Here is a 56,201-nt window from a genome sequence, read left to right as displayed (position 1 = left end):
TAGACTAACGCTGTAACCCGAGCGCCGCGTCCTCGCGGATGTCCCCGCCGGGCGTCCCCTCCCCGTTCGCGGTGTGCTCGCCCGAACTTCCCGACTCAGAGGTGAGATATGACACAGGACAGCACCGCGCAGGACAGCACCGCAGCGGGTGGCATCGCACGGGGCAACCACGCAGCGGGCGGCATCGCACCGGGCAACCACGCAGCGGGCGGCATCGCACCGGGCAACCACGCACCGGACTCCATCGCACCAGAAGCCGGGTCGCCTGACGGCACGGCGGCGGATTGCGAGGCGCCGAACGAGGCCGCCGCTCAGAGCCCGGTCCAGCTCCCCTGGTCCCGCTTCGTGGCCCTCGGCGACTCGTTCACCGAGGGCGTGGGCGATCCCGACCCGGACAGCCCGGGCGGCCTTCGCGGCTGGGCCGATCGCTTCGCCGAGGTGCTCAGCGGCTTCGACGACGAGTTCGCCTACGCGAACCTCGCGGTGCGCGGCAAGCTCATCCAGCAGATCACCGACGAACAGGTGGACACCGCGCTCGACCTGCGCCCGGATCTCATCAGCGTGTGCGCGGGCGGCAATGACGTGATCCGCCCGGGCACCGACCCGGACGAGGTCGCGGCGAAGCTCGAGCGCGTGGTCGAGCGCCTCGAGGTGGGCGGCGCGACGATCCTGCTGTTCACCGGGGTCGACACCGCGTTCCAGCCAGTCTTCCGCTCGATCCGCGGGAAGGTGGCGATCTTCAACGAGAACGTGCGCAAGGTCGCGCAGCGCCACGACTGCATCGTCGTCGACCAGTGGGCGCTCGAGGAGCTGCACGACAGCCGCTACTGGGCGGGCGACCGCCTGCACCTCAACGCGCTCGGACACCACACGATCGCCCGCGCGGCACTCGATGCGCTCGGCGTTCCCCACGATCTCGCGCCGCTCGATCCGCCACCCCTGCCCTTCCGCAGCTGGCGCCAGGCGCGCCGCGAGGACGTCGTCTGGGCGCGCGAGCACTTCGTGCCGTGGGTGATCCGCCGCATTCGACACGTCTCTTCGGGCGACCGCATCGTCGCGAAGCGGCCCGTGCCCGCCGCGGTGCGCGTGCCGCGACCCGACGAAGCGTAGGGTTCGGCGGCCCATCACGGAGCGCGACGAGCGCACCGCGCAGCCGTCGCCAGGGGCTCCCGCAATCGCAGGCGAGCGGCTAGGGTGAGCCGCATGACTCAGATGCACCTCACGAAGCAGCTCGCAGACACCCTGGTCCAGGTCGGAGTCCACTCGGCCTACGGCGATCCCATCGAGGTCGACGGCACGACGCTCATTCCCGTCGCCTACACCGCGTACGGCTTCGGGGCGGGCGAGGGCGCCGGCGCCGGCGAGGGCGTCGCGCAGGGCGAGGGATCGGGCGGAGGCGGTGGCGGGGTCGCCGTGCCCCTCGGCTCGTACGTGACCCGCGACGGCGCCACCCGCTTCGAGCCGAACATCGTCGCGCTCCTCGCCGTCGGTGTTCCCTTCGTGTGGGTCGCGGGACGTGCGCTGGCGCGGGTCATCCGCGCGCTCAAGAAGTAGCGGCCGGGCTCCACGTCCAGGGCTCGCGCGGTAGCGCCGCGGGGTCGAAGCGATCGAGGATCTGCGCGGCCGACACGCGCTCCCCCGGCGCCGCGAGCCCGAGCGACTCGGCGATCCACGAGCGCACCGTCGCCGCGTCGACGCCCGTGCGCCGCAGCTCGGCGAGCGTCACCGCGCCGTCGCGCTTCGCGAGGCGCGCACCGCTCGGCCCGAGCACGAGCGGCACGTGGGCGTACTCGACCTCGGGCGGCGACGGCAGTCCGAGGAGGCGCTGCAGCAGGATCTGCCGCGGCGTCGACGAGGCGAGGTCGTCGCCCCGCACGATCTGGTCGACGCCCATCGCCGCGTCGTCGACCACGACCGCGAGATTGTAGGCAACCGTGCCGTCGCCGCGGCGCAGCACGAAGTCGTCGATGTCGCCGCGCACCCGCCCGAGCAGGACGTCGTCGAACTCGGGGGCGACCGTGCCCTCGGGTACGCGCAGCCTGAGCGCCGGGAGCCGCGGCGCGATACGGGCACGGGCCGCGGCGCGCTCGGCCTCGCTCAAGTCGCGGCAGGTGCCCGGGTAGGCGCCGGGCGGCGCGTGAGGCGCGCTCGGCGCCGCGAGGATGTCGCGCCGCGTGCACGTGCACTCGTACACCAGCCCCGCGTCTGCGAGCCGCGCGATCGCGCGCTCGTGATCCGCCCCGCGCTCCGACTGCAGCACGGCCACGCCGTCCCAGTCGATGCCGATGCGCTCGAGGTCGTCGAGCTGCGCGCCGCCGCTGCCGGCATCGCGCGCGCGGTCGAGATCTTCGATGCGCATGAGAAAACGGCGGCCGGTGGATCGCGCGAAGCACCAAGCGATGAGCGCCGTCCGCAGATTCCCGAGGTGCAGCTCGCCCGAGGGGCTGGGCGCGTACCGTCCTGCTCCCCCGGCGCCCGTCATGCGGTCTATCCTCTCACGGCGATACCCTGGAACTCCGATCGCGAGGAGGCACCGTGCGCCCAGATTCCACCCCTGCAGACGTGGCACCGCTCGAGGCGATTCTCGGAGACCGCCTCGTGCGCGATCCCGAGCTGATGCGGCCGTTCGCACGGGACACCTCGCGCGCCGCACTCGAGGGCGACCCCATCGGGGTGGTGCTCGCGGAGTCGACCGCGGACGTCTCAGAGGCGCTCCGCTGGGCGAGCAGCACCGGCACCCCCGTGAGCGTGCGCGGCGCGGGCACCGGGCTCGCGGGCGGGGCGATGGCCTACGCTGGCGGGCTCGTGATCTCGCTCGAGCGCATGGCGCGGATCATCGACATCGACGTCGCGAACGGGCTCGCGATCGTGCAGCCCGGTGTGATCACGGCCGAGCTCGACGCGGCGGCGCGCGAGCACGGGCTCTTCTTCCCGCCGGACCCGGCGAGCGCCCGCATCAGCACCGTGGGCGGCAACATCGCGACGAACGCGGGCGGGCTCCGCTGCGTCGCGCACGGCGTCACGAGCGATTCCGTAGCAAGGCTCGAGGTGGTGCTCGGCGACGGCCGCGTGCTGCGCACCGGCGCGCGCACCCGCAAGAACGTCGTCGGCTACGACCTGACGAGGCTCTTCGTCGGGTCGGAGGGCACCCTCGGCGTCGTGACGGAGGCGACCGTGCGCCTGAAGCCCGTGCCGGCCGGCGAGCCGCGCACGTTCCGCGCGAGCTTCCGCGACCTCGAGTCGGCGGGCCGCGCGGTCTCCGCGATTGTCGCGGGGCAAGCACGCCCCGAGGTGCTGGAACTGATGGACGCGCTGAGCGTCGAGATCATCGAGTCGTTCCGCCCCAGCGGGCTCACCGTACCGCGGGGCGCGATGCTCGTGGGCCAAACGGTGGGTCACTTCGGAGCGGACGCGCAGGCAGAGGCCGAGGCGATCACGGCGCTCTGCCGATCCCTCGGTGCCGACGACACCGCGATCTCCGACACCGACGAACTGCTGGAAGCCCGCCGCCTGTCGAACCCGGCGCTCAACGCCCGCGGGCTCAAGCTGTCGTGCGACGTCGGGGTGCCCGTCGCGGCGCTCGCGGAGGTGTTCCGCGGCATCTCCGAGATCTCGGCGCGCCACGGCAAGCGGGTGTCGACGGTCGCGCACGCGGGTGACGGCAATCTGCACAGCACCGTCGAGTCGTCGGACGCGGCCGCCGATATCGTCGCTGCCGACGCCGTGCTCGACGACATCACGCGCCTCGCGCTCTCGCTGGGCGGCACGATCTCGGGCGAACACGGCATCGGCTCGCTCAAGCGCCATGAGCTGCCGTGGCAGCAGGACGACGTCGCGCTGTCGGTGCAGCGCTCGATCAAGGCGGCGCTCGATCCCGCGGGGGTGCTCACGCCGGGTCGCGCCATCTGAGGGGTTTGTCAACCGGGTGGGCATCGGCGGTGAGCTCCGGCAGTGTCGAAGGCAGTGCGCACGCACTGCGATCCGCACACGGTTCGAGTCGCAGAGCGGGCGCCGCACAAGTCACACCCCGGGGCGCACCCCGCGCCCACTGCACTGCGTAAGGAGCACCCATGAGCACCGAGACCCAGCTGACCCCCGAGACCGTCATCGAGCTGATGCGCGAGGAGCGCTTCGTGATGATGTCGACCGCGACCGCCGAGGGCAAGATCGTGTCGCACCCGATGACGCCGCAGGAGGTCACGGACACGGGCGAGGTGTGGTTCTTCATCGGGCTGCAGGGCGACCAGGCCGATGCGATCCGCGCGAACCCGCAGGTGAACCTCGCGTTCGCCGAGACCGGCAGCTGGCTCTCCGTCGCCGGCAAGGCCGAGTTCGTGGAGGACCGGGCGAAGGCGGCCGAGCTCTGGGACGGGCAGGTCGACGCGTACTTCGACGGCGGGCTGGAGGATCCGAACCTCGGGCTCCTCCGCGTCTCGGGCGAGTCCGCGCAGTACTGGGGCGTGCCGGGCGGCAAGGTGATGGCGGCGGTCAAGATGGCGGCTGCGAAGGTGACCGGCCAGGAGGGTCCGGGTAAAGCGGGAACGGTCGAGCTGTAGGGGTGGCGAGGGCGGTGGTTCACTTGCGAGCGCAAAAAGTGGACCACCCGCCGGACCAGTGACAGGATCTGAGCATGCGTATCCTCTCGATTCAGTCCTCAGTCTCGTACGGCCACGTCGGCAATTCCGCCGCTGTCTTTCCACTTCAGCGGATCGGTGTGGAGGTCATGCCGGTCTCGACCGTCATGTTCTCGAACCACACCGGCTACGGCGCCTGGCGCGGGCCGATGCTCACGGGCGATGATGTGCGCGAGGTGGTCACCGGCATCGAGGAGCGCGGCGGACTGGAGGGCGTCGACGCGGTGCTCTCGGGATACCAGGGTGGCGACAGCCTCGGTGACGCGATTCTCGACGCGGTCGATCGAGTGCGGCGGATCAACCCGCGTGCGATCTACGCCTGCGACCCGGTGCTGGGGAACGCCCAGTCGGGGTGCCACGTCTCCCCCGAGGTGCAAAACTTGATTCGCGACCGAGTGGTGCCGCATGCCGACCTCATCACGCCGAATCAGTTCGAGCTCGGCTTTGTCACGGGCACGCAGCCCGACACCCTCGAGTCGACCCTCGCCTCCGTCGATCGAGCGCGGGCGCTCGGCCCGCGCACCGTGCTCGTGACGAGCGTCAACCGGCCCGAACGCCCGGACGACGTGATCGAGATGCTCGCCGTGACGGAGGGCGGGGCCTGGCTCATCGAGACCCCCCGCATCCCGGTGAAGATCAACGGTTCCGGCGATGTCACGGCGGCGCTCTTCACGGCGCACTTCGCCTCGTCAGGCGATGCCGCCGCTGCGCTCGAGCGCACCACCGCCAGCGTCTATTCGTTGCTCGAGCGCACGCACGCCGCCGGGTCGCGGGAGTTGCTGCTCGTCGAATCGCAGGAGGACTACGCGCACCCGAACTTGCGCTTCTCGGCGCAGCAGGTGCGCTAAACGCCGCCGCGCTACCCGCCCGCGCCCCGGTGTCCGGGGCTGTACGCGCCCCTCGCCCCGCCTCTTCATCCATGCGACGCGAGTGGCCGCTTCAAGCACGCGAAGCGGCCACTCGCGTCCACTCGATGAAGCGGAACACGGCACAGCGCGGGGAGCCGAGCAGGATCACGAAGAGTGTTCCAAAAACGCGCACCCGGGTGGCACCGCGCCCGAGCGCTGCGCTACCATCGAAGCAAAGTTCGGCATGTCGAACAATGGGGTTCGGGTGGTCGACACACCACCCGACTCCCTGCGGCGAGCGCAGCGAGGAGGGCCATGAACGCGCGAAAGCACGGAACGCGTGTACGACGCACGCGCGCCATTCCTGCCGCACTCGCGACGGCCACCCTGCTCCTCACCGTCGGCTGCGCCCCGGCGCGCGATGCCTGGACCGCAGACCCCGCGAACGCATCGCCTCATGCCCCCGTGGTGCTCACCACCTTCACGGTGATCGCAGACATGGCCCGCGCGGTCGCGGGAGATCACCTTGCCGTGCGTTCGATCACGAAGGCCGGCGCCGAGATCCACGGGTACGAGCCCACGCCGCTCGATGTCGCCCGAGCGTCGGAGGCCGATCTCATCCTCGACAATGGTCTCGGCCTCGAAGCCTGGTTCGCGCGCTTCGTGGAGCAGACCGACGTGCGGCACGTGGTGCTCTCGGAGGGCGTCGAGCCGATCCCGATCGCAATCTCAGGCGAGAACGACGCGGGCAAAGCAGGCAATGCGGCCAGCACGAGCGCGGCCGACGCTGCCGCCTCTGAGGGCGACACGACCGACCCCGCCCACGCGACGAACCCGCATGCGTGGATGAGCCCCGCGAACGCCGCGATCTACGTCGACAACATCCAGGCGGCCTTCACCAAGCTCGACCCCGAACACGCGTCCGACTACGAGGCCAACGCGGCCGCGTACCGCGAGCAGCTCGACGCACTCGCGGAGCGCCTGACCGAAGCGGTCGACGCGCTTCCCGAAAACCACCGCGCCCTCGTCACCTGCGAGGGTGCCTTCTCGTACCTGGCCCGGGACGCCGGCCTCACCGAGCGCTACATCTGGCCCGTCAACGCGGAGCAGCAGGCGACGCCGCAGCAGATCGCCGGGACGATCGACTTCGTGCGCGAGCGAGAGGTCCCTGCCGTCTTCTGCGAGTCCACGGTGTCTGACCGCCCGATGCGGCAGGTGGTCGAGAGCACGGACGCCGCGTTCGGCGGCACGCTCTACGTCGACTCGCTCTCACTGCCCGACGGTCCCGTACCGACGTATCTCGACCTCCTCTCGCACGACATCGACACGATCGTCGCCGGCCTCTCAGAAGGGCGCCCCGCATCATGACTGCCTCCCCCGCCATCTCCGTGCAGGGCGTGACCGTGCGCTACGGCGACGTCCTCGCGCTCGACGGCGCCTCCCTCGACGTCTCGGCGGGGCGGATCACGGGGCTCATCGGCATGAACGGCTCGGGCAAGTCCACGCTCTTCAAGACCATCATGGGCACGCTGACCCCCGAGCAGGGATCGGCGCAGCTCGCCGGTCTTCCTCCCGCCGAGGCGCGGGCCCGCGGTCTCGTCGCGTACGTGCCGCAGAGCGAGGACGTGGACTGGGCATTCCCCGTCTCCGTGCGCGAGGTCGTGATGATGGGGCGGTACGGCAAGCTCGGCATCACCAGGCGGGCGGGCGCGGCGGATCGGCACGCCGTCGAGCACGCCCTCGCCCGGGTCGAGCTCACCGATCTCGCGGATCGCCAGATCGGGCAGCTCTCGGGCGGGCAAAAGAAGCGCGCGTTCGTCGCGCGCTGCATCGCGCAGGAAGCGGAGATTCTGCTCCTCGACGAGCCCTTCGCCGGAGTCGACAAGCGCAGCGAGGCGACGATCGTCCGTCTGCTTCGCGAGCTCGCCTCCTCCGGGCACACGGTGCTGGTGTCGACGCATGACCTCCACGCGCTCCCCGAGCTCGCGGACGACGCCGCGCTACTGCTGCGGCGGGTACTCTTCCACGGGCCGGTCGCAGAGGCGCTCACTCCCCCGCGGATCGCGCAGGCGTTCGTGCTCGGCGATCCCGAACTGCGTGACGCGGAGGCGCATGCGCCCGCAGCCGATGCTCGGCAGCAAGCAGGGGCCATCGCGCCACAGCCAAAGTCGAGCCCGGAAGCGGAGCAGCGCGCATGAACCCCATCGACCTGTTCCTCGAGCCGCTGCAGTACGAGTTCATGGCGCGCGCGCTCGTAACGACCGCGATCGCCGCTGCGGTCTGCGCGTTGCTCTCCTGCTGGCTCGTGCTGACGGGGTGGTCGCTCATGGGTGACGCCGTCTCGCACGCCGTGCTGCCGGGCGTGGTGCTCGCGTACGTCGTGGGGGCGCCCTTCGCCCTGGGCGCGCTCGTGTTCGGGTTCCTCTCGGTCGCGCTCATCGGGGGGATCCGCAACACGAGCCGCGTGAAGGAGGACGCGGCGATCGGCATCGTCTTCACCACGCTCTTCGCGCTCGGGCTCGTGCTGATCTCGGTGACGCCGAGCCAGACGGATCTGAGCCACATCGTGTTCGGCAACATTCTCGGTGTCTCGAACGGCGATCTGCTGCAGATCGGTGTGCTCGCGACTATCGCGGCCGTCGTGCTCCTACTGAAGCGGCGGGATCTCACGCTGTGGGCGTTCGACCCCACGCACGCCCACGCGATCGGGCTGAACCCGCGCCTCCTCGGGGCGGTGCTCCTCGGCCTCATCGCGCTCACCTCCGTCGTGGCGCTGCAGGTCGTCGGCGTGATCCTCGTGGTCGCGATGCTCATCATTCCGGGAGCGACCGCCTACCTCCTCACCGACCGCTTCACGCGCATGCTGGTGATCGCGCCGGTGCTCTCGGTGGCGTGTTCCGTGACCGGGATCCTGCTGAGCTACTGGTTCGACGCGTCCTCCGGCGGCCTCGTCATCCTCGTGCAGGGCGCCGCCTTCACGCTCGTGTATCTCCTGAGCCCGCGGCAGGGCCTCCTCACGCGAGCGATTGCCCGACGGGCGCGGCGGGGACGCGAGGTGCACGCGCGGTAGTTGCGGCGCGCCTTTCGGGCGGGCCTTTCCGGCGGGCCGAGCGGAGTTGCGCTGACCGGATCGCTTCCGAGAACAGTTTGGTGCGTTACCAGCCGGGACACTGCACCAAACTGCCACCCGAGCGCACGGGTCTGCCAAGAAGCAGGCACCCGCGCAGCGCCGACGTCTCCACGCGGTCGCTAGTCTCGATGGGTACCGTACACACGAAGAGAGCCCCATGAGTACTCTGCCGCCCGCATCCACGCCCGCATCGTCCACCGCACGCCCTGCTCACCCGACGCTCCCGGCCACCCCGCGCAAAGCATGGCGCATGCTTGCGATCGGTGTCGCTGCTCAAGCGGCCGGCACGCTGCTCGTCTCGACGCCCGCGTACCTCATCGTGCTCCTCCACACGCAGCAGGGCGTTTCCCTCACCCAGGGAGGCCTGCTCGCCTCAGCCCCCACCTTCGGCATGGTGCTGACGCTCGTCGCCTGGGGCGCCGCCGCCGACCGGTGGGGCGAACGCGGCGTCATAGCAACCGGTTCCGCCCTCTCCGCTCTCGCCGCGCTCGCAGCTGCCTTCACGAACGACTTCGTGTGGCTCGCCGCACTCCTGGCCGCGGGTGGAGCGGCCGCGGCGAGCACCAACGCGGCGAGCGGGCGCGTGGTCGTGGGATGGTTCCCGCGTCACCGGCGGGGGCTCGCGATGGGAATCCGCCAAATGTCGCAGCCGCTCGGCGTCGCCGCTGCCGCGCTCATCGTGCCGCCCATGGCCGCCGCATACGGTGTCGCCGCCCCGCTGTTCATCGTCGCCGCCGCGACGGGCGTCCTCGCGATCGCGGCGCTCCTCGGCATCGAGAATCCTCCGCGGTCCGCTCCCGCCGCGGCCGGGGGCACCTCGCTCGCCCCTACGGCGAACCCCTACCGGCGCGACGGCTTCCTCGCACGCATCCATGTGCTGTCGGTGCTGCTCGTGGTCCCGCAGTTCACGCTGTCGATCTTCGGAATCGTGTGGCTCAGCGTGGGGCTCGGGTGGAGCGAGGCGTGGGCCGGCGCGGTGATCGCCGCCGCGCAGTTCATCGGGGCGCTCGGGCGGATCGGCGTCGGCCATCTCAGCGATCGCGTGGGCAGCCGCGTCCGCGTGCTGCGCTGGGTCGCACTCGCGGGCGTCGCTGCGATGGTCGCGCTGGCGGCGAGCGCCGCGTTGCACTGGGACGCCCTGGCGGCGGTGCTCTTCATCGTCGCCACCACCATCAGCGTCGCCGACAACGGGCTCGCGTTCACGTCGGTCGCCGAGGCTGCCGGGCCAGGCTGGTCGGGGCGCGCGCTCGGCCTGCAGAACACGGGGCAATTCATCGCGGCCTCAGCCGTCGGCCCCGGCATCGGCGCACTCGTTACCCTCGCCGGGTTCCCCCTCGCGCTCGCCGCCGTCGCACTCGCGCCCCTCATCTCAATCCCGCTGATCCCCGCGCGCGACCGCGACAGCAGCAGCGAGTGAGCACCTAACCGCGATCCGCCGCCGGTCGCGGACCGTCAGTCGCGGGGCACTCGGTTCCACAGCTGGTGCGTGAGTCCGCTGCCCGTCGTCACCGACTCGATATCAAAGCGGCCCTCAAGTCCGTCGAGGCCCTGCCACACGCTGACCCCTGAGCCGAGCACGATGGGCACGACGACGATGTGCATGAAGTCGATCAGGTCATCACGGAGGAAAGCGTTGACGGTCGACGGCCCGCCGCCGATCCGCACATCCTTCCCCTCAGCGGCCTCCTCCGCGCGCCGCAGCGCTTCCGCCGGGGATGCGTCGATGAAGTGGAAGCTGGTGCCGTTCTCAAATTCGATGCTGTCGCGGGGGTAGTGCGTCAGTATGAAGGTCGGCGTGAGGAACGGCGGCGCGTCACCCCACCAACCGTCCCAGCCGTCGTCGAGCCACTCGCCGGTGTGCGGGCCGAACTTGCGCCGCCCCATGATCTCCGCGCCGATCCCTTGCCCCCACATGCTGAAGAACGCGTGATCCGCATGCACCGCGTCCGGGAGCCCGCCGACTCCGTCGATGACGCGGCCGTCAAAGAACGGGATCAGCGCCTCAGCTCCACCGAAGGGGGTTTCGAGGGTGACGCGGTGCCCCGCCGAAAATCCGTCGAGGGAGATGAGGAGGTTGTGTACTCGCGATCGGGGCATATGCTTCTCCTTCGAAGTGTCCGGCGGGATGCGGCGCTTCGCGAGCGTCGCCGGGGCAAGAACTGCGCCAACATCAGCGTCGGTCGGCTGGGGCATTCACTTCTGCCCTGCACCCAGTATCCCGCGCGATACACAGCGCCGCATCGGGGTCTCGAGAGGACTCAGACACCGGCCACCCGCTTTCGCGTATGAGAGTAGCGTGGCGCGTTCCCTCGGCTTGCGGCGCTCCGGCCACCGACCGCCGCAGTTGCGCCGAATCAGCCCGGCGCGGACGTTGCCTCTTCCGCGACCGGTGTCAGGTGCCGGGAAAAGAAGCGGGCGGCGTCCTGAGCCGCGAACGAGGGGACGCCGGTGTGGCCGCCCATATTGGCGTACAGCGTCTTCTCCGTTGACGCGAACGCGTTGAAGAGATCGAGCGCGAGTTGCCGATCGTTGCCCTCGTCGTCCCACTGCAGGAGCATGTGCACCGGGATGGTGACTTCGCGCGCCTGCTCAATGATTGACTGCGGCACATAGCTGCCCGCGAACAGTCCAGCCGCCACGATGCGCGGGTCCACTGCGGCCATGCGGACGCTCAGAGCGATCAGCCCTCCCGAGATCCCCACCCGATCTCCGATCTCGGGCAGCGTCAGCACCGCGTCAAGCGTCGACTGCCACTCGGGCGCCGCCTGATCGACCAGCGGAAGCACGAGTCTGTCGATGACGTCCTCGCTCGGCCGCTCCCCTGCCGAGATCGCTCGCGTGAGATCATCGCGCGCTTCCGCCGCGCCCGGGATCCGTGGCCGTTCACCAGCGCCGGGCAGTTCAATACACACCGCCGCCATCCCCTCCGTGGCTACGCTGCGCGCTCTCGCGACCAGGCGGGGATGCATACGCTGCATTCCGATTCCGCCGGGCTGTCCCATGAGGACGACTGGCACCGGCGCGAGTGGGGATGCAGTTCGCGGCGTCCACAAGATGCCGGGGACACCGTTCAGGGTAAAAGTGCGTTCAACGGTTCCGTCGTCGAGGTGTTGTTCAGAGGTGAAGTTCATGGCGTGCCTTTCGGGAATACTGCTTTCGGGCGGCGCTCCCGGGCGACCTCTCACCCGACCGAAACTCCTCCGAGGAGCACCCATGTCGATTCGTTCACGGGTCTCACCTCCTCTGCTTCGTGTGCGGTAGCCACGACAGTATCCCCTGCTCACCGTCCTCCGCAACCGCTCCTGATGAGCCGAGGCAGTCGTGCGCTTGGGGCCCTTTGGCGAGCGGATCGCGCCGCGCGTGGCGCCGACATGTGATCTGTGCCATCGCGGCGGGTCGTCCTTCCGTGCGGCCCCAGGCGCTTCACCTACACCGCTGCAACCGGACCGTGCACGCGGTACGTGGAGATGACGACGCCGGTCGTCGTGCTCGTCGTCTGCACGGGCTCGAGCGCCAAGGCGGGCGTGCCCGGCGCGAAGAGACGCTTTCCGACGCCGAGCAGCACCGGGTAGGTGATGAGGGTGAGCTCATCGACGAGTCCATGCTCGAGGAGTAGCGAGGTCAGACTCGAGCTGCCCCAAACGACGAGGTCGGGGCCGGCCTCTGCGAGGAGCGCTCGAACCGAGGCAATGACGTCGGCTCCGACAGCTTCGGCGGGGCCCCACGCGAGGTCGTCGCGGCGGTGCGTGACGACGTACTTCGTCGCCGCGTCGAAGAGGTCGGCGAGCGGGCTCGACGGCGCCTGCCCCCACGAGGATGACCACTCGTCATAGGTGCGGCGCGCGAGCAGCAGGTCGAAGTGCTCCCCCTGCGCAGCGAGCACGGCGGCACCGCCCTCGGGACTCATGAAGGGCACGAACCACCCCTCGTAGCGAAACTCCTCGTCGACGGAGTGCTGAATCACGCCGTCAAGCGAGATGTGCTCGATGATGGTGAGCTTCCTCATGTGTGCCTTTCTGCGTTGGCTGCGACACGTCTCGGGGCTGCCGCGAGCCTCGTCGATGAGCGGGCGGCTTACGCGGGGTGCGGATCTTCACCGCGTGACCAGGCGATCGCAATGAGACGGCGGAGCACGTCGAGATCGATGTCCTCGAGCTTTCTCACGTACACGCAGCCCGCGCCCTCCGTGTAGGTGCCGAGCCTCGGGAGCAGCTCCGCGCCCTCGGGAAGGTCCTTGAGCCCGTAGATCGACAACTGCGCCTTGCGCGGGGAAAAGCCGACCTTGGGCCAGGTGCCCCGCGTGCGCGGATTCGCCGGCGAGACGTAGCGATAGGCGCCATACCCGACGATGGATGGCCCCCACATCACCGGATCCGCTCCCGTCACCTCGCGGAAAATTCGGGCCAGAGCCTTCCCGTCGATGCGGCGTTTCACGGGCGTCGCTGCCGCGAGAAAGGCGTCGACGTCAGCGTCGGTCGGCTGAGTCTTCGCTTCTGCCATGCACTCAGTATCGCGCGGGAGATGCGGCAGCGCACCCCCTCCCCTGTGTCGGCTCACACGCGCCGTCGCGCTCTACTGCGCTGTCGCGCTCTATTGCGGGAGCGCACTGCCACGCCCTACCGTTCCGTCAGCACCAAGGAGATGAGGTGCGCGAGCGACTCTCGGGCCTCCCGCTCCGGGAGACCGCTGCTCAGCACGTGCACCCCGAGCCCCTCCGCTGCAGCCAGCAGACCGGTCCCGGCAGCGTGAGCCGCCCCCGGATCGACCTCGTTACCTGCGGCCCGGATGATCCCTGCAATGTGCCCGCGCAAAGCCTCGTTCCCCTCCTCGAGCGAGAGAGCGGCCTCCGCGTGGCTCGCCGCATAGGCCTGAAACGCGAGACCGACCTGCCCGTCTGCTCCCTCGCTGTCACCCTCCGGAATCAGCATGCCGAGCAGCGTCTCCAACACCCGCTGCGGCGACGGGTGCTCACCGAGCGCGGCGAGCCTCGCTGTCACTCGCTCCTCGTACCGTGCGCTGACCGTGCGCATCGCGAAGTGCATCATCTCCGCCTTCGACGCGAAGTAGTGCTGCACCATCCCGACCGTCACTCCGGCCTCGCTCGCGACATGGCGAAGACTCACGGCTTCAAGTCCGTCCCGCGAGATCACTCGAAGCAGCGCGCTCGCTATGTGCGCCCGACGTTCCTCGTGGTCCACCCGCTTCGGCATACCGCCATCGTTTCACATTGCGGTCGTATTGACAAAGCATGATTGATGCGTTTATATTACGAGTGCAATGCGACGCGCTGGGTGTCGCGGGGTGGGCTCGCGAGCCCCCTTGGAAAGCAGGAGAGGACGCCGCCGATGCCCGAGGCTCCCGCTGGCACCGAACCGCGGTCGCGTGCTTCGCGAGCTTTCGCGCTCGTGGCACGGGCCGGCCGGATCGAGAAGATCATCTACCGGAACCTCGGACTCGCGCTACGCCGCCGCCCCGATGTGCCCGCTGACGGAAAGGGCTTTCACTTCCACGCGCCGGTACTCACGATCCTCTGGATCTTTATCGGCCTATCCGCCGTCGAGTTGGTCATCCTCGATCTCATCGTGAATCGCTGGTTCGTCGTGAGAGTGATCTGCCTCGCCGTCAGCATCTGGGGGCTCGTGTGGATGTTCGGCCTGCTGTGCGGGTACTACATGCGACCTCATGCCGTGAGCGGACGGGGAATCGAGATCCGAAACGGCCTGGATCTCGATATTCGCTTCCCGTGGGATGACGTTCGCTCCGTCGCGGTGCGAAAGCACACCTTCGAGTCGAAGGAGCGGATCCTCGACGTCGACGGCAGCGCGTTTCTCGTGCTCCCGATCCTCACCGAAACGAATATCGAAATCACGCTGGAGGGACCACGCCCGGTCACGCTTCCCGGCGAACCGCCGAAGGGCGGGCGCCACACCGTCTCGACGGTCTGCATCTGGACCGATGATCCGCAGGGCTTCCTCGACGAGGTGCGACGCCACCTCTAGCCCGCGGCACGACCAGACTCAGCCTCGAGCGCGATTATCCGCCCTCGCACCATCGGTACGGGACAATGGACTGAGCACTACGAAAAGTACCCACGGAATCGCAGCCTTCTGAACTGGTGGTACACCGAAATCTCGGAGAGAACCCAAAAAAGGCGACGATCGACTCATTCAGCCCATCGTCGACCTCTTGGCAACGACTAGCACGACCAAAGTCGGTTGTCCGCGTACATTTGAAATGGTGGATCTAAGGGGACTCGAACCCCTGACCCCCTGCATGCCATGCAGGTGCGCTACCAGCTGCGCCATAGACCCGTGGAAGTCGGACGAATGCTCGCCCGACAACTCCTCTACTCTACATCACGTGACCCGGAGTGAACCAAATCAGGCTCCCCCGGGCGCGTCTCACGAGTCGCTCGCGGGATCCTGATTCTGCGGCTGCGGCAGCATCGACTGGGTGTCGATGAGCGGCGCATCCTGCCAGAGCTTCTCGAGCTGATAGTAATCGCGATCCTCGTGATGAAACACGTGCACGATGAGGTCGCCGAAGTCGAGCAGCACCCAGCGGCCGCTCTCGCGGCCCTCGCGGCGCACCGTGCGCACGCCGGCCGCGTTCAGTGCGTCCTCGACCCCGTCGGAGATCGCCTGCACGTTGCGCTCCACCGATCCGCTCACGATCAGGAACACGTCCGAGAGCCCGAATTGCTCGGTGACTTCGAGTGCGACGGGAGCCGTGGCACCCTTTTCGTCGGCCGCGCGGACCGCGACCTGCAGATCATCTCGCACGTTGCGGATGTCGTTCGTTGCGACGTTCAGTTCAGTTCCTTCGTACTCACAATTGAGGCTGGAGATCAGCCGAAAAATCCATTGGTCGCGCCCCAGATACCGAGACCGACCACGACGACGACCAGGCCACCGCCGGTGATCGAAAGAATGAGCGGCAGCTTGCTCTTCTCCCGCGCCGGCTTTGCAACCACGGGAACGCTTGAGTCTACACGCGCACTCACGGCGTGCCTCGCAGAAACGGGTACCGGCCCGCCGTGCTCGGCCTGCGACTCGGTCATCGGGTCGCCGGTGATCGGGTCCATCTCGATCGAATCGTGAATCGCCGAGTGCCCGCCCGTTTCGCCCAGCGATTTCGGGAGGTGCAGCGATCCGGTGACGTAGAGATCGCCGGTCGCACCGAGCGGGCCCGTGAGCCCGCCGGTGTCCTCGGGCATCGACGGGAGAATCAGCGCGGACGACCCCGTGGTGTTGGTCGACCCCTCCTGGGCCACCGCACGTGAAATCAGGTCGTCGAAGTCACCGCTCGGGCCGGCAGTACCGGCCTGCGGGAACTGACGCGAACTCGGGTCATCGAATACGGAGCGCCACTCCTCGGGAGGAGCAATGTCGGGGAAGGAGTAGCTCGACTTCTGCGACGGGTTCGATGACTCCGAAGCGGGCTGCGCTTCAGCACCCGACGCTTCGGCGCTCGGCGCCACCTCGGCCGGGGCGGTGGGCAGCACCGTGGTTTCGGGCTGCGCGGCGGCAGGCTCGGCGGGTGCAGGATCAGCAGCAGCGGGTTCGGCGACGGCAGCCTCGGCGGCAACCGACTCCGAAACTGCGGGCTCCGCGGCAGCATGATCAGCCGAGTTCTCCTCCGAAACAGCAGCGGGAGGGATCACCTCGGCGGCCTGCACCGCCTCGGGCACTGCTGCCCGCTCCGCGGCAGAGGAATCCGCTACCGGAGCCTCGACGACAGGAACCTCAGTGACCGCTTCCGCAGCGGGCTCGGGAGTTGCAGCGGGCTCGGGAGCGGCAACGGTCTCAGCGACCGGCGCGCCTGCAGCAGCCGACGGCTCTGCGGCCGGGACCTCGGGAACCATCTCCACCGGCACAGCCGGGATCTCCTCGACGGGAACCGCGGCGGGTTCCTGCGCTTCTCCAGGCTGAGCCGCCTCGGGCACGTCACTTCCGCCGACCTGAGCGTTCTCCCCCGGGGCTTCGGCCTCCCGCAGTTCCTCGACCGTGAACGGCTCGGTCGGCGGGGCGATCAGAGTGTCGAAGTCGGGTTCAGCGGAAGCCCCAGCGGGCACGCCTGACTGCGCCTGTGCTTCTTCTGCGGGCGTCGCCTCCTGCACCGGCGCAGCTTCGCTACCGACCACCGGAGCTTCTACCACTGCAGGTACCGCAGGAGCCGCTTCGGGGGCGGGCTCGACGACCTCCCCAGTAACGACCTCCGCGCGCTCCGCAGCAGTCAGATCCGCGGCTGCGGCGGGAGGCAGCGGCTCGGCCATCAGCGCTTCGATGCTTCCGGTCTCAGGGTCCGCGGGAACTTCCCCCTGCTCGGCCGTACGCTGAGCCAGCAGCTGAACGATCGCCGCTTCGCGAAGCTCGCGCATCTCGCGGCGACTCCGGGGCGTCCCATCCTCGCGAACGGGCGAAATCTCAATGTCGAACTCTGACGCGTCGACCGCAGCAGTTCCGGCAGCATCCTGCGACGCCTGAGTCGACGCGTCGGTAGACTCGGCCGAGAGGTCGCCGACGTCGATGGCGCCCGTTTCCGCCAGCTCGCGCATTCGCCGTTCGCGGCGGCTCAGCGGCGGTTGCTCGTCGTGCTCACTCATTACTTTGTCGCTTCCTCGGTGTATAGCCCGTGCTTCGCAATGTACTGCACCACACCGTCAGGGACGAGGTACCACACCGGGAACCCTCGGGCGACTCGTGCCCGACAGTCCGTCGACGAGATCGCCAGCGCGGGAACTTCCAACAAGCTTACGTGTTCCGACGACAATCCCGAAAGCGATAGCTCATGCCCCGGTCGTGACACCGCGATGAAGTGCGCGAAGTCCCAAAGCCGGTCGGCGTCCTTCCACCCGAGGATCTGCTCGACCGCGTCTGCGCCCGATATGAAGAAGAGTTCGTCATCCGGAAACTGCTGGTGCAGGTCGCGCAGCGTATCGACCGTATACGTCGGTCCTTCGCGGTCGATGTCCACCCGGCTCACCGTGAACCGCGGGTTCGAAGCGGTCGCGATCACCGTCATCAGATACCGGTGCTCGCTCAGTGAGACGCGCTGCTTCTGCCACGGGCGACCCGTGGGCACGAAGATGACCTCGTCAAGGTCGAAGCTCTGCGCTACCTCGCTTGCGGCGACCAAGTGGCCGTGATGAATGGGATCGAAGGTGCCACCCATCACCCCGATCCGACGCGGGTTCGACACGTCGGCGTGCTCGCTTAGTGGTGCGTCGGCGTCTCTGAACCGTGCTGACGAGCGTAGGCCTCTGCCTTGGCTGCGTGGCGGTTCGCCACGTCACGGAACGAGAACACCACGCCAGCGAAAACCACGAAGATACCGAAGACGATGATGCCGTAGAGCACGGGCGGCATCGGCAGCTCATTGACGACGTGGTGCCCCTCTTCGGCGGCAGCTGCGATCGTGGCAAGAAGTGACATGGGTTCCCCTGCATTCATGACGATTGGGTGATACTCGAACCAGTGTATCGGTTTTGATCAGCGGATCTGTCCAGCGCCCCGCACGAGCCACTTCGTGCTCGTGAGTTCGGCCAGGCCCATCGGCCCGCGAGCGTGCAGCTTCTGAGTCGAGATGCCCACCTCGGCTCCGAAGCCGAACTCACCGCCGTCGGTGAATCGCGTCGACGCGTTCACCATCACGACCGCCGAGTCCACCTCGGCGAGGAACCGCTCCGCATTCGCGTAGTCGGCCGTCACGATCGCCTCGGTGTGACGGGTCGAGTAGCGCTCGATGTGCGCGAGCGCCTCATCAAGAGAGTCGACGATGCGCACGCCCATTTCGAGTGCAAGGTGCTCCGTGGCCCAGGTCTCATCGTCGGCGGCGGTGAGCCCCGAAACGAACCCGCGGACCTCCTCGTCGCCTTGCACGTCGACCTCCGATGCGCGTAGCGCCTCGACGAGCCGAGGCAGCAGCCGCTCCGCAGCATCTCGGTGCACGAGCAGCGTCTCCGCCGCGTTGCACACGCTCGGGCGGTGCGTCTTCGCATTGAGCACGATCGACTCAGCCATGTCGCCGTCCGCCGTGGCATCGACAAACACGTGCACGATGCCCGAGCCCGTTTCGATCACCGGCACGGTCGATTCATTGACGACGGTCGAAATCAGCCCGGCACTCCCGCGCGGGATCAGCACGTCGACGTAACCGCGAGCGCGCATGAGCCGCGCGGCGCCCTCCCGCCCGAACGGATCGATCGTCTGCACCGCGTCCCCGGCGAGGCCCGCCTCGGAAACTGCGCGCTGAATCAGCCCGACCAGCACCTCGTTCGTGTGCTCCGCGGCGCTGCCACCGCGCAGCACCACCCCGTTTCCGCTCTTCAGCGCGAGCGCCGCGATATCGACCGTTACGTTCGGACGGGCCTCATAGATCGCGCCGATCACGCCGAAGGGCACACGCACCTGGCTGATGCCGATGCCGTTCGCGAGGGTGCTCCCCCGCACGACCTGGCCGATCGGGTCGGGCAGCGCGATGAGCTCGCGCACCGCGGCCGCCAGCCCCAGAACGCGGGCCTCGTCGAGCCTCAGGCGATCCAACAGCCCCGAGCCGATATTGTTGCGCTCGCCGTTCGCGAGATCTCGTGCATTCGCCTCGACGATCTCGGGAACCGCACCCTCGAGCGCCACCGCGATCGCTTCGAGCGCGGCGTTCTTGCTCGCTGTCGTCGCATTCGCGAGCGAGCGCGCGGCCGTGCGCGCAAGGTCGAGACGTTCCAGGAAAGCATCGGGAGCAGCCATAGAAATCAGACTACTCGGTGCCACCGACACTTCCGAACGAATGTCCCTTGCTACGCCTCGGACGGCCGCGCCGCGAAGCGCGTGCCGTGATCCGCACCCTCGAGCACCGCAGCGATGAGCCGCGTCTCGGTCAGCAGCACGGTCGTGCCGGCGTCCGCGGCCAGACGCGCTGCCTGCACCTTCGTCGCCGCGCCGCCGGTGCCCCAGCCCGACTGACTCGCGCCGATCTCGATGCCGACGAGGGGGTCGCCGTACGCCACCTCCGCGATGCGCTCGGCCCCCGCCATCATCGGCGGCGCCGTGTACAGCGCGTCGACGTCCGAGAGCAGCACGAGCTGATCCGCACCCACGAGCCGCGCGACCAGCGCCGCAAGCCGGTCGTTGTCACCGAAGCGGATCTCGTGGGTCGCGACCGTGTCGTTCTCGTTGATGATCGGCAGAATGCCGAGCTGCAGCAGCCGTTCGATCGCCCGCCGCGCATTGCCGCGGTGCGTCGGATTCTCCATGTCGTGAGCGGTGAGCAGCACCTGCCCCGCGATGATCTCGTGGGTGGTGAGCGCACGCTGGTAGCGGTTCACCAGAATGTTCTGCCCGACCGCGGCAGCGGCCTGCTGGGTCGCGAGGTCTTCGGGCCGTTCTTCGAGCTGCAGGAACGGCACTCCGGTCGCGATCGCGCCACTCGAGACGAGGATCACCTGCGCGCCGGCCGCGTGCAGCCGTGCGAGGGAGGCGACGAGATCGGGGATCTGCGACGAATTATCGCCGCTCACCGAGGAGGAACCGACCTTGACGACGACGCGCCGCGCCGCGAGAAGCTCGGCGCCCCGGCTCACGATTCGTCCTCCCACATTCCCGCCTGGCGCTCGCGCTCGAGCTCCGCCCGGGCCTCCGCCTTCGCATCCATGAGGCCGTGGTAGTCGACGCGGCGCTCCTTGTTCGTGCGACGGCCATTCTGGTCGACGCGCAGGTCTGTGCCGCGCGCGCCCATTTGCACCTCGGCAGCACTCGTCACCGTGGGCTCCCAGTCGAACACGACACCGGATCCCGGGCCGATCACCACGGTCGAACCCGCGACGGCGCCCGCCTTCACGAGCGCGTCCTCGATGCCAATCTTCTGCAGGCGGTCGGCGAGGTAACCGACGGCCTCGTCGTTCGTGAAGTCGGTCTGCGCGACCCAGCGCTCCGGCTTCGCCCCGAGGATCCGGTAGAGCGTGCCGTAGCTGCCGCCCTCCCGCACGACGCGGAAGCCGCTGTCGTTCACGGCCTTCGGCTGCAGCACGATGCGCTCGGGCGCCGGCGCCTCCTCGAGTCGACGCTGCCGCTCGGCCTCGACGAGCTCCGCGAGCGCGAAGCCCAGCTCGCGCAGTCCCTCGTGCGAGACCGTCGAGATCTCGAACACGCGGTAGCCCTGCGCCTCGAGCTCGGGGCGCACGAAGTCGGCGAGCTCGCGAGCCTCGGGCACGTCGATCTTGTTGAGCGCGACGAGCTGCGGGCGCTCGAGCAGCGGGGTCTGCCCCTCGGGCACCGGGTATGCGGCGAGCTCCGCTTTGATCACCTCGAGATCGGAGAGCGGATCGCGGCCCGGTTCGAGGGTTGCGCAGTCGAGCACGTGCAGCAGACCGCTGCACCGCTCGACGTGTCGCAGGAAGTCGAGGCCGAGCCCCTTGCCCTCGCTCGCGCCCTCGATGAGGCCCGGCACGTCGGCGACAGTGAACCGGTGCTCATCGACCTGCACGACGCCGAGATTCGGGTGGAGCGTGGTGAACGGGTAGTCCGCGATCTTCGGTTTGGCCGCGCTCATCGCGGCGATCAGGCTCGACTTGCCGGCGGACGGGTACCCGACGAGCGCTACGTCAGCGATCGTCTTGAGCTCGAGGGTCAGCGACCCCTCCCAGCCCTCGGTGCCGAGCAGGGCGAAGCCCGGAGCCTTGCGCTTCGAGCTCGCGAGCGCGTGGTTGCCGAGGCCGCCCACGCCGCCCTTCGCCGCGACGTAGCGCGTGCCGGGCTCGGTGAGATCGGCGAGCGTCTCCCCCGACTCGTCCTTGATCACGGTGCCGACAGGAACCGGGAGCAGCAACTCCGCCCCGTTCGTGCCGGCGCGGTAATCTCCGGCGCCATAGCCGCCGTTCTCAGCGGCCCGGTGCGGCCGACGGTGGTACTCGAGCAGGGTCGTCACCTGCGGGTCGGCAAGGAACACGACGTCGCCACCGTGACCACCGGCTCCCCCATCGGGGCCGGCAAGCGGCTTGAACTTCTCGCGACGGATTGACACGCAGCCGTTGCCGCCGCGGCCCGACTGGAGGTGCACTTGCACCCGATCGACGAACGTGACCATTGTGAATTTCCCTGCCCTAGATACGGCAAAAGGCGAGCCGAAGCCCGCCTCGCCGTTGACTGCCTGAAGTTAGGCGGCCGTCACGATGTTGACGACCTTGCGGCCGCCCTTCGCGCCGAACTCGACCGCGCCCGCTGCGAGAGCGAACAGCGTGTCGTCGCCACCACGGCCGACGTTGGCGCCGGGGTGGAAGTGCGTGCCGCGCTGACGAACGATGATCTCGCCCGCGCCCACCTGCTGACCGCCGAAGCGCTTCACGCCGAGGCGCTGTGCGTTCGAATCGCGACCGTTACGGGTGGAGCTGGCGCCCTTCTTATGTGCCATGAGTCTCTACTCCTTGTGTCCGAGGCGATTACTTGATGCCGGTGACCTTGAGGCGCGTCAGATCCTGACGGTGCCCCTGGCGGCTCTTGTAACCGGTCTTGTTCTTGTACCGCTGGATAACGATCTTCGGGCCGCGAAGGTCGTTGAGGACCTCGGCGGTCACCTTGACCTTGGCGAGCGCCGCAGCGTCGGTGGTCACCTGGTCGCCATCGACGACGAGCACCGCGGGAAGCTCGAGCTTGCCCTCAGCGTCACCCGCGACACGGTTGACCGTGATGATCGAGCCAACCTCGACCTTTTCCTGACGTCCGCTTGTGCGCACTACTGCGTAAACCACTTCATACCCTTTTCTCGAGGATCGTCTTCCGTGTCGAAGCGCAGCGCCGCCGCGTTCGAAGCCTGAGTTCGCTGCACCAAAAGAGCAGCACCAACGGTCAATATTATCTCGAAGCACCGATTTTGGTCAAATAGGCGCCCCGCGTGTCACTCTCGCTCAGCCTGGCGGCGCTTCACCGTCAGGTCGAGGGCCTCCGCGAGCGCGAGCTGTGCCGCTTGCTTCGGGTCGACCGACGGTGCTTCGGTGTGCGGATCTGCCGCGCCACGATCTCGCTGCTGCGATGCCGCGGTTCCCACCTGTGCAGGCTCGGCGGAGCGCGCCGACTCCGAGGAGCTGAGCTGCGCCGTGCTCACGCGCCGATTGCGCGCGCGTCCGTTTCCGGCCGCGGGCGCCTCGGGCAGCGCGTCGAGCACGGAGTCGAGGAGTGCCGGCGCTTCGCGCTCGGTGCGCTGGGCACGACCCGACCGGGGCTCGCGGCTCTGCACACGACCGGTCTGCACTCGCTCAGCCCGATCCTCACCGCGCGCTTCGCGCACCGCGCCGTCGAGCGCTGCGGGCGCCTCGCTCTCGGCGTGGCCCTCCCCCGCCTCCGCCTTCGTCGCGTGCAGCGTCGAAGCCGCGATCTGCGCGATCATGTTTTTCGCGCCGTCGGTGATCGCGTGCGTCTGCGCCTTGTGCTCCGTGTGCGACGAGCTCGCAGAGTGTCCGTTCTGCTGCCCGCCGTTCTTCCCGCGCTTCGACCCGCGGGAAGGAGCGTCGGAGCGGTGGTGCTTGGTGACCGGCTCGTGGTGCACGATCAGGCCGCGCCCGGCGCACACGTCGCAGGGCTCGCTGAACGACTCCAGGAGGCCGAGGCCGAGCTTCTTGCGCGTCATCTGCACGAGGCCGAGCGAGGTGACCTCGGCAACCTGGTGCTTCGTGCGGTCGCGGCTCAGGCACTCGACCATGCGGCGCAGCACGAGGTCGCGGTTCGACTCGAGCACCATGTCGATGAAGTCGACCACGATGATGCCGCCGATGTCGCGCAGCCGCAGCTGCCGCACGATCTCCTCGGCCGCCTCCAGGTTGTTTTTGGTGACGGTCTCCTCGAGGTTGCCTCCCGAGCCGACGAACTTGCCGGTGTTCACGTCGACCACCGTCATCGCCTCAGTGCGGTCGATGACCAGCGATCCGCCCGACGGCAGCCAGACCTTGCGGTCGAGCGCCTTCGCGATCTGCTCCGTGACCCGGTACTCGTCGAAGATGTCGCGCTCGACCTCGTAGCGCTCGACGCGCTCGAGCAGATCCGGGGCCACCTGCGAGAGGTAGCGCTCGATCGTCTCGTAGGTGTCGGCACCCGCGATCGTGAGGCGGTGGAAGTCCTCGTTGAAGACGTCCCGCACGATCTTGATGAGCATGTCGGGCTCCGAGTGCAGCAGCACGGGGCCGCCGCCCTTCGCGACGCGCTGCTGAATCGACTCCCACTGGCGGGTGAGGCGCTGCACGTCGTGGGTGAGCTGATCCTCGCTCGCGCCCTCGGCCGCCGTGCGCACGATGACGCCCGCACCGCTCGGCAGCACCTCCTTGAGGATCTTCTTGAGGCGCGCGCGTTCCGTGTCGGGGAGCTTGCGCGAGATGCCATTCATGGCGCCGCCGGGCACGTACACGAGGAAGCGCCCCGGCAGCGAGATTTGGCTCGTGAGACGGGCGCCCTTGTGCCCGACGGGATCCTTCGTCACCTGCACGAGCACGTGGTCGCCCGGCTTGAGCGCGTTCTCGATGCGTCGTGCGGCGTTGCCGCCCTCGAATTCCGACCAGTCGACCTCGCCCGAGTAGAGCACCGCGTTGCGGCCGCGGCCGATGTCGACGAACGCCGCCTCCATGCTCGGCAGCACGTTCTGCACGCGGCCGAGGTACACGTTGCCGATGAGCGAGTTCTCGCTCGAGCGCGCGACGTAGTGCTCCACGAGCACCTTGTCTTCGAGCACGCCGATCTGCACGCGGTCGGCGGTGGTGCGCACGATCATCTCGCGGTCGACGGCCTCGCGGCGGGCGAGAAACTCCGACTCCGTGATGACGACCCGACGACGGCCGGCATCGCGACCGTCGCGGCGGCGCTGCTTCTTGGCTTCGAGGCGGGTGGATCCCTTGACCTTCTGGGGCTCCGTGATCACGGGGGCCTGGCGCGGCGCGCGGCGAGGCGCCTCGTCCTCTTCGTAGTCGGCACCGCCCCGGCGACGATTCCGTCGCTGGCTCGAACGGGCGTCCCGATCCTCTGCCGCGTCGTCGCGGGAGTAACGGTCGTGATCTCGAGCGCCTCGCGCATCCTCGCGCGAGAAGCGCTCGTCGAGCAGATCGTCGAGCTGGCGCAGCTCCGAGCGATGCGGTTCTGTGCGGTGGAGTTCCGAGCGGCGGGGGCGCGGAGGCACGGGCGGCACGTCGGGCGCCAGGAAGATCAGGCGCGTCGTGGCGCGGAAGCGCTCCTCCGGCGTCATATCCGCGAGCGGGAGCAGCAGCGGGGGCTTCTTCTCGGCGGCGACGGTCGAGGATTCGGCCGAGGGGGTCGCTTCCTGGTCGCCCGCGTCCGCGGTCACGGGTTCTGTGGACGCTGCTGCAGCCGCCACCGATTCCGTGGCAGCCTCTGCATCCGCAGGAGCCTCGTCGGCGCGAGCCGCTTCGGCGTCGGGGCTCGCCTCGGACGCTGCGTCCGCACTGCGTTCCGCGCGTTCATGCGCGGCTTCGGTGTTCGCTGCAGCTTCGACGCGAGCTTCCGTCAGGCCGTTCTCAGCTTGCGCCTCGGCCTCGCCGCTCTGATCAGCTGTGATCTCTTCTGCTGTATTGTCCTTCACCATTGCTGGTGTCTCCTCTGCCCCGAGCAGAAGCGGTACTCCCCCCGGGGTCGTTCCTCGTGCGGTGTGACCCGCGAATCCTGTTCTCCGCGAACGCCGTGCGTCCGCGCTCGGCCTTCTTCGACCGGTGAGGGTCTCACGACCATCAAAAGACTGTGCGCACGTTTCGCCGCTGCGGCGCGCCGTACCCCTCCATTATGTCACGACGGCGGCCGAGCGGAACTGAGCGGCCGATCTCGCAGGCAGCGCCAGTACGATCGCTGTATGAGTATCGACACCCGCGACCGGACACGGCCAGTCGCATTCGCCGTGTTCACCATCGTCGCGGGTCTCGTGGGCTGGTTCGCCTCGTTCGAACTGCTCACCGAGTACATCAAGACGCTGCAGAACCCGGATTACGTGCCGAACTGCTCCGTGAGCATCCTCGTGACGTGCTCGCCGAACATGGCTTCGTGGCAGGGATCGCTGCTCGGCTTCAGCAACACCGTTCTCGGCGTTGCTGGGTTCGTGGCACCGATCGCCGTGGGCGTAGCGCTCCTCGCGGGTGCTCGATTCTCCGCGTGGTTCTGGGCGCTCTACCAGGCGGGCCTGCTCGTCGCGTTCGTCTTTGTGTGCTGGCTCTTCGCGCAGAGTGTGTTCGTCATCGGCTCGCTCTGCCCGTGGTGCATGATCGTGTGGTCGGCGACGATCCCGCTCTGGTGGGTGACGTTCTTCCGCGCCTACGCGGTCGGGGATATTCCGCTCGCAGCCGGCGCTCGGCGCCTTTTCGAGAAGCTGTACTCGTGGAGCTGGGTCGTCATACTCGTGACCTTCGCCGTTATCGCGTTCCTCGCGCAGATGCGACTCGACTGGCTCGCGGAGTTCAGCCGCGGGTAACGAGGCGCTCCCACAGCTGATCCACCTGCTCGAGGGTTTCAGCCTCGCTGCCTGACGTGTCGATTACGACGTCCGCAATTTGGCGACGCTCCTCGTTGCTCGCCTGGCGCAGAATGCGCGCCCGAGCATCGTCCTCCGTCATACCGCGCAGGGTCATCATGCGCGCAACGCGGGCCTCGATATCCGCCTCCGCGACGACGATGAGATCCCACTGTTCATCCCGAGCATCGGTCTCGACGAGCAGCGGGATCTCATAGACCACGATCGATTCAGGATCGACCGCGCGCGCCGCTTCCACCCGCTCGGCGAAGAGACGACGCACCTCGGGGTGCACGATCGCGTTCAGCTGCGCGAGAGCCGCGGCGTCCCCGAACACCCGGGAGCCGAGCGCCGCGCGATCGAGCGAACCGTCCACGAGCCGCAGCTCCTCGCCGAACGTCGAAATGACGCGTTCCAGACCTGGTGAGCCCGGTGCGACCGCGTCGCGCGCGAGCTGGTCGGCGTCGATCCGCCTCGCCCCGCGCGCTTCGAACCGCCGTCCGATCGTCGATTTCCCGGAGGCAATTCCGCCCGTCAGCGCGATCAGTTGCATGGGCATCAGCTTATCGCCGGGCGCGTGGTCTCGCCTCCGGGGCGCGGCCACGCAATCGCGCGCTCCGCATTTGCACCCATACGACGCGAGTGGCCGTATCGGCCAGGTCGAAGCGGCCACTTGCGTCCCATCGCTGAGTCCCGGGGGGCAGCGATCGGCGACGTCAGCCGCATTTGGCCCAGAAACGCCGAAGGCCCGGCTCTCGCAATGAGAACCGGGCCTGCGAACGAGTGAGGGTTAGTTGCCCTCGAGCTGAGCCTTCAGCGCAGCGAGTGCTGCGTCGTCGGCGAGAGCGCCGGCCGAAGCCGAATCGCTCGAGAAGCTCGACGAGGCCGAAGCCTCGGCGGCCGGCGCTGCGGCAGCCTCTGCGAGCATCGCGGCGACCTGCTTCTTGTGAGCCTCCCAGCGCTCCTGGGCAGCAGCGTACTCCTGCTCCCACTTCTCGCGCTGTGACTCGAAGCCTTCCTTCCACTCCTGAGTCTCGGGATCGAAGCCCTCGGGGTACTTGTACTCGCCGTTCTCGTCGTACTCCGTGGTCATGCCGTAGAGCGCGGGATCGAACTCGGTGCCCTCGGGGTCGACGCCGTCGTTCGCCTGCTTGAGGCTGAGCGAGATGCGGCGGCGATCGAGATCGATGTCGATGATCTTGACGAAGACCTCCTGGCCGGCCTGAACGACCTGCTCAGCGAGCTCGACGTGCTGACCCGACAGCTCCGAGATGTGCACGAGGCCCTCGATGCCGTCTGCGACGCGCACGAACGCACCGAACGGAACGAGCTTGGTGACAACGCCCGGTGCGATCTGGCCGATCGCGTGGGTGCGGGCGAAGACCTGCCACGGGTCCTCCTGCGTCGCCTTCAGCGACAGCGAGACGCGCTCGCGATCGAGCTCGACCGACAGCACCTCGACGGTGACTTCCTGGCCGACCTCGACGACGTCAGAGGCGTGCTCGATGTGCTTCCAGGAGAGCTCGGAAACGTGCACGAGGCCGTCCACGCCACCCAGGTCGACGAACGCACCGAAGTTGACGATCGACGAGATGACGCCCTTGCGCACCTGGCCGGGCTTGAGCTCCGCGAGGAACGAGGAGCGGGTCGCCGACTGCGTCTCCTCGAGGAGCGCGCGACGCGAGAGCACCACGTTGTTGCGATTCTTGTCGAGCTCGAGGATCTTCGCCTCGATCTCCTGGCCGAGGTACGGCGTGAGATCGCGCACGCGGCGCAGCTCGATGAGCGAAGCGGGGAGGAAGCCGCGGAGCCCGATGTCCACGATGAGGCCGCCCTTGACGACCTCGATAACGGTGCCGGTGACGACACCCTCGTTCTCCTTGATCTTCTCCACGTCGCCCCAAGCACGCTCGTACTGAGCACGCTTCTTCGACAGGATCAGGCGACCCTCTTTGTCCTCTTTCTGGAGCACGAGCGCCTCAACGGAATCGCCAACCTCGACGACCTCATCGGGGTTCACGTCATGCTTGATGGACAGCTCGCGCGAGGGGATGACACCCTCGGTCTTGAACCCGACGTCGAGGAGCACCTCGTCGCGGTCAATCTTCACGACGGTGCCCTCGATGAGGTCTCCGTCGTTGAAGGACTTAATGGTCTTTTCGACCGCTGCAAGGAAGTCGTCGGCTGAGCCGATATCGTTTACGGCGACCTGCTTGCGTTCGGTCGTTGCGTTCGTCATGTAATTGGTCTCCAGAATGGACAGAATATTCAGGCGGAGGCGCACAGCATGAGGCTCAAGGCCGATGAGGGGCGCGACTCCACGTGTGGACATGGTTGAGTCGCCACAGTTGTGACGATCTATGCTACCCCGGCGATTCAGCAAATCTCAAGCCGAGAGCCCGGGCGTGTCGCGCAGCGGAATGCGTGCAGGCGCGGGCATGAACGCCCGCCTCCCGCGCGCTAGTGCGCCGCAGCGTTCCAGTTCGCGCCGTGGCCCACCTGCACCTCGAGCGGCACCGACAAGTCGGCGGCGCCCGCCATCTCCTCGCGGACGATGGCCTCGAGTCGATCCCACTCACCCTCGGCGACCTCGAACATGAGCTCATCGTGGATCTGCAGGAGCATGCGCGACGTCAACCCGGCCTCGCGCATGCGGAGCTCGACCTGGATCATCGCGCGCTTGATGATGTCGGCGGCGGAACCCTGGATCGGTGCGTTGAGCGCAGCGCGCTCCGCGTTCTCGCGCAACACCCGGTTCGGGCTCGCGAGATCCGGGAACGGCCGGCGCCGACCGAAGATCGTCTCGGTGAACATGTCGCGCTTGGCCTGATCCACCACCGAGCGGAGGTAGTCGCGCACGCCTCCGAAGCGCTCGAAGTAGTCCGTCATGAGCTGCTTCGCCTCGGCGCCCGAGATGTTCAGCTGCTTCGAGAGACCGAAGGCCGAGAGCCCGTAAGCGAGGCCGTACGACATCGCCTTCACCTTCGATCGCATCTCGTTCGTGACCTCTTCGGGGGCGACCCCAAAGATACGCGAACCGACGAATCGGTGGAGATCCTCACCCTCATTGAAGGCCTGAATCAACCCAGCATCGCCCGAAAGATGCGCCATGATGCGCATCTCGATCTGCGAGTAGTCGGCCGTCATCAGCGTGTCGAAGTCGGCGCTGTGCGTGAAGGCCTCGCGAATGCGCCGGCCTTCCTCCGAACGAACCGGAATGTTCTGCAGGTTCGGGTCGGTGGAGGCGAGTCGACCAGTGCTCGATCCCGTCTGCACGAAGGTCGTGTGCACGCGACCGTCGGGCTGCACCGCCTTGATCAGGGTTTCGACCATCTGCCGCAGCTTGTTCGCGTCACGGTGTCCGAGAAGCGCGTCGAGGAACGGATGCGGCTGCTTCAGTCGCAAGTCAGCGAGTGCTGCCGCGTCCGTGGTGTAGCCGCGCGTCGTCTTCCGCGTCTTCGGCATGTCGAGCTCGTCGAAGAGCACCTCCTGCAGCTGCTTCGGCGATGACAGATTCACCTCGTGGCCGATCGCATCGAAAGCGGCCTGCTGCAGCTCGGCGACGCGGGCCGTGAGCTCCGCCTGATGCGCCGCGAGCAACGGTTCGTCGATCTGCACGCCGCGGTGCTCGAGCGCGTCGAGCACCGAGATCAGGGGAAGCTCGATGTCGCGGTAGATCTCGCTGGTTCGCGACTCGAAGCGTTCAACGATCGCCGAATGCGTCCGCAAGATGTACCAAGCGAGCGTCGCAACGTCGGCGACGCTGCCCTCATCGGGAACCAGCTGGTTCGGATCCCCCTCGGGCACCTGCTCACCGAGGTATCGGAACACCGCGTCGGCGATACCCTTCTCCGCCGTCGAGGGCCGAAGCACCCATGCCGCGATGAGCGCGTCTCCCGCAACGCCCCCGATCTCGACTCCGGCCCGCCGAGCAAGCTTCATCTGCTGCTTCGCGTCGAAGAACACCTTGGGCGCCTCCGACGCGAGCCACTGGTCGAAGAGCAGGTAGTCGCGCCCGCCGGGCTGCCAGTCGAAGCGCACCGTAGCGTCGGCCGTCGCCGCGCCCACCTCGTAGCCCGTGCCCACCTCGCGGATCAGCACCGCGGGCGCCTCGGCCTTCGCGAGCCAATCCGCGAGCTCCTCGTCGATCAGGTTCTTCGGCTCAGGCCGTTCCGGGGCGAGCGAAACCGCGGCCGTCACGCCATTCGATGCCGGCACCTCGGCTCCAGCGAGCTTCCCCACTCGCTGCAGCAGCGTGCGGAACTCGAGCTTCGCGAAGACCTGCTGCACCGCGTGCATGTCGATCTCGCCGCGCTTCAACTCGTCAAGCTCGAGGTTGAGCTCGACGTCGCGCACGAGGCGGTTGAGGCGTCGATTGCGCTCCGCGAGGTGCGCGTGCTCGCGCAGGCTTTCGCCCACCTTGCCGCCGACCTCGTCCTTCCGCCGCAGAATTTCCTCGAGCGAGCCGAATTGGTTGATCCACTTCACCGCGGTCTTCTCACCGACCCGCGGGATACCGGGCAGATTGTCGCTCGTCTCGCCGACGAGAGCAGCAATCTCGGGGTACTGCTCCGGGCGGATGCCGTAGCGCTCCATCACCTTCGCGCCGTCGTATCGGGTGAGCTCGCTCACACCCTGCTTCGACGGATACAGCAACGTGATGCGATCGTCGACCAGCTGAATCGTGTCGCGGTCGCCGCTCACCACGAGCACGCGGTAGCCCCGCTCGGCAGCGCGCGTGGCGAGCGTCGCGAGAATATCGTCGGCCTCGTAGTTCTCTTTTTCGATGGTGCGGATCCCCATCGCATGCAGCGCCTCCTGCAGCAGCGGGATCTGCCCCTTGAACTCCGGCGGGGTCTCCCCTCGCGTGCCCTTGTATTCGGGATACTCCTCCGTACGGAACGAGTGCCGCGAAATGTCGAAGGCCACGGCCAGCGCATCCGGCTGCTCATTCCCGAGCAGGTTGATGAGCATCGCGATGAAGCCGTGAATGGCGTTCGTGTGCTGCCCCGTCTGCGTCTGAAAACTATCGACGGGCAGCGCGTAAAAGGCGCGGAAAGCGAGTGAATGGCCATCAATGACCATCAGAGTAGGCTGAGTGTTCGACACGCGCCCAGCCTACAATCCGGCGCCGACATTCCCCAGGTGCGGCATCGATCCCGGAGCTCGTGCGTGTCGCAAGCTACGAAGAAAGGCACCATCGAAGATGACCGAAACCACAAGCCGCCCCGCCTCATCCGAGGCCGAGCTCGCAGAACTCAATTCGCGAGGACTCGGTGTCCTCGCGGGGCGCATGGGCCTCGTCCTGACCGAGATCTCGCCTGAACGGGCCGTGGCGACGATGCCGGTCGAGGGCAACACCCAACCGATTGACCTGATGCACGGCGGAGCGTACGTGGTACTCGGCGAGTCGCTCGGTTCCACCCACGCGAACTACATGGCTCCGGAGGGCTATGTCGCGGTCGGCCTCGACATCAACGCCACGCACACGGGCTCTGCGGTCTCCGGCCTGGTCACGGGCGTCTGCACGCCGATCAAGCTCGGCCGCTCCATCGCGGTACACGAGATCGCGGTCACGAACGATCAGGGGCAGCGTTGCTCCACGATCCGCATCACGAACTTCTATAAGAAGATTCAGTGAGGATCGCGGCACGTCGGGCAGCGACGCCCGTGTGACGCCGACTCCGCGACCTCCGGGTCGCAGCATGCAAACGGCCCCGGACCGCAACTGCGGTACCGGGGCCGGTCTGCGAGCAAGGCGCCTCAGCTAACGAGGAGCTGGATCGAGCGAAACGTTAGTCCTTCTTCGGGCCGAGCTGATCAATGATCGTCTTCGCGACGTCCTGCATGGTGAGGCGACGATCCATCGATGCCTTCTGAATCCAGCGGAACGCCTCGGGCTCCGTGAGCCCCATCTTGTCGTTCAGGATCCCCTTCGCGCGGTCCACGAGCTTCCGCGTCTCAAAGCGCTCAGCGAGATCCGCGACCTCGCTCTCGAGCGCGACGATCTGCTGGAAGCGCGAGAGTGCGATCTCGATCGCGGGAATCAGGTCGGCCGGGGTAAACGGCTTCACGACGTATGCCAGCGCGCCGGCCTCGCTCGCGCGCTCCACGAGCTCGCGCTGGCTGAAGGCGGTCAGCAGTACGACGGGGGCGAGGTGCGTCTTGTTGATGCGCTCCGCGGCAGAGATGCCGTCGAGCTGAGGCATCTTGACGTCCATCACCACGAGGTCGGGGCGCAGCTCTTCGACGAGCTTCACAGCCGTCTCGCCGTCGCCAGCCTCACCGACCACTTCGAAGCCGTTGTCGCGCAGGGTCTCGACGATATCGAGACGGATCAGGGATTCGTCTTCCGCAACGACAACGCGTCGCGGAGCGCTCGATGCAGTGCTCTGGTCATTCACCCGACCAGCTTACGTCATCATCGCTGTACACCGCCGGAGCATCGCCTACCGATTCGGCTTTTCATGCGGCTGCCCACGCCCCGCTGCGCGCGTCACCTGGAACAGCTCTGCCGGACGTAGCCCTCATCGCTCGGGGTGAGCAGGTCACGGTCACGCAGCACGACGGACGCCGGCGTGTTCTCATCGCTGCACATCTCCGTAAACGGTTTCGGCAGCTGGTCGCTGTACTCGATATCGATGACGGCTTCCCCGTACACAGCCGTGTACGACTCGCACTCCTCATATGCCGCGCACTCCTCGGCGATGGCGAAGTCGAAACCCGCGCCCCGCCCCAGCGTCACCGTGTCCTCCGCGGCGTTCTTCTGCCCCGCGGCCAGCCCTGCAGCGTGGGCGCCGTCGACGAGTAGCTCCGACAGAGCGACATTGTCCTCGAGCGAGAGCGCGCCATGCGACCTCGTGTAGCTGTCGAGGTTGTCGAACTCCACCGCATCGAAACCGGCCTCGGCGCAGCCATCGATCCAGGGGACCACGACCGCCGCGATCGCCTCTCGCTTCTCGGTGGACGACGTGTCGAGCAACGCCTCATCCGGCCAGTCGGGGTCGAATAGCGTCGCCCCATCGAGTTGCAGCAACAACTGTTCCGGCCAGGCATCGAGACCGCCGGGCTGCGTCTGGAACGCATTCACGTAACAGATCGAATAGACGCCGGGCGCGGGCTCGGCAGTGCGATCGCGCACGACCACCCCGACATCCGCCTCCGGCTCGTACGCTCCGCCGAGCTGATAGTCGGGAATCGCCCCCGCAGGGAATCCGCCCTCAAATACTTCTGAAGCGGCGGATCGGGCATCAGCGACAGCCGCCTCTCCGCTGCTTTCGCTCGCGCTCCCGGCACCTGCGCAGCCGGCCACCGCGCCCCCCAGGACGGCGCACACGACCACCGCGCGCGACCCGCGCGTCGCAGCACCCGCCCGACTGACCATCCGCTCAGGCTACTACTCGCGAACGCACCAGCCCAGATGCGTGACTGGGCGGCACCCAAGCTTTGGGGACCGCACTCTACTCCGACTCCACGCTGCTCGTGTGATGCGGAGTTCCAACGGGCTTCGACTCACTGGATCCTCGCTGCCGCAGATAGATGGAGAACGCGATCATGGCACCAACAGCCAGGAATTCGGACTGCCAATTCTGCAAGGTGCGGTTCCAAAACTCTGCAGAAAGGGCGTAGTCGACCCACGATTCAGCCGGAAGCCCGTGTTGAGCATTTTCCTCATTCGCGACGACATGGCCCGCGAGCGATTGTGCGAACCAAGAAAGCAAGAAAATCGCACCCATAGTGAGGAGCAGAGAGTTGGAATAGATCCACAAACGAACGCCTCGTACCCGTGCCCACCGTGGCGAATCATCTCGGGCGTATTCGCCAACGAGCTGCTCCTTGTCCGTTCCGACCCCCTCATCTCCCGGCTTCTTCGACTCGGGTGAACCTCTCTGCACGAACCAGATTGCGGCCAGAATGAAGAGGAAGAACTGCAGAAACTCTGACTGCCAGTTCTCAGCGACGTCAACGAGAAAATCAGATGAGGTAACGAAATCCGCGTACGTTGTTGCGGGCTGACCGTGCTGGAGCAACTCCTGGTTGTTGTACTGGTAACCGGCGATTGACTGGCCGATGAGCGTAATGACGAAAATGAGAAGGAATACGAGCGTCAGGCTCGTGTTTCGAGCGAAGCGTCGCATGACGATTTCACCGCCCCGCAAGCGGGAGGACGATCATGATGGCGAGGCCTACCCCGATAATCAGCATCCATGACCAGAAGGACGCACGGGTTGCGTGCACGTTATGCCGATCGTCCTGCAGAGATTTATCAGTCGTCATGTGCACATCTTCGCCTATCAGTTCCCCTCCTGGAGAGGGCTTGACTGTACCCTCGCGCGAACGCACGCACTGAAGAAAATGCGAAAATCGTGGACGAAGACCCCGGCGAGTGAAACGACAGACCCCCCACTTCCCAATGTTTCCATGGGAGTAGGGGGTCTTGAGTTCGTGCCGAATGCGGGACTTGAACCCGCACGCCTTTCGGCAACGCATTTTGAGTGCGCCGTGTCTGCCAATTCCACCAATTCGGCGAACCCTGCCAGCTTAGCGCAGCGCACAGGCCCCGGAAAACGAGGCGTGCACACCGCTCAGCAAGCGGGGCCTCGGAGGCTACGAACCTTGAGTCTCCGAGGTGAACTTCCGCGGCGCCGCCTCCGGCAGCAGGCCGGTCGACTCGCCGATCCGGTGGATCCGCAGGGTGTTCGTCGTTCCCACGACCCCGGGAGGCGAACCGGCGATGATGAGGACCTTTTCGCCAACCTCGACGCGCGAGTGCTTGAGCAGCACCTTGTCGACCTGCTCGAACATCTCGTCCGTGCTGTCAACGCGGGGCACCTCGTAGCTCCGCGCTCCCCACGTGAGTTCCATTCGACGTCGCGTGTGAGCGTCAGGCGTGAACCCGATGATCGGGATGGGCCGGCGCAAACGCGACATCCGACGCACGGTGTCGCCCGACTCCGTGAAGACGCAGATGTACCGCGCACCAACGAAGTCGGCGACCTCGGACGCAGCGAGCGTGAGAGCGCCACCCTGCGTCCGAGGGGCGCTGCCAAGCGGTTCGATCCGCCCGAGCGCGTGGTCCTCGGTCGCCTCGATGATCCGCGCCATCGTCGCAACAGCCTGCACGGGGTACGCACCCACGCTGGTCTCGCCCGAGAGCATGACCGCGTCGGCGCCATCGAGCACCGCGTTCGCGCAGTCCGAGGCCTCGGCGCGCGTCGGGCGCGGATTCTCGATCATCGACTCGAGCACCTGCGTCGCGACGATCACCGGCTTGGCGTTGCGGCGCGCGATCGACACGGCTTCGGCCTGCACGAGCGGCACGCGCTCGAGCGGCAGCTCCACACCGAGATCGCCGCGGGCGACCATGATGCCGTCGAAGGCGCGAACGATGTCTTCGAGGTGCTCCACCGCCTGCGGCTTCTCGATCTTCGCGATCACCGGCAATCGCACGCCGACCTCGCCCATGATCTCGTGCACCCGCGTGATGTCCGCTGCGTCGCGCACGAACGAGAGCGCGATGTAGTCCACGCCGAGACGCAGCGCCCAGCGCAGGTCGTCCTCGTCCTTCTCCGAGAGCGCCGGCACATTGACGGCGACGCCGGGAAGGTTGATTCCCTTGTTGTTCGAGATGTTGCCGGGCACCTCGACGCGCGTGTAGACCGTGTCTTCAGTGACGCGGATCGCTCGCAGTGCGACCTTCCCGTCGTCGATGAGCAGCGGATCACCCTCGCGCACATCGCCCGGAAGCCCCTTGTGGGTGGTGCCGCCGATGCTGCGATCGCCGACGATGTCACGCGTCGTGATGGCGAACTCGTCGCCGACCTCGAGCGCATAGGGGCCGTCGGCGAACGTGCCGAGACGAATCTTCGGGCCCTGGAGATCGGCGAGCACGGCGATCGGTCGCCCGACCTCCGTCTCCGCACGACGAATGTTGCGGTAGATACCCTCGTGCACGTTGTACGTGCCGTGAGACATGTTGAGCCGCGCCACGTTCACGCCCGCTCGGATGAGCTCCAGCGTGTGGTCGTAACTCGAAACAGCTGGCCCCCAGGTGGCGACGATCTTGGCGTGGCGCATAGAGCAGGCTCCTTTGGTTAGCGGTTGTCGCGCGTCGCAGCGTCGGGCGTGCCGGCGGCGGCAGGCGCCACAGCCGGATCCGCACCCGCGGGATCCACATCGGCGACGACCAGATCATCAGCGGCATCGGAGCTCAGCTCATCATGCTCGGCGCCCGGCGCCCCGGCCTCGTCACCGTGATCGATGACGTGGTAGTACTCGTCGGGATTCGCGGTGTCCTGCAGCACGGTGTCGCCAGGGTGACGACGGCCCGGCAGGTACACCGAGTTCTCGAGGCCCACGTGGCGCCAGCGCCGCGCGAAGAACAGCACGATTCCGAATACGACGGCCAGAACCGCCGCGAGCACGTTCGTGCGTACGCCGAGGAACAGCAGGCTCGGATCGACGCGCAGCGACTCGGTGAAGGTGCGGCCGATGCCGTACCAGATGAGGTACAGGGCGAAGAAGGAACCCCAGCGCGGACGCCACTTCTTCTCGATCGCGAGCAGCACCACGATACCGAGCAGGTTCCAGAGCGCCTCGTAGAGGAACGTCGGATGGAAGAGCGTTCCCTCGGGGAGCCCGATCGGGAAGGCCGCGTTCGTCGACTCGATCTCGAGCCCCCACGGCAGCGTCGTCGGGCCGCCGAAGAGCTCGTGATTGAAGTAGTTGCCGAGGCGGCCGACGGCCTGCGCGAGGAGCAGCCCGGGCACGAGCGCATCGGCGAACGACCAGAAGCGGATCCCCGTGATGCGCGACGCGACGAGCACGCCCACCGCACCACCGAGCAGGGCGCCGAAGATCGCAATTCCACCGTTCCAGAACGCGAAGATCTCGAGAGGATTCTTGCCGTCGCCGAAGTAATCTCCCCAGTGCGTCACGACGTGGTACAGGCGCGCACCGATGATGCCGAGCACGAGCGACCAGACGAGGAAGTCGAAGACCGCACCGCGCTCTCCTCCGCGCTGACCCAGGCGACGAGCAGTCCAGATCCCGGCCAAGATGATGCCGAGAATGATGCACAGTGCGTACAAGTAAATGCGCAGCGGGCCGATCTGCAGGTATTGCAGCTCCGGGCTCGGGATGCTCAACGGGAGAACCATTCACTCCTCTTTCGCCGGCGGTGCGTCACCGCAGGACTTCGGTGGAAAGCCACCCGACTGAGCCGGGCGGCGGACAAAATCATCCTATCGCGCGGTGCCGACAGCGATGGTGCGGACGGTCTCAGCGAGCTGCGTGACCCCGCCATCGCGCAGCGCGCGCACGAACGCGGTGCCGACGATCGCGCCATCGGCGTACTGCAGCACTTCCGCCACCTGCTCCGCTGAGGAGATGCCGATGCCGACGCACGCGAGGTCGGCGCCCTGCTCGCGCAGGCGCTCGGTCAGCCCGCGCGCAGCTGCGTTGAGCTCGGCTCGTTCGCCCGTGATGCCCATCGTCGAGACGGTGTAGACGAAGCCGCGGCTCGTCTGGCTCACGAGCGCGAGACGCTCGTCGCTCGACGTCGGAGCGGCCAGGAACACCCGGTCGAGCCCGTGGGTCTCGCTCGCCGCGATCCACTCGTCCGCCGCGTCCGGGGTGATGTCCGGCGTAATGAGGCCGGCGCCGCCGGCAGCCGCGAGATCACTCGCGAAGCGATCGACGCCGTACTGCATCACGGGATTCCAGTAGGTCATCACGAGGATCGGCGTATCGACGACCTCCCGCACGCGGCGCACTGCTTCGAAGACGTGCGTCAGTTTGAACCCGCCGGCGATGGCCGTCTGGGTCGCCTCCTGAATGACCGCACCGTCCATCACGGGGTCCGAGTACGGCACCCCGAGTTCGATGACATCGGCGCCGCTTTGAGCGAGCGCGATCGCGGCTTCCACGCTGGTATCGAGGTCGGGGAAGCCCACCGGCAGGTACCCGATGAGCGCTCCGCGTCGATCCTGCTTCGCCGCGCGAATCGCGGCCGAAACCTGAGACACCGTCTCGCTCATCCCTCAACCTCCGAGGCGTTCGCATCGAGCAGCCCGAAGTACTTACCCGCCGTGGCCATGTCCTTGTCGCCGCGCCCCGAGAGACTCACGATCACGACGCCGTCCGGGCCGAGCTCGGTGCCGATGCGCAGCGCGCCCGCGAGCGCGTGCGCCGACTCGATCGCGGGAATGATGCCCTCAGTGCGGCTGAGCAGCCGCAAAGCCTGCATCGCCTCATCATCGGTCGCGGGGATGTAGTCGACGCGGCCGATGCTCGCGAGCCACGCGTGCTCCGGGCCGACGCCCGGGTAGTCGAGACCCGCCGAGATCGAGTGCGACTCGACGGTCTGGCCGTCGCCGTCCTGCAGCACATACGTCTTCGCGCCGTGCAGAATGCCGGGGCGGCCGCGCTCGATCGACGCAGCGTGCTGCTCCGTGTCGACGCCGTCGCCCGCCGCCTCGACGCCGTAAATGCGCACATCGGCGTCATCGAGGAACGCGTCGAACATGCCGATCGCGTTGGATCCGCCGCCGACGCACGCGACAACCGCGTCCGGGAGGCGACCGATGCGCTCCTGCAGCTGCGCGCGAGCCTCCTCGGAGATGACCTTCTGGAAGTCGCGGACCATCGCCGGGAAGGGGTGCGGGCCTGCGGCGGTGCCGAAGATGTAGTTCGTGTGCTCGACAGTAGCGACCCAGTCGCGGTACGCCTCGTTGATGGCGTCCTTCAGCGTGCGCGAACCGGTGCGCACGGGAACGACCTCGGCGCCGAGCAGCCGCATGCGCGCGAGGTTCAGCGCCTGGCGCTCGGTGTCGACCTCGCCCATGTACACGGTGCACTCGAGGCCGAACAGCGCGGCCGCCGTCGCGGTCGCGACACCGTGCTGGCCCGCTCCCGTCTCAGCGATCACGCGCTTCTTGCCGAGGCGCTTCGTGAGGAGCGCCTGCCCGAGCACGTTGTTGATCTTGTGCGAGCCAGTGTGGTTCAGGTCCTCGCGCTTCAGAAAGACGCGCGCTCCCCCGGCGTGCTCCGCGAAGCGCGGCACCTCGGTGATCGGCGACGGCCGCCCCGCGTAGTTCTGCAGCAGCTCCGAAAGCTCGGCATGGAACGCGGGATCGGCCTGGGCCGCGGCATAGGCCTCCGTCAGCTCGTCGATCGCGGCGATGAGCGACTCGGGCATGAAACGCCCGCCGAACTCGCCGAAGAACGGGCCGTGCTGATCGCGGAGGCTGATCACACCGGGTGTCTCGTGGGTCACAGGGGTCCTTTTGGCTTCAGACGCTCAGGTAGGACTGCAGCGTCGCGATGGGGTCGTTGGTCACGAGCGCCTCGCCGACGAGCACTGCGTCGGCGCCGGCTTCGCGATAGTGCTCGACGTCGGCGACGCTCAGCACGGCCGATTCGGCGACTCGCGTGACGCCGGCCGGGATCTGGTCGGCAACCCGGCCGAAGAGCTCACGATCCAGCTCGAAGGTGCGGAGGTCGCGCGCGTTGACGCCGATGAGCTGCGCGCCCAGGTCGACGGACCGGGCCACTTCTTCTTCGCTGTGCGCTTCGACGAGCGGGGTCATGCCGAGTTCGCGGATCAGACCGTGCAAACGCTCGAGCCGCGGCTGCGGGAGCGCGGCGACGATCAGCAGCACCAGGTCCGCTCCGGCGGCCCGCGCCTCGAACACCTGGTACTCGTCGCCGATGAAGTCCTTGCGCAGCACGGGAATGCTGATCGCCTTGCGCACCGCTTCGAGATCGGCGAGCGACCCCTTGAACTTGCGCTGCTCCGTGAGCACGCTCACCGCGCTCGCGCCGCCCGCCTCGTACTGCGTCGCAAGATCCTGCGGCTCGGGGATCTCTGCGAGATCGCCGCGCGACGGGCTCGCGCGCTTCACCTCGGCGATGACCTTGATGTGGTCGGCCGGGGCGAGCGCCGCAAGCGCGTCGAGTGCGGGGCGAGCGCTCAACGCATCGGCCTCGACCTCGGCGAACGGACGTTCGCGTCGCCGAGCCTCCGCGTCTTCGAGTGAGCCCGCGAGTAAGTCTTCGAGCACGTCAGTCGTGGGTCGGAGGGGTGAACTTCGGCCCGTTCACGCCGTAGCCGGCCTTCGAGAGGATCCAGCCGAGCAGCGCGCCGATCACGACGACGCCGGCGCACGCCCACACCATGGGTGCATTGTGCAGGAAGAAGAAGACGGTGCCGGCCGCGATGCCGATCAGCATCACTACAACGGCCGTCCATGCGGCGGGTGAATCGCCGTGGCCGGGGTCTCCGTGCTGGGTACTCATGAAACTCCTCTGAACAGATTTCAACGACTCCAGACTAGCGGAAATCGCGTCGGGGGTCGGGCGGCACCCCGCGGGGCGGGCGGCGGATCAGCCGCGCGCCCCACCCGCCTCGCCGCTGCCGCCGTCGGAAATGTCCTCCCCGTCGCTCGGGTCGTCCCCTCCCGACAGCGCATCCCAATCGGAGATGCGGTCGGGCTTCGCGCCGACGGAACTGGCGGTCGCAGCGGGCGCGGCCGATCCCGAATCGTACTTGCGGCCGCCCGAGACCCAGCGCCCGCCGAACACCACCACGGTGAGCCCGAGCAGCGCGGCGACGACGCCCGCGATCGCGGAGACCCACACCCACGCGGAGAGATCGCTCCAGACCACGAGAGAGGTCGTGTCGGCCCCCGAGATGCCGGTGAGGGTGGTCACGGTCCCCGAGATCGCGGCGAGCGGGGCCGCGATCACGGAGATGGTGAGGGCGGCGAGTCCGCCCCCGAGCAGCACGACGAGCGCACCGAGCACGCGCCGGAAGATCGGGCCCGCGATGGTCAGGGCGAGCGCGGCGGCCACGGTCGCGATCGCGATCGGCGACAGTGCAGCGTTGACGTCGTGGCCGGCCACCGTCTCGAGGCTGTGCGTACCGTCGACCATGAACGAGACCCACGTCTGGGACCCGGCGAGCAGACCGAGCGCTCCCGCGAGCGCGATGCCGGTGATTGTGAGGAGCTTAGGCCGCATCGTCAGCCTCCCCCAGTGCGCACAGCGTGTTGGCGATCGCGATGGCGCGCAGCGGCGCCGCGGCCTTGCTCTGGCACTCAGCGTCCTCGGTCATCGGCACGGAGTCGGCGACCACCCCCGCCCCTGCTTGCACCATGGCGACTCCGCCCTTGATGGTCGCGGTGCGGATCGCGATGGCGAGATCCGCAGCTCCCCCCAGCCCGAAATACCCGACTACGCCACCGTAAACGCCGCGCTGCACGGGCTCGAGCTCGTCGATGATCTGCAGGGCGCGCGGCTTCGGCGCACCCGACAGCGTGCCCGCCGGGAAGGTCGCGCGGAACACGTCGATCGGGTTGTGGCCCGCGCGCGTACGCCCCTCCACGCTCGACACGATGTGCATGATGTGGCTGAACCGCTCGATGCGCATGAACTCCGTGACCTCCACTGACGACGGCTCGCAGACGCGCAGCAGGTCGTTGCGGGCGAGGTCGACGAGCATGAGGTGCTCGGCGCGCTCCTTGTCGTCGGCGAGGAGGTCGCGCTCGTGCTGCTGATCCTCCTCGACCGTCGCGCCGCGAGGCCGCGAGCCCGCGATCGGGTGCGTCATCACGTGACCGTCCTCCTGCACCGTGACGAGTGCCTCGGGGCTCGACCCGACGACGGAGAACGGCTCGCCATCAGCGTCTTCGAGCTGCAGCAGGTAGAGATACGGGCTCGGGTTCAGGTGCCGCAGCACACGATAGACGTCGAGCGGATCGGCTGTGCACTCCTGATCGAAGCGCTGCGATGGCACGACCTGGAAGATGTCCCCGTCGACGATGTACCGTTTTGCTGCTTCGACCGCCGCGACGTACTCGGGCGTCGTGGTGAGGCGGATCGGCGCCGCGGTCGCGGCGCGGTCGACCGAGCCGAGGGGGGATGCGAGCGGCGCGGCGAGGGCGGCCTGGAGCGCGTCGAGTCGTGCCTGAGCGTCGGCCCACTGCGCGTCGGCGAGTCGAGCGTCGGCAGTGCGGGCGTCGGCGGTGCTGGGATCCTGCGCCACATCACCCTGCGCCGCATCCTCCAGCGCCGCATCGTGCAGCACGTTCGCGAGCAGCACGACCGTGCCTTCGCGGTGGTCGATGACCACGAGCTCGGAGACGAAGCTGAGGCCCTGGGTGGGAAGTCCCGGCCCTTCGCTCGGCCCGTGCTCGAGCTTCTCGAACTGACGCACCGTCTCCCAGCCGAGGTAGCCGACGAACCCGCTCGCGAGCGGCGGCAGGCCAGTCACCTGCGGAGACCGCCACCGCTCGTAGACCGCACTCAACGCCTCGACCGGCGCGAGCGCGTGAACGCCTCCGGGGAGCAACCGATCCTCACTCAGATCGCGCCCGGGCGACGGCGCCCAGTGCGCCCGCCCGTCGCGCTCGCCGAGCACGCCGAAGCTGCCCGCGCCGACAAAGCTGAACCGCGTCCAGACGCCGCCCTGCTCCGCCGACTCGAGAAGGAACGTGCCGGGGCGCGACGCGGCGACCTTGCGGTAGATGCCGACCGGCGTGTCCGCGTCCGCGAAGACCTCGCGGCAGACGGGAATGACGGCGTGGGAGTCGCGCGCGGCGTCGAACGCGGCGCGCGTGGTGGTCATACTCACCGTTTCAGCCTACCGCGCGGGGCGCCGCCGACCCTCCGCGTCCACCCATGCAGATCAGTCGCTTTCCGGCTCCCCCACGAGGGCCGGAATCTCACGCCCGGTGAAGCAGGCACGAGTGCCGGTGTGGCATGCGGCGCCGATTTGGATCACCCGCACGAGCAGGGTGTCGCCGTCGCAATCCATGGCGACGCTTCGCACGTACTGCCGGTGGCCCGAGGTGTCGCCCTTGCGCCAGTATTCGCCCCGCGAGCGCGACCAGAAGGTGACCCGGCCGGTCGTGAGGGTGCGGCGCACGGCCTCGTGATCCATCCAGGCGAGCATGAGCACCTCGCCGCTCGCGTCATCCTGCACGATCGCGGGCAGCAGCCCGTCGCGCCCGAACACGAGATCCGACGGGACGGGGTCGATGTCGGGAGATGCCGCGTTCATCGCACCGCCTCCGTGCCGGTGAGGCGTACGACGTGGCCCGCATCCGCGAGCGCTCGCTTGACCTCGCCCACGGTGAAGGTGCCGTCGTGGAAGACGGAGGCCGCGAGCACCGCGTCGGCTCCCGCCTCGACCGCCGGGGCGAAGTGCTCGAGCTTGCCTGCGCCGCCCGAGGCGATCACCGGCACTTCCGAGATCTCGCGCACGAGCGCCGTGAGCTCCAGGTCGAAGCCCGCGAGCGTGCCGTCCGCGTCCATCGAGTTCACGAGCAGCTCACCCGCTCCGCGCTCGACCGCCTCGCGGCACCACTCGAGCGCGTCGATCTCCGTCTCGCGCTTGCCGCCGTGCGTCGTGACCACGAAGCCAGACGGGGTGCGCGGGCTGCGCTTCACATCGAGCGACAGCACGAGCACCTGCGCGCCGAAGCGGTCGGCGATCTCGCCGATCACGTCGGGGCGGGCGATCGCGCCGCTGTTGATCCCGACCTTGTCCGCCCCCACTCCGAGAAGTCGCGCCACGTCCTCGACACCGCGCACGCCGCCACCGACGGTCAGCGGGATGAACACCTGCTCCGCCGTGCGCTGCACCACCTCATAGGTGGTCGAGCGGTCGTCGACGGTCGCCGTGACGTCGAGGAACGTCAGCTCGTCAGCGCCCTGCGCGGCGTACCGCGCAGCGAGCTCGACGGGGTCCCCCGCGTCGCGGAGGTTGAGAAAGTTGACGCCCTTGACCACGCGCCCTGCGGCGACATCGAGGCAAGGGATCACACGAGTCGCGATCGACATCGTGACCCCCTCAGAGCCGCGCGGCGTGGATCGCGGTCACGAGGATCGCGCGGGCGCCGAGGTCGTAGAGGCGATCCATGATCTCGTTCGCATCGTCGGAGCGCACCATCACACGCACCGCGACCCACTGCTCGTCCTTCAGCGGCGACACGGTCGGCGACTCGATGCCTCCCGCAACCTGCGTCGCCTCGTCGAGACGGTCGACCGGAAGGTCATAATCCATGATCACGTACTTGCGCGCCACGAGCACGCCCCGGAGGCGGCGCAGCAGGCGATCGATGTCGGGGTGGGCGTTCGGGCCGCCGATGAGCACGGCGGTCGATTCGAGGATCACGGGCCCGAAGATCTCGAGGCCCGCGGCACGCAGCGTGGCGCCCGTCGACACGACGTCGGCAACGGCGTCGGCAACACCGAGCTGCACCGCAGATTCCACCGCTCCGTCGAGCTTCACCAGCTCGGCGACGACCCCGCGTTCGCGCAGGAAATCGTCGACGAGCTTCGGGTAGCTCGTCGCCACGCGGCGCCCCGAGAGGTGCGCGAGCTCACTGATCTCGCTGCCGGACGGCGCCGCGAAGCGGAACGTCGAGTCGCCGAAGTCGAGCGCCGCGATCTCCGTGGCCTCCGACCCCGAATCGAGCAGCAGGTCGCGCCCGGTGATCCCGACGTCGAGCGCGCCGGAACCGACGTACGTCGCGATGTCCTTCGGCCGCAGGTAGAAGAACTCCACCTGGTTGCGGCTGTCGGTGTGCACGAGCTTGCGGCTGTCGCGGCGGCCCGAGTAGCCCGCCTCAGTGAGCATCTCGGTTGCGGTCTCGGAGAGCGAGCCCTTGTTCGGTACGGCGATACGAAGCATGGTGTCGGAGAGTCCTTCCGTGCGGCCGGAGCTGCCGGCCAGTGGTGAGAGGTCAGCGGCAAGCATCGGCGCGCGGGAGAACCGCCTCGCCGATGCTACAGATGCGCGTAGACGTCGTCGAGGGTCATGCCCTTGGCGAGCATCAGCACCTGCAGGTGGTACAGCAACTGGCTGATCTCTTCGGCGCAGGCTTCATCGGTCTCGTACTCCGCGGCCATCCAGACCTCGGCGGCCTCTTCGACGATCTTCTTGCCGATCGCGTGCACGCCCGCATCGAGGCGCGCGACGGTGTCGCTGCCCTCGGGTCGGGTGGCCGCCTTCTCGGAGAGCTCGGCGAACAGCGCCTCGAACGATTTCACGCGTCTAGCTTATCGGGTTCGCGAGGGGTGCGGATCGTGGGAGCTCGTGCGGGGTCAGTGCCGGTGCGCCGCTGCTGCCACTCGAAGCTCGATCTGCACGCAGATCGAGGGACGCTCAGTGCTGATGATGCGCTGCGGCAAGCCGTAGCGCTGCGATCCGCTCCTCCGGCATTCCGCCGTAGACGGCCGATCCCGCGACGAAGGTGTCGGCGCCCGCCTCCGCCGCGATCCCGATCGTGTCGACCGTGATGCCACCGTCGACCTGCAACCAGACGTCGAGACCGAGGCGCTGTTTCGCGTCGGCGAAGCGGCGGAGCTTCGGCATCATGTCAGGCATGAACGACTGGCCACCGAACCCGGGCTCCACGGTCATCACGAGTACCTGGTCGAACTCGGGAAGGAGTTCGAGATACGGCTCGGGGTCGGTTCCCGGCTTGAGCGCGATGCCGGCCCGGGCGCCGATCTCACGGATGCGGCGTGCGAGCGCGACCGGGTCGGCGGCCGCCTCAGCGTGGAAGGTCACCGAGTACGCGCCGAGCTCGGCGTAGCCGGGCGCCCAGCGATCGGCGTCCGAGATCATGAGGTGCACGTCGAGCGGCACGGGCGACACGGCTTGGATCCGCTCCACGATGGGCGGGCCCATCGTGAGGTTGGGCACGAAGTGGTTGTCCATCACGTCGACGTGCACAAGGTCGGCGGCGCTGATGGCCTGGAGCTCGGACTGCAGGTTCACGAAGTCGGCGGACAGAATGCTCGGGTTGATGCGCTGCGCGGTCACGGCTCCCAGCCTAGGGCTTCTCCTCGGCTCGCTGCTCCGCCTGCTGGCGCGCCCGGCGAGGCGCCGGTTGGTCGGCTTCTTGGTCTGCCTCTCGGTCGGCTTCTCGGTCGGCCTCTTGGCCCGTCTGCAGGCCCGCCTCGTCTCCTTCCTCCGCGGCGGGCGCCGCACCGGGCGCTGCCGCATAGCTCTGCGACAGGGTGCGATACGCGCGAGTGAACATCGCTCCCACCGCGATCACCAGCATCGCGAGCCCGGCCCACACGAAGATCAGCGCGATACCGCGCGTATCGCCCTCGCCGAGCAGCCAGCCCCACGTCGCGCGGCCGTCGCCCTCGCGCATGTAGGGCACCACCCAGAACTCGGCGACCGGCGCGATGAGCAGCGCGGTGATCGGGGCCGCGGCCGCCTCGAACGTCATCGCGAGTCCGAACACGCGCCCCTGCTTCTCGAACGGGACGACGCGCTGGATCACCGTCTGCTCCGCCGCCTCGATCGCCGGCATCATCGCCATGAACACCCAGATGCCGACCACGAAGAGCCACGGCCACTCGCGCAGCGTGAACACCATTCCCAGCACGCCGAGCAACGCCGCGAGCACGAGCATCGTGCGGATCGGGTTCTTGCCGAGCCCGAACTTCGCAACGAGTCCGCCGCCCACGATGAATCCGGTCGATGCGACCCCGAAGACGATGCCCCAGACCTCGACGGAGAACATCTCGAGGCCGTACGGATCGAGCAGCGTCATGAAGACCCCGCCCGAAAGGTTGTTGAGCGTTGTGAAGCAGACGAGCGCCAACAGGCCCGGTACCGCGAGCATCGCGGCGAATCCGCCGCGGAAGTCGACGGCGCTGCGCGTCGGATCCTGCACGATTTCGGGCTCCGGAATGCCGAGGCTCAGGAGATGAATGATCGGAGCGCCGGTCATGACGGTCGCGATGATTATCGTGCCGCCCATGCCGAGGAGGCCGACCGAGAGACCGCTGAACACGCTCGTCGCGATGAACGCGAGCCCCTGCACGGTCCCGACGAGGCCGTTCGCGTTCGCGTGGCGGTCTACGGGAACGAGCAGCGTCACCGTGGTCGCGAGTGCCAGGTTCCGCAGGATCTCAACGACGCAGCCCGCGAGCACCACCAGCGTGAAGAGCCAGAACCAGGGGCGGTCGAGGCGCAGTAGCTCGCTGCTCGGCACCGTGAAGTACAGCGTGCACCCCAGCAAGAAGGCGACGAGCGAGCACCACGCCGAGAGCAGCATGACGCGGCGCTTGCGCAGGCGATCGACGAGCGAACCGAACCACATCGAGCAGACGGCGACGAGGATCATGTAGATGCCGCCGAGCACGCCCGTCGCGAGAATGCTGCGCGTCTCGAGGTACACCCAGAACACCACCGCGAACCACAGGAAGTTCGTCGTGAGGTTCGCAACCGCCGTGTTCACGAGCACGTGCAAGAACGTGCGCATGCCGCCCGCAGGCGGGATCGGACGCGAGGGCTGCGCTGCCGCCGCGCCGAGATTCTCGGCCATGGGAACAGGGTAAGCGCGACCGCCGACACGCACCAGAGGAAGCGGGCACGTGCGGCGCGGAAATTCTCGCCGCACCGTTTCCCGCGCGTCCGCGACGCACCAACAACGCGACGAACGCCGCGTCAGCGCCAGCGGAACAACGCGACGAACGCCGCGTCAGCGCCAGCCGAACAACGCGATGAACATCGCGTCAGTGCCCTGACGATGCGGCCAGAGCTGGGCGCTCAGCGCCTTGCCCGCGAGGTCGATTTCACCGCGCGCCACGCGCGCAACGGTGGCCCGCGCGTCGAGCTCCACGAGATCGGGGTGTCGGCGCAGCAGTCGCTCGACGGCGACCCGGGTCTCCGCGAGGTGCGGCGAGCACGTCACGTACGCGAGCACCCCCTCGGGCGCGAGGTGATCCACCGCCGCGTCGAGCAGCTCGCCCTGCAGCTGCGCGAGCTCCGGAAGATCCGAGGGCTGCTTGCGCCACCGAGCCTCGGGCCGCCTGCGGAGCGCACCGAGCCCCGAGCACGGCGCGTCGACGAGGATGCGATCGAACTTCTCAGCGCCGAAGGCGGCCTCGGAGCGGCCGTCGTGCGACACGACCTCCACGGCGCGCGAGACGCCCGAGACCGAGCGCCGCACCAGTTCCGCGCGGTGCTCCGACACCTCGTTCGCGCGCACGGTCGCGCCTGCGGCGAGCGCCTCGGCGCCGAGCACCGCGGTCTTCCCGCCCGGGCCCGCGCAGAGATCGAGCCAGCGCTCGCCGGGACGCGCGTTGCGATACCGGGTGAGCGCGAGCGCCGCGAGCTGCGAGCCCTGATCCTGCACCCGCGCGTAGCCTCGCCTTGCGCCGATCGCATCGATCGCCAGCAGCGGATCGCCACCGGCGAGTTCGAGACCGAGCGGCGAGGGGCCCGCGGCCTCGAGCGCCTGAGTGTCGGGGTGGTCGGCGATGGGGTGGTCGGCATCCCGCTGCTCGGCGCCGCGCTGATCCGCCGCCTCATCGGGCGTGACGCCGGCGCCGGGCAGGATCGCGAGGCTGACCCGGGGTGACGCGTTATCGGCGGCGAGCAGGGCGTCGAGCTCGTCGGCTCGCCCCTCCATGCGGAGCGCATCGCGCAGGGCGCGGACGATCCAGACCGGGTGCGAGGTGCTGGCGGCGAGGGCATGGTCGGCGTCGGGCGCGGTTTCGACGATACGTGCGTCCCACTCGTCGCTCTCCGCGCGGCCGATCGTGCGGAGCACGCCGTTCACGAATCCCGCTGCCCCGCGATTGCCGACGCGGCGCTGCAGTTCGACGCTCTCGTTCACCGCGGCGTGGGCGGCCGTGCGCATGCTGAGGAGCTGGTGCGCGCCGAGGCGGAGCACGTTGCGCGTGCGAGCGTCGATGTCGTCGATGCCGCGCTTCGCCGCGAGTTCGATGATGCGGTCGTAGCGGCCGCGCCACCGCAGCGTGCCGCCGACGAGCTCGGTCGCGAGACCGGCGTCACGTGAGTCGAGCTCGGCCTCGCGGATCCGCGCCGGAAGGGCGAGGTTCGCGTACGCCTCGCGATCCTCGACATCGCGGAGCACGTCGTAGGCGACGAGGCGGGCCGCGGATACTCGCGCTGATGCGGATCGCGCGGAGGCGGATCGCGAGCCTGCTGCCGAACCGGAACCCGAGCGCGAACGCGAGCCCGAACCTGGTGCCGCGCTCACGAGATCACCGCGCTTCCGCCGCGACCGCGGAGCCAGGCGGCGCCGTCCATGGCCGCCTTACCGGCGGGCTGCACACGCACGAGTTCGAGCGCGCCGTCGGCGAGGGCGAGCACCGCGGCGCCGCCGTCGAGCGACACCGTCCCAGGAGATGGCGCCTGCCCTGCGCCGTCAGCCGCCGCCGCCCGCCGCAGCTCCCGCAGCTTCAGGGGTTCGCCGTCGTGCAGCACATACGCGCCGGGCTCCGGGGTCACGCCCGCCCAGTGCGCGAGCACCTCGCTCGTCGACCGGGTCGGGTCGAGCTTGCCGTCTTCGCGCGAGAGCTTCCGCGCCGTCGTCGCCTCCCCGAGCTGCGGGGTACCCGCCTCCGGATCCTGCGCCAGCAACTCGACCGCCGCCGTCAGCGCGGCCGTGCCGAACGTCGCGAGGTCGGTGAGCGCCGCTCCCGCCGGTGTTCCCTCGGGGTACTCGCGCTCGTCCCGGGTGAGCACATCACCCGCGTCGAGCGCCTCGACGAGCCGGAAGACCGTGACGCCGAGGCGCTGCTCTCCCGCCTCGAGCGCGCGCTGCACCGGCGCCGCACCCCGCCATCGCGGGAGCTCGGAGAAGTGCAGGTTGATCCACCCCCGCTCGGGGAGCCTGAGCAGCGGCTCCCGCACGAGCCCGCCATATGCGACGATGACGCCGAGCTCCGGGGCGAGGTCGCGCACCCACTCGGTCGTGGCGTCGCCGAGGCGGTTCGCGCGGTGCGTTGGAATGCCGAGCGCCTCGGCCGCGGCGGCCACGGGTGACGGGGTGAGGATCCGCTTCCGCCCCAGCGGCGCGTCTTCACGCGTGATCACGCCAACGACCTCGTGCCCCGCTTCGACCAGCGCGTGGAGGCTGGGCACGGCGAACTCGGGGGTTCCGGCGAAAACGATGCGCATCCGTCTATTCTCCCACTCGCTGTGCGGGCGTCACTCCACCCTCGGCGAGCAGCGTCCAGCGCGCGCCTCAGGAGTCGAAGACGCCGCGGTCGTCGAAGCGGAGACGGAGCGCCTCGGGTCGGGCGCGACCGGGCGTGCTCCCCCGGGTGCGAGAGGCGGATCCCGCGGCATCGGCGACCAGTGCACCCCGCAGGCGCCGTGCGACTTCAGCACCGTGACCGTAATCGCACCGCACGATCGCGCGCACGAGTCCTTGCGGCGTCTTGGCGGGCCCGCCGGCCGGGAGCGGCGCCGGGCCGAGAAAGTCGACCCCGGCCATCCCCTCGAGCTGCGCCAGCGCCCGCTCCACCTCATCGGGCCCGCCGCTCACACTCGCGACGCGGACCGCGGGCGGGTAGCGCAGCGCCTGCCGGTCCCGCAGCTCGCCGCGCAGCCACTCGTCGACGCGGCCCGTCACGAACGCTCGCACGACCGGCCCGCCACCAGAGGCCATGAGGCAGATGCCGTCGGGCGCGGTGAGCGCCGCCGCGTTCTCCCACCAGCGGAGGCAGTCCTCGCCCGCGCGCAGCGTCTCGATACTCAGGAGCCGCTCGGCGTCGAGCAGAACGACCGCGCGATATCCCCCGGCGGCCAGCGGCTCGGCACCGCGGGTCGCGACGACGATCGCGGACCGCCCGTCCACGCGCTCCCGCGGATGCTCGCCGTCGCTCAGCAACACGCGCGCGCCCGCGAACTGCCGCTCGAACTGCTCGACGGTGCGTCCGGACCCCATGCCGCGCTCTACGAGCGTGCGCCCGTCGCACGTGCCGCACTGCCACCGCGTCGGATGCTCCCCGCACCACCGGCACGAGGCGCGCCCAACCGCTCGGAAGCCGATAGGCCCCCCGCATACCGCGCAGCGCGCAAGGTCGCCGCAGTCCGCGCACACCGCGATCGGCGCGTAGCCGGGCGTCGCGACCTGCACGAGCACCGGGCCGCTGCGCAGTCCCTCGCGAATGGTGCGCGCCGCGAACTCGGGCACGCGACCGGCGAAGGCATCGGGCGCAAGCGAGGCGTCGGCGTGCACGATGCGCGCTCGCCTCGGCGGGTTCTGCTGCGCGCGCACGTACCCGAGCTCCACGAGGCGCTGCACCTCGGCGCTGCGAGTGTGCCCCGCGAAGAAGAGGCCCGCGCCCGACTGCTCGGCGCGCACCAGCGCCGCGTCCCGCGCGTGCACGTACGGCGTGAGCGGCTCCGCCAGCACGGGGTCGCCGTCGTCCCACATCAGCACGGCGCCGAGCGCTTGCGCCGGCGCGTACACCGCGGAGCGATTGCCGAGGATGATCCGGGGCTCAGCGTCGAGCGCCCGAAGGAACCCGGCGTAGCGATCTCCGTTCGACTGTCGCGAGTCGACGCGCACGATGTCTTCGTGCCCGAGCGCTGCAAGTGCATCGCGCAGCTGGTCGAGGTCACGATAGTCAGGAGCGATGAGGATCGCGCTGCGCCCGAGCGCGTACACGCCGAGTGCGATGCGGACGAGTTGCGCCGCCCAGCCGCCGACCCACTCACCCGTGTGCAGGCGCTCCGGGCCGTGCGACGCTGTGAGCGCGAGCCGAGCGCCGCCGATGAGCTGCTCCGCGATCGTGCCTTCAGGAGTCGGGTTCTCCGCAGCACCGCCCGATTCTCGCACCGCGGCTTCGGCGATCGCGACGGCCTCCGCCTCGGTCGCTTCCGCGCCCTCGACGTCACCGTCGCTCCCGCGGTCCGCCTCGTCAGCGCCCGCGGCCGACGCACTGGCCGACGCCGCGGCGAGGTGCTTCTTTTCCACCCGCACCTGGCGCGTCGGGATTGCGAGGCGCAGAATGTCGCCCGCGGATCCCCCCGCGCGATCCGCAACCGCCCGCGCGAGCCGCCACACCTCCGGCGTGAGCTGCGGCACCGTCGTCACGAGATCGGCGATCGGCTGCAGCTCACCCCCGAAGTCGCTGCGGTCCACGAAGCCGATGACGTAGCCGAAGGTCTTGCGCTCGCGGGAACGAAACGGGACGCGCACCCGCTGGCCCACGCGGATCTCGTCGCTGAGCTCGGGCGGGATCGCGTAGTCGAACAGGTGGTCGAGCTGCGGGAGCGCGGAGTCGAGGAGTACCTGCGCGACCGGCCGGCCCGCCGCCCCCTCGGCTCGGTCGAACGCCGACGTGCCAGCTTCAGCGCGCTGCGCCCCGCTGTCAGCGCGCGAACCCCCGCCGCCCACGCCGTCTGAAGGTGCCGTCACGAACGCCGCCTAGAGCCCGGCGGCGGCCCGCAGTTCGGCGACGCGCGGGGTGGCCTCCCAGGTGAACTCGGGAAGCTCGCGACCGAAGTGCCCGTAGGCACTCGTCTTCGCGTAGTTCGGACGCAGCAGCTCGAGGTCGCGGATGATGGCGAGCGGACGCAGGTCGAACACCTCGCGCACGGCACGCTCAATGCGGTCGAGCGGCACGGTCTCGGTGCCGAAGGTCTCCACGTACAGCCCGACGGGGTGCGCCCGACCGATCGCGTACGCGACCTGCAGCTCGGCCCGGGCGGCGAGCCCCGCCCGCACCACGTGCTTCGCCACCCAGCGCATCGCGTAAGCAGCGGAGCGGTCGACCTTCGACGGATCCTTGCCGCTGAACGCGCCGCCGCCGTGACGACTTGCGCCGCCGTACGTGTCGATGATGATCTTGCGACCGGTGAGACCCGCGTCCCCCATGGGACCGCCGACCACGAAGGGCCCTGCGGGGTTGATGAAGAGCGAGGCATCGGCGCTCGGCAGCTCCACCCGCTCGAGCACCGGGCGAATCACGAGGTGCTCGACGGCGTCGCGCAGTGCCTCCTGGGTGATGTCGGCGTGATGCTGCGTGGAGACGACGACCGCCTCGACGCTCGCCGCTCGATCCCCGTCATAGCCAATGGTGACCTGCGTCTTGCCGTCGGGCCGCAGCTCGGGCAGCTCCCCGCTTTTGCGCACCTCCGTGAGTCGCTCGGCGAGACGGTGCGCGATCCAGCTCGGCAGCGGGTGCAGCTCGGGCGTCTCGTCGGTCGCGAAGCCGAACATGATGCCCTGATCCCCGGCACCCTGCCGGTTGAGCGCGTCCTCGTCGCCCTCGCCGCTGCGCATCTCGAGCGACGTATCGACACCGCCGGCGATGTCGGGCGACTGCTGACCGATCGACACCGATACTCCGCACGACGAGGCGTCGAAGCCCATCTCCGAGCTCGTGTACCCGATCTCGCGCACGGCCTGGCGCACGAGCTGCGGAATCTCGACGTAACCGGTGGTCGATACCTCGCCGGCGACGTGCACGAGACCCGTCGTCACGAGCGTCTCGACGGCGACACGCGCCCCCGGGTCTTGCTCGAGCATCGCATCGAGGATCGTGTCCGAGATGCGGTCGCAGATCTTGTCGGGGTGGCCTTCGGTGACGGATTCAGAAGTGAACTGGCGCAGCGGCACGGGACTCCTCAAATGGAAGCGGACAGGGGGCCGGATGGCGGTACCGACCCGAGAAAACGCCGATGGCGTCGGACCCTGTTCAGGGTATCCGACGCCACCGACATTGCTGCGGCGCGCAGTAACATTCACTCCGCCGCGCAGCGGAAGATTACGCTTCTTCGCTCAGCTCCGCGGCCTGCTCCTCGCGACGCGTCATCGTGAGCTTGCCCTCGACGATCTCGTGCAGGGCGATCGACAGCGGCTTGTCGTCCACCGACGAGTCGACGAGCGGGCCGACGTTGTCGAACAGATTGCCGTCGTGCAAGTCGGTGTAGTAATCGTTGATCTGACGGGCACGCTGCGAAGCGAAGACCACCAGGGCGTACTTCGAATCGACCTTCTCGAGCAGATCGTCGATGGGCGGGTCGATGATGCCGTTGGGGTTGGCCATTACACACTCCTCTAGTTGACCGTGCCATCTTACCTGAGGTTCTGGGGCGCCGCTGAGGCTTCGGGGTGACGGCTCAGCCGAGTAAGGATCGAACGAGCACGTGCCCGCGATCCGTCGTGAGCCTGACCCACGTGAGCGAGCGGGCGATCCGCACCGGTTCTTCCGCTCGCACGAAACCGAGCGCGTCCGCCGCAAAGGCTGCCGCAGCGGGAATCCCGGGCGCCATTTCAAGGCCCCACACGGAGGCCCGCACGCGCTGCACCACCGCGTCGCCCGGCTGCTCCGGGAGCGCCGCCGCAACCCGCGCCACCCCGTCGGCCGCGACGGCGAGCACCGAACCCGCGTCGAGGGTTCCCGCCGGTGACCAGCCCGACGCCGGGGGAAGCACGCCGGCCCACGCCGCGATGGGAGCCGAGTCCGGGAGTTCGAGCGTGCGCCCCGCGATACCGAGGCGCGCGAGCCGGTCGAGCACGGCGCGCCCCGGCACGGTGGCATCGATGGGCGCCTCAGGCGGCTCGGCAAGCCCGAACGCCCGCATGACGAGCACCACGGCAACGGGGTCGGTGATCCCTCGCGGCGCCTGCGTGCAGCCGAACACGGCGAGCGTGCTCCCCTGGCTCGTGATTCGCACGTCGGGTTGCCCAGCCCGGAGCAGCCGTTCGAGGAAGATCTTGACGTCGTCGCGCGTTGCCGCGTCGGCGAACGTGAGGGTGGCGGGCATGGTGCACGAGTCTAGCCGGAGGCGCCGCCCTAGACTGGGGTGAGCATTTCCGAGTGCAGACAACGGAGGTTCCCATGACCGCAGCGCCGAACCTGCTCGAGATGGTCACCGTGCTCGATTCCGAAGCACGCACCCGCTACGACGTGCTCACGGGCCGCTCTCTGCCGAATCCCTCCGGCAAGTCTTTCGGGGGCCAGGTGCTCGGTCAGGCGATCGCGGCGGCAGGCAGCACGGTGCCGGCGGATCGGGCCATCCACTCGATGCACGGTTACTTCCTGCGACCGGGCGACGGGGCCACCCGCATGACGTTCGAGGTGGACCGTCTGCACGACGGTCGCTCGTTCTCCACCCGACGTGTGCAGGCGTACCAGCACGGCGAGGCGAGGATGTCGATGATCTCGTCGTTCCAGACCGTGGATGACGGCCTCGAGCACCAGCAGCCGATCGACATGTCGAGCATCGTCGACCCCGAGAGCCTGCCGACCGTCTGGGAGCAGTACGGGCAGCTCGCCGGCGACGGCCGCGCCTCGTGGATGCTGAATCGACCCTTCGACTTCCGCTATGTCGAGTCCGACGTCGTACTGCGCGTCGCTGAGCGCACGTCGCGGCAACGCGTGTGGATGCGCAGCCGAGAGACCTTCGACGAGCCGCCGCTGCTCCAGGCCGCCGCGCTCGCCTTCGCGAGCGACTATCTGCTGCTCGAGCCCGTCATTCGCCAGCACGAAATTCCGTGGGCGACCCCGGGGCTGCGCGCGGCGAGTCTCGACCACGCCATGTGGTTCCACCGCCCGTTCCGGGTCGACGAGTGGCTGCTCTACGAGCTGGACTCCCCGACCGCGCAGGGCGGCCGCGGCCTCGTGCACGGTCGCTTCTACAACCGCGACGGTGAGCTCGTGGCCAGCGTGGCGCAGGAGGGCATGGTCCGCCTCGCCGGCGGCGCTCCCGAACAGGCGTGAGAACAGGGGCCTGGAGCGCGGGCCCCAGCGGCCCTCGCCTCAGCTGAGCGCCAGCCTCACCCTCGACGCAGCAGCAGCGGCTCGTCGGTCCACGCCTCCGCGGCGGCGCGACCCTCGCCGGTCAGTCGCACCGGGGCGAGCGTCGTCCCGTCGACCGTCACGATGTGCGAGATCGCCCGTGCCACCACCGAGCGCTCCACGGAAGCCCCATCCACGATCTCGTAGTGGACCTCCAGGCTCGATCCGCCGAGGCGTCCGATCCACAGTTCGATCGTGACCGGGTGCTCCGAGTACTCGAGCACCCGCAGGTACTCGATCTGCTGACTCGCGACGAGCATTTTCGGGCCGTGCGGGTCATCGGTGCGGAAGTGCCGCTCCATCCCGGTGCGCTCGCGCCCTGAGCCGAGCCAGAACGTGCGCACGCGCGCCTCCTCGAGGAAGCGCGCGAACGCCACGTTGTTGACATGCCCGTAGGCGTCCTGATCGCCCCAGCGCAGCTCCAGGTCGATGTGCGTCCGCGGCATGCGGCACTCCCTAGTCGCGCGTGAGCTTGCGGTAGGTGACGCGCGACGGCTTCGCCGC

The 56,201-nt window shown here is 68.5% G+C and carries 57 protein-coding genes and 2 tRNA genes (1 of these 59 only partly in view); 13 read left to right on the top strand and 46 right to left on the bottom strand.

Features of this window, described 5'->3' with window-relative positions:
* Nucleotides 1–345 precede the first annotated feature (345 nt).
* Together WFH00_RS03725 and WFH00_RS03720 are read left to right on the top strand one after the other, a co-directional pair.
* Nucleotides 346–1,110, top strand: coding sequence for an SGNH/GDSL hydrolase family protein (locus tag WFH00_RS03725; RefSeq protein ID WP_442918798.1), 765 nt, complete (start codon nt 346–348; stop codon nt 1,108–1,110).
* 93 nt (nt 1,111–1,203) lie between these two features.
* Nucleotides 1,204–1,554: a spore germination protein GerW family protein gene (locus WFH00_RS03720; RefSeq protein ID WP_336659284.1), complete on the top strand. Its 351-nt coding sequence runs from the start codon at nt 1,204–1,206 to the stop codon at nt 1,552–1,554.
* Here the strand turns inward: WFH00_RS03720 and gluQRS are convergent.
* On the bottom strand, nt 1,544–2,482 hold the full coding sequence (gluQRS, locus tag WFH00_RS03715; RefSeq protein WP_336659283.1) for a tRNA glutamyl-Q(34) synthetase GluQRS: 939 nt from the start codon (nt 2,480–2,482) through the stop codon (nt 1,544–1,546). The two genes, WFH00_RS03720 and gluQRS, sit on opposite strands and share 11 nt — an antisense overlap.
* A 53-nt stretch (nt 2,483–2,535) precedes the next feature.
* On the opposite strand from gluQRS, the gene WFH00_RS03710 reads away from it, so the two are divergent.
* From WFH00_RS03710 to WFH00_RS03680, 7 genes are all read left to right on the top strand, one after another.
* Nucleotides 2,536–3,909 (top strand): FAD-binding oxidoreductase, encoded by a 1,374-nt coding sequence (locus WFH00_RS03710; protein ID WP_336659282.1) that lies wholly within the window; start codon nt 2,536–2,538, stop codon nt 3,907–3,909.
* Nucleotides 3,910–4,070: 161 nt separating this feature from the next.
* Nucleotides 4,071–4,556 (top strand): pyridoxamine 5'-phosphate oxidase family protein, encoded by a 486-nt coding sequence (locus tag WFH00_RS03705; protein ID WP_336659281.1) that lies wholly within the window; start codon nt 4,071–4,073, stop codon nt 4,554–4,556.
* 74 nt (nt 4,557–4,630) lie between these two features.
* Nucleotides 4,631–5,482, top strand: coding sequence for a pyridoxal kinase PdxY (pdxY, locus tag WFH00_RS03700; RefSeq protein WP_336659279.1), 852 nt, complete (start codon nt 4,631–4,633; stop codon nt 5,480–5,482).
* Between the two features lie 315 nt (nt 5,483–5,797).
* Nucleotides 5,798–6,850, top strand: a complete 1,053-nt coding sequence (locus tag WFH00_RS03695; protein ID WP_336659278.1) for a metal ABC transporter substrate-binding protein — start codon at nt 5,798–5,800, stop codon at nt 6,848–6,850.
* Nucleotides 6,847–7,680 (top strand): metal ABC transporter ATP-binding protein, encoded by an 834-nt coding sequence (locus tag WFH00_RS03690; protein WP_336659277.1) that lies wholly within the window; start codon nt 6,847–6,849, stop codon nt 7,678–7,680. Before WFH00_RS03695 ends, WFH00_RS03690 begins: the two co-directional genes overlap by 4 nt.
* Complete coding sequence (locus WFH00_RS03685) at nt 7,677–8,552, top strand: metal ABC transporter permease (protein WP_336659276.1); 876 nt, start codon at nt 7,677–7,679, stop codon at nt 8,550–8,552. The genes WFH00_RS03690 and WFH00_RS03685 overlap by 4 nt, the downstream gene beginning before the upstream one ends.
* 310 nt (nt 8,553–8,862) lie before the next feature.
* Complete coding sequence (locus WFH00_RS03680) at nt 8,863–10,029, top strand: MFS transporter (protein WP_336659275.1); 1,167 nt, start codon at nt 8,863–8,865, stop codon at nt 10,027–10,029.
* Nucleotides 10,030–10,064: 35 nt separating this feature from the next.
* Here the strand turns inward: WFH00_RS03680 and WFH00_RS03675 are convergent, their stop codons facing one another.
* From WFH00_RS03675 to WFH00_RS03655, 5 genes are all read right to left on the bottom strand, one after another.
* Nucleotides 10,065–10,709, bottom strand: coding sequence for a dihydrofolate reductase family protein (locus WFH00_RS03675; RefSeq protein WP_336659274.1), 645 nt, complete (start codon nt 10,707–10,709; stop codon nt 10,065–10,067).
* 257 nt (nt 10,710–10,966) lie between these two features.
* Nucleotides 10,967–11,524, bottom strand: coding sequence for an alpha/beta hydrolase (locus WFH00_RS03670; protein ID WP_336659273.1), 558 nt, complete (start codon nt 11,522–11,524; stop codon nt 10,967–10,969).
* A 515-nt stretch (nt 11,525–12,039) separates the two neighbouring features.
* Nucleotides 12,040–12,618: a dihydrofolate reductase family protein gene (locus WFH00_RS03665; protein ID WP_336659272.1), complete on the bottom strand. Its 579-nt coding sequence runs from the start codon at nt 12,616–12,618 to the stop codon at nt 12,040–12,042.
* A 68-nt stretch (nt 12,619–12,686) separates the two neighbouring features.
* Nucleotides 12,687–13,112 carry a DUF1801 domain-containing protein gene (locus WFH00_RS03660; RefSeq protein WP_336659271.1) on the bottom strand — a complete coding sequence of 142 codons (426 nt, stop codon included), beginning with the start codon at nt 13,110–13,112 and terminating at the stop codon, nt 12,687–12,689.
* A gap of 116 nt (nt 13,113–13,228) precedes the next feature.
* The gene (locus WFH00_RS03655; protein WP_336659270.1) at nt 13,229–13,822 is read right to left on the bottom strand and encodes a TetR/AcrR family transcriptional regulator; all 594 of its coding nucleotides are present in this window, start codon (nt 13,820–13,822) and stop codon (nt 13,229–13,231) included.
* Between the two features lie 135 nt (nt 13,823–13,957).
* On the opposite strand from WFH00_RS03655, the gene WFH00_RS03650 reads away from it, so the two are divergent.
* Complete coding sequence (locus tag WFH00_RS03650) at nt 13,958–14,611, top strand: hypothetical protein (RefSeq protein WP_336659268.1); 654 nt, start codon at nt 13,958–13,960, stop codon at nt 14,609–14,611.
* Between the two features lie 236 nt (nt 14,612–14,847).
* Here the strand turns inward: WFH00_RS03650 and WFH00_RS03645 are convergent.
* From WFH00_RS03645 to WFH00_RS03595, 11 genes are all read right to left on the bottom strand, one after another.
* Nucleotides 14,848–14,923, bottom strand: a tRNA-Ala gene (locus tag WFH00_RS03645).
* A gap of 90 nt (nt 14,924–15,013) precedes the next feature.
* Nucleotides 15,014–15,394, bottom strand: a complete 381-nt coding sequence (gene rsfS, locus WFH00_RS03640; RefSeq protein ID WP_336659267.1) for a ribosome silencing factor — start codon at nt 15,392–15,394, stop codon at nt 15,014–15,016.
* Nucleotides 15,395–15,459: 65 nt separating this feature from the next.
* Entirely contained in the window at nt 15,460–17,217 is a 1,758-nt protein-coding gene (locus tag WFH00_RS03635; RefSeq protein WP_336659266.1) for a hypothetical protein, read from the bottom strand.
* Nucleotides 17,217–17,813: a nicotinate-nucleotide adenylyltransferase gene (gene nadD / locus WFH00_RS03630; RefSeq protein WP_336659265.1), complete on the bottom strand. Its 597-nt coding sequence runs from the start codon at nt 17,811–17,813 to the stop codon at nt 17,217–17,219. The genes WFH00_RS03635 and nadD overlap by 1 nt, the downstream gene beginning before the upstream one ends.
* Before the next feature lie 14 nt (nt 17,814–17,827).
* Complete coding sequence (locus WFH00_RS03625; protein ID WP_336659263.1) at nt 17,828–18,046, bottom strand: hypothetical protein; 219 nt, start codon at nt 18,044–18,046, stop codon at nt 17,828–17,830.
* 57 nt (nt 18,047–18,103) lie between these two features.
* A complete protein-coding gene (locus tag WFH00_RS03620; RefSeq protein ID WP_336659262.1) occupies nt 18,104–19,357 on the bottom strand; it encodes a glutamate-5-semialdehyde dehydrogenase in 1,254 nt (417 codons plus the stop codon).
* 50 nt (nt 19,358–19,407) lie between these two features.
* Nucleotides 19,408–20,190: a glutamate 5-kinase gene (gene proB / locus WFH00_RS03615; RefSeq protein ID WP_336659261.1), complete on the bottom strand. Its 783-nt coding sequence runs from the start codon at nt 20,188–20,190 to the stop codon at nt 19,408–19,410.
* A complete protein-coding gene (obgE, locus tag WFH00_RS03610; RefSeq protein WP_336659260.1) occupies nt 20,187–21,692 on the bottom strand; it encodes a GTPase ObgE in 1,506 nt (501 codons plus the stop codon). The genes proB and obgE overlap by 4 nt, the downstream gene beginning before the upstream one ends.
* Nucleotides 21,693–21,761: 69 nt before the next feature.
* Nucleotides 21,762–22,016, bottom strand: coding sequence for a 50S ribosomal protein L27 (gene rpmA, locus WFH00_RS03605; RefSeq protein WP_336659259.1), 255 nt, complete (start codon nt 22,014–22,016; stop codon nt 21,762–21,764).
* Between the two features lie 28 nt (nt 22,017–22,044).
* Nucleotides 22,045–22,353, bottom strand: a complete 309-nt coding sequence (gene rplU, locus WFH00_RS03600; RefSeq protein ID WP_336659258.1) for a 50S ribosomal protein L21 — start codon at nt 22,351–22,353, stop codon at nt 22,045–22,047.
* A 146-nt stretch (nt 22,354–22,499) separates the two neighbouring features.
* The gene (locus WFH00_RS03595; protein WP_442918797.1) at nt 22,500–25,181 is read right to left on the bottom strand and encodes an Rne/Rng family ribonuclease; all 2,682 of its coding nucleotides are present in this window, start codon (nt 25,179–25,181) and stop codon (nt 22,500–22,502) included.
* A gap of 264 nt (nt 25,182–25,445) precedes the next feature.
* Between WFH00_RS03595 and WFH00_RS03590 the strand changes: the two genes are divergently transcribed.
* Complete coding sequence (locus WFH00_RS03590; protein WP_336659256.1) at nt 25,446–26,057, top strand: vitamin K epoxide reductase family protein; 612 nt, start codon at nt 25,446–25,448, stop codon at nt 26,055–26,057.
* Here the strand turns inward: WFH00_RS03590 and coaE are convergent.
* The 3 genes from coaE to polA all read right to left on the bottom strand — a co-directional run bounded on the left by coaE (nt 26,044) and on the right by polA (nt 31,181).
* A complete protein-coding gene (coaE, locus tag WFH00_RS03585) occupies nt 26,044–26,649 on the bottom strand; it encodes a dephospho-CoA kinase (RefSeq protein WP_336659255.1) in 606 nt (201 codons plus the stop codon). The genes WFH00_RS03590 and coaE overlap by 14 nt on opposite strands.
* A gap of 237 nt (nt 26,650–26,886) precedes the next feature.
* The gene (rpsA, locus tag WFH00_RS03580) at nt 26,887–28,335 is read right to left on the bottom strand and encodes a 30S ribosomal protein S1 (protein ID WP_336659254.1); all 1,449 of its coding nucleotides are present in this window, start codon (nt 28,333–28,335) and stop codon (nt 26,887–26,889) included.
* Nucleotides 28,336–28,556: 221 nt separating this feature from the next.
* Nucleotides 28,557–31,181, bottom strand: coding sequence for a DNA polymerase I (polA, locus tag WFH00_RS03575; RefSeq protein ID WP_336659729.1), 2,625 nt, complete (start codon nt 31,179–31,181; stop codon nt 28,557–28,559).
* A 121-nt stretch (nt 31,182–31,302) separates the two neighbouring features.
* On the opposite strand from polA, the gene WFH00_RS03570 reads away from it, so the two are divergent.
* The gene (locus WFH00_RS03570; protein WP_336659253.1) at nt 31,303–31,737 is read left to right on the top strand and encodes a hotdog fold thioesterase; all 435 of its coding nucleotides are present in this window, start codon (nt 31,303–31,305) and stop codon (nt 31,735–31,737) included.
* 154 nt (nt 31,738–31,891) lie between these two features.
* Here the strand turns inward: WFH00_RS03570 and WFH00_RS03565 are convergent, their stop codons facing one another.
* From WFH00_RS03565 to WFH00_RS03450, 24 genes are all read right to left on the bottom strand, one after another.
* Entirely contained in the window at nt 31,892–32,500 is a 609-nt protein-coding gene (locus tag WFH00_RS03565) for an ANTAR domain-containing response regulator (RefSeq protein WP_336659252.1), read from the bottom strand.
* Nucleotides 32,501–32,592: 92 nt separating this feature from the next.
* Nucleotides 32,593–33,480, bottom strand: coding sequence for an endo alpha-1,4 polygalactosaminidase (locus WFH00_RS03560; RefSeq protein WP_336659251.1), 888 nt, complete (start codon nt 33,478–33,480; stop codon nt 32,593–32,595).
* Nucleotides 33,481–33,556: 76 nt separating this feature from the next.
* Complete coding sequence (locus WFH00_RS03555) at nt 33,557–34,234, bottom strand: DUF6766 family protein (protein WP_336659250.1); 678 nt, start codon at nt 34,232–34,234, stop codon at nt 33,557–33,559.
* A 308-nt stretch (nt 34,235–34,542) separates the two neighbouring features.
* A tRNA-Leu gene (locus WFH00_RS03550) sits at nt 34,543–34,624 on the bottom strand.
* A gap of 79 nt (nt 34,625–34,703) precedes the next feature.
* On the bottom strand, nt 34,704–36,173 hold the full coding sequence (gene pyk, locus WFH00_RS03545) for a pyruvate kinase (protein ID WP_336659249.1): 1,470 nt from the start codon (nt 36,171–36,173) through the stop codon (nt 34,704–34,706).
* 17 nt (nt 36,174–36,190) lie between these two features.
* Nucleotides 36,191–37,255, bottom strand: coding sequence for a prolipoprotein diacylglyceryl transferase (gene lgt, locus WFH00_RS03540; protein WP_336659248.1), 1,065 nt, complete (start codon nt 37,253–37,255; stop codon nt 36,191–36,193).
* Between the two features lie 84 nt (nt 37,256–37,339).
* A complete protein-coding gene (trpA, locus tag WFH00_RS03535) occupies nt 37,340–38,134 on the bottom strand; it encodes a tryptophan synthase subunit alpha (RefSeq protein ID WP_336659247.1) in 795 nt (264 codons plus the stop codon).
* Nucleotides 38,131–39,348, bottom strand: coding sequence for a tryptophan synthase subunit beta (gene trpB, locus WFH00_RS03530; protein ID WP_336659728.1), 1,218 nt, complete (start codon nt 39,346–39,348; stop codon nt 38,131–38,133). The genes trpA and trpB overlap by 4 nt, the downstream gene beginning before the upstream one ends.
* A gap of 40 nt (nt 39,349–39,388) precedes the next feature.
* Entirely contained in the window at nt 39,389–40,159 is a 771-nt protein-coding gene (gene trpC, locus WFH00_RS03525) for an indole-3-glycerol phosphate synthase TrpC (protein WP_336659246.1), read from the bottom strand.
* A gap of 1 nt (nt 40,160) precedes the next feature.
* Nucleotides 40,161–40,394 carry a LapA family protein gene (locus WFH00_RS03520; protein ID WP_336659244.1) on the bottom strand — a complete coding sequence of 78 codons (234 nt, stop codon included), beginning with the start codon at nt 40,392–40,394 and terminating at the stop codon, nt 40,161–40,163.
* Nucleotides 40,395–40,481: 87 nt separating this feature from the next.
* Nucleotides 40,482–41,117, bottom strand: coding sequence for a Trp biosynthesis-associated membrane protein (locus WFH00_RS03515; protein WP_336659242.1), 636 nt, complete (start codon nt 41,115–41,117; stop codon nt 40,482–40,484).
* Complete coding sequence (locus WFH00_RS03510) at nt 41,107–42,723, bottom strand: anthranilate synthase component I (protein ID WP_336659727.1); 1,617 nt, start codon at nt 42,721–42,723, stop codon at nt 41,107–41,109. The genes WFH00_RS03515 and WFH00_RS03510 overlap by 11 nt, the downstream gene beginning before the upstream one ends.
* Nucleotides 42,724–42,783: 60 nt before the next feature.
* Complete coding sequence (gene hisI, locus WFH00_RS03505) at nt 42,784–43,158, bottom strand: phosphoribosyl-AMP cyclohydrolase (RefSeq protein ID WP_336659241.1); 375 nt, start codon at nt 43,156–43,158, stop codon at nt 42,784–42,786.
* Entirely contained in the window at nt 43,155–43,940 is a 786-nt protein-coding gene (hisF, locus tag WFH00_RS03500) for an imidazole glycerol phosphate synthase subunit HisF (RefSeq protein WP_336659240.1), read from the bottom strand. Before hisF ends, hisI begins: the two co-directional genes overlap by 4 nt.
* Before the next feature lie 10 nt (nt 43,941–43,950).
* Nucleotides 43,951–44,793, bottom strand: coding sequence for an ATP phosphoribosyltransferase (hisG, locus tag WFH00_RS03495; protein WP_336659239.1), 843 nt, complete (start codon nt 44,791–44,793; stop codon nt 43,951–43,953).
* A gap of 95 nt (nt 44,794–44,888) precedes the next feature.
* Nucleotides 44,889–45,152, bottom strand: coding sequence for a phosphoribosyl-ATP diphosphatase (locus tag WFH00_RS03490; RefSeq protein ID WP_336659238.1), 264 nt, complete (start codon nt 45,150–45,152; stop codon nt 44,889–44,891).
* A 115-nt stretch (nt 45,153–45,267) separates the two neighbouring features.
* Entirely contained in the window at nt 45,268–45,930 is a 663-nt protein-coding gene (rpe, locus tag WFH00_RS03485) for a ribulose-phosphate 3-epimerase (protein ID WP_336659237.1), read from the bottom strand.
* Nucleotides 45,931–45,940: 10 nt separating this feature from the next.
* On the bottom strand, nt 45,941–47,389 hold the full coding sequence (locus WFH00_RS03480) for an MFS transporter (RefSeq protein ID WP_336659725.1): 1,449 nt from the start codon (nt 47,387–47,389) through the stop codon (nt 45,941–45,943).
* 219 nt (nt 47,390–47,608) lie between these two features.
* Entirely contained in the window at nt 47,609–49,135 is a 1,527-nt protein-coding gene (locus tag WFH00_RS03475) for an RsmB/NOP family class I SAM-dependent RNA methyltransferase (protein WP_336659236.1), read from the bottom strand.
* Complete coding sequence (locus WFH00_RS03470) at nt 49,132–50,058, bottom strand: methionyl-tRNA formyltransferase (RefSeq protein ID WP_336659235.1); 927 nt, start codon at nt 50,056–50,058, stop codon at nt 49,132–49,134. Before WFH00_RS03470 ends, WFH00_RS03475 begins: the two co-directional genes overlap by 4 nt.
* A 67-nt stretch (nt 50,059–50,125) precedes the next feature.
* Nucleotides 50,126–52,309, bottom strand: coding sequence for a hypothetical protein (locus WFH00_RS03465; RefSeq protein ID WP_336659234.1), 2,184 nt, complete (start codon nt 52,307–52,309; stop codon nt 50,126–50,128).
* A gap of 9 nt (nt 52,310–52,318) precedes the next feature.
* Nucleotides 52,319–53,512, bottom strand: coding sequence for a methionine adenosyltransferase (gene metK, locus WFH00_RS03460; protein WP_336659233.1), 1,194 nt, complete (start codon nt 53,510–53,512; stop codon nt 52,319–52,321).
* 148 nt (nt 53,513–53,660) lie between these two features.
* A complete protein-coding gene (gene rpoZ / locus WFH00_RS03455; protein WP_336659232.1) occupies nt 53,661–53,942 on the bottom strand; it encodes a DNA-directed RNA polymerase subunit omega in 282 nt (93 codons plus the stop codon).
* Nucleotides 53,943–54,015: 73 nt separating this feature from the next.
* Nucleotides 54,016–54,663, bottom strand: a complete 648-nt coding sequence (locus WFH00_RS03450) for a hypothetical protein (protein WP_336659231.1) — start codon at nt 54,661–54,663, stop codon at nt 54,016–54,018.
* A 74-nt stretch (nt 54,664–54,737) separates the two neighbouring features.
* On the opposite strand from WFH00_RS03450, the gene WFH00_RS03445 reads away from it, so the two are divergent.
* Nucleotides 54,738–55,619 (top strand): acyl-CoA thioesterase, encoded by an 882-nt coding sequence (locus WFH00_RS03445; protein ID WP_336659230.1) that lies wholly within the window; start codon nt 54,738–54,740, stop codon nt 55,617–55,619.
* A gap of 56 nt (nt 55,620–55,675) precedes the next feature.
* Here the strand turns inward: WFH00_RS03445 and WFH00_RS03440 are convergent, their stop codons facing one another.
* Nucleotides 55,676–56,143: an acyl-CoA thioesterase gene (locus WFH00_RS03440; protein WP_336659229.1), complete on the bottom strand. Its 468-nt coding sequence runs from the start codon at nt 56,141–56,143 to the stop codon at nt 55,676–55,678.
* A 10-nt stretch (nt 56,144–56,153) separates the two neighbouring features.
* On the bottom strand, nt 56,154–56,201 hold the 3' end of the coding sequence (gene ettA / locus WFH00_RS03435; protein ID WP_336659228.1) for an energy-dependent translational throttle protein EttA. Its footprint extends 1,635 nt past the window's final position; 48 of the gene's 1,683 nt are visible here — the last part of the coding sequence; the start codon falls outside the window, past its right edge — the gene reads right to left on this strand; the stop codon is at nt 56,154–56,156.

The organism is Leucobacter sp. USHLN153 (genome assembly GCF_037145615.1).
Lineage (GTDB): Bacteria > Actinomycetota > Actinomycetes > Actinomycetales > Microbacteriaceae > Leucobacter.
Note: the sequence above shows the minus strand (reverse complement) of the source record. Positions and strands in the feature narration are given on the sequence as shown.

Excerpts from the sequence above, each read along its gene's own strand:
- WFH00_RS03450 (WP_336659231.1), bottom strand. The coding sequence starts at position 54,663 with ATGCCCGCCACCCTCACGTTCGCCGACGCGGCAACGCGCGACGACGTC.
- hisF (WP_336659240.1), bottom strand. The coding sequence starts at position 43,940 with ATGTCGATCGCGACTCGTGTGATCCCTTGCCTCGATGTCGCCGCAGGG.
- WFH00_RS03635 (WP_336659266.1), bottom strand. The coding sequence starts at position 17,217 with ATGAGTGAGCACGACGAGCAACCGCCGCTGAGCCGCCGCGAACGGCGA.
- WFH00_RS03625 (WP_336659263.1), bottom strand. The coding sequence starts at position 18,046 with ATGTCACTTCTTGCCACGATCGCAGCTGCCGCCGAAGAGGGGCACCAC.
- coaE (WP_336659255.1), bottom strand. The coding sequence starts at position 26,649 with ATGCAACTGATCGCGCTGACGGGCGGAATTGCCTCCGGGAAATCGACG.
- WFH00_RS03705 (WP_336659281.1), top strand. The coding sequence starts at position 4,071 with ATGAGCACCGAGACCCAGCTGACCCCCGAGACCGTCATCGAGCTGATG.
- hisG (WP_336659239.1), bottom strand. The coding sequence starts at position 44,793 with ATGCTTCGTATCGCCGTACCGAACAAGGGCTCGCTCTCCGAGACCGCA.
- obgE (WP_336659260.1), bottom strand. The coding sequence starts at position 21,692 with ATGGTCACGTTCGTCGATCGGGTGCAAGTGCACCTCCAGTCGGGCCGC.
- rpmA (WP_336659259.1), bottom strand. The coding sequence starts at position 22,016 with ATGGCACATAAGAAGGGCGCCAGCTCCACCCGTAACGGTCGCGATTCG.
- WFH00_RS03470 (WP_336659235.1), bottom strand. The coding sequence starts at position 50,058 with ATGCGCATCGTTTTCGCCGGAACCCCCGAGTTCGCCGTGCCCAGCCTC.
- WFH00_RS03560 (WP_336659251.1), bottom strand. The coding sequence starts at position 33,480 with ATGGTCAGTCGGGCGGGTGCTGCGACGCGCGGGTCGCGCGCGGTGGTC.
- hisI (WP_336659241.1), bottom strand. The coding sequence starts at position 43,158 with ATGAACGCGGCATCTCCCGACATCGACCCCGTCCCGTCGGATCTCGTG.
- WFH00_RS03655 (WP_336659270.1), bottom strand. The coding sequence starts at position 13,822 with ATGCCGAAGCGGGTGGACCACGAGGAACGTCGGGCGCACATAGCGAGC.
- WFH00_RS03720 (WP_336659284.1), top strand. The coding sequence starts at position 1,204 with ATGACTCAGATGCACCTCACGAAGCAGCTCGCAGACACCCTGGTCCAG.
- WFH00_RS03555 (WP_336659250.1), bottom strand. The coding sequence starts at position 34,234 with ATGCGACGCTTCGCTCGAAACACGAGCCTGACGCTCGTATTCCTTCTC.
- WFH00_RS03660 (WP_336659271.1), bottom strand. The coding sequence starts at position 13,112 with ATGGCAGAAGCGAAGACTCAGCCGACCGACGCTGACGTCGACGCCTTT.
- WFH00_RS03650 (WP_336659268.1), top strand. The coding sequence starts at position 13,958 with ATGCCCGAGGCTCCCGCTGGCACCGAACCGCGGTCGCGTGCTTCGCGA.
- WFH00_RS03675 (WP_336659274.1), bottom strand. The coding sequence starts at position 10,709 with ATGCCCCGATCGCGAGTACACAACCTCCTCATCTCCCTCGACGGATTT.
- WFH00_RS03665 (WP_336659272.1), bottom strand. The coding sequence starts at position 12,618 with ATGAGGAAGCTCACCATCATCGAGCACATCTCGCTTGACGGCGTGATT.
- pdxY (WP_336659279.1), top strand. The coding sequence starts at position 4,631 with ATGCGTATCCTCTCGATTCAGTCCTCAGTCTCGTACGGCCACGTCGGC.
- pyk (WP_336659249.1), bottom strand. The coding sequence starts at position 36,173 with ATGCGCCACGCCAAGATCGTCGCCACCTGGGGGCCAGCTGTTTCGAGT.
- WFH00_RS03590 (WP_336659256.1), top strand. The coding sequence starts at position 25,446 with ATGAGTATCGACACCCGCGACCGGACACGGCCAGTCGCATTCGCCGTG.
- WFH00_RS03695 (WP_336659278.1), top strand. The coding sequence starts at position 5,798 with ATGAACGCGCGAAAGCACGGAACGCGTGTACGACGCACGCGCGCCATT.
- WFH00_RS03685 (WP_336659276.1), top strand. The coding sequence starts at position 7,677 with ATGAACCCCATCGACCTGTTCCTCGAGCCGCTGCAGTACGAGTTCATG.
- WFH00_RS03690 (WP_336659277.1), top strand. The coding sequence starts at position 6,847 with ATGACTGCCTCCCCCGCCATCTCCGTGCAGGGCGTGACCGTGCGCTAC.
- lgt (WP_336659248.1), bottom strand. The coding sequence starts at position 37,255 with ATGGTTCTCCCGTTGAGCATCCCGAGCCCGGAGCTGCAATACCTGCAG.
- WFH00_RS03445 (WP_336659230.1), top strand. The coding sequence starts at position 54,738 with ATGACCGCAGCGCCGAACCTGCTCGAGATGGTCACCGTGCTCGATTCC.
- gluQRS (WP_336659283.1), bottom strand. The coding sequence starts at position 2,482 with ATGACGGGCGCCGGGGGAGCAGGACGGTACGCGCCCAGCCCCTCGGGC.
- rpoZ (WP_336659232.1), bottom strand. The coding sequence starts at position 53,942 with ATGGCCAACCCCAACGGCATCATCGACCCGCCCATCGACGATCTGCTC.
- WFH00_RS03440 (WP_336659229.1), bottom strand. The coding sequence starts at position 56,143 with ATGCCGCGGACGCACATCGACCTGGAGCTGCGCTGGGGCGATCAGGAC.
- WFH00_RS03515 (WP_336659242.1), bottom strand. The coding sequence starts at position 41,117 with ATGCGGCCTAAGCTCCTCACAATCACCGGCATCGCGCTCGCGGGAGCG.
- rpsA (WP_336659254.1), bottom strand. The coding sequence starts at position 28,335 with ATGACGAACGCAACGACCGAACGCAAGCAGGTCGCCGTAAACGATATC.
- WFH00_RS03520 (WP_336659244.1), bottom strand. The coding sequence starts at position 40,394 with ATGAGTACCCAGCACGGAGACCCCGGCCACGGCGATTCACCCGCCGCA.
- trpA (WP_336659247.1), bottom strand. The coding sequence starts at position 38,134 with ATGAGCGAGACGGTGTCTCAGGTTTCGGCCGCGATTCGCGCGGCGAAG.
- WFH00_RS03620 (WP_336659262.1), bottom strand. The coding sequence starts at position 19,357 with ATGGCTGCTCCCGATGCTTTCCTGGAACGTCTCGACCTTGCGCGCACG.
- WFH00_RS03570 (WP_336659253.1), top strand. The coding sequence starts at position 31,303 with ATGACCGAAACCACAAGCCGCCCCGCCTCATCCGAGGCCGAGCTCGCA.
- polA (WP_336659729.1), bottom strand. The coding sequence starts at position 31,181 with ATGGTCATTGATGGCCATTCACTCGCTTTCCGCGCCTTTTACGCGCTG.
- WFH00_RS03510 (WP_336659727.1), bottom strand. The coding sequence starts at position 42,723 with ATGACCACCACGCGCGCCGCGTTCGACGCCGCGCGCGACTCCCACGCC.
- WFH00_RS03680 (WP_336659275.1), top strand. The coding sequence starts at position 8,863 with ATGCTTGCGATCGGTGTCGCTGCTCAAGCGGCCGGCACGCTGCTCGTC.
- WFH00_RS03480 (WP_336659725.1), bottom strand. The coding sequence starts at position 47,389 with ATGCGCACGTTCTTGCACGTGCTCGTGAACACGGCGGTTGCGAACCTC.